Annotated in this window: 47 protein-coding genes and 1 tRNA gene (2 of these 48 only partly in view); 12 read left to right on the top strand and 36 right to left on the bottom strand. The window is 61.5% G+C overall.

What is annotated here, in order from left to right:
• On the top strand, window positions 1-447 hold the end of the coding sequence (gene ggpS, locus ISX84_RS05090) for a glucosylglycerol-phosphate synthase (protein WP_195819217.1). 1053 nt of this gene lie to the left of the window's left edge; only the last 447 of its 1500 coding nucleotides appear in the window; the start codon falls outside the window, past its left edge; it ends in the stop codon at window positions 445-447.
• Between the two features lie 31 nt (window positions 448-478).
• On the opposite strand, the gene ISX84_RS05085 is transcribed toward ggpS, so the two are convergent.
• The gene (locus ISX84_RS05085; RefSeq protein ID WP_195819216.1) at window positions 479-4282 is read right to left on the bottom strand and encodes an Ig-like domain-containing protein; all 3804 of its coding nucleotides are present in this window, start codon (window positions 4280-4282) and stop codon (window positions 479-481) included.
• 280 nt (window positions 4283-4562) lie between these two features.
• Here ISX84_RS05085 and ISX84_RS05080 point away from each other — a divergent pair, with 280 nt between their 5' ends.
• Window positions 4563-6827: a CHASE2 domain-containing protein gene (locus ISX84_RS05080; RefSeq protein ID WP_195819215.1), complete on the top strand. Its 2265-nt coding sequence runs from the start codon at window positions 4563-4565 to the stop codon at window positions 6825-6827.
• Here the strand turns inward: ISX84_RS05080 and ISX84_RS05075 are convergent, their stop codons facing one another.
• From ISX84_RS05075 to ISX84_RS05035, 9 genes are all read right to left on the bottom strand, one after another.
• Window positions 6828-8150, bottom strand: a complete 1323-nt coding sequence (locus ISX84_RS05075; RefSeq protein ID WP_195819214.1) for an HlyD family type I secretion periplasmic adaptor subunit — start codon at window positions 8148-8150, stop codon at window positions 6828-6830.
• A gap of 3 nt (window positions 8151-8153) precedes the next feature.
• Window positions 8154-10268 (bottom strand): type I secretion system permease/ATPase, encoded by a 2115-nt coding sequence (locus ISX84_RS05070; protein WP_195819213.1) that lies wholly within the window; start codon window positions 10266-10268, stop codon window positions 8154-8156.
• A gap of 86 nt (window positions 10269-10354) precedes the next feature.
• Entirely contained in the window at window positions 10355-11719 is a 1365-nt protein-coding gene (locus ISX84_RS05065) for a TolC family protein (RefSeq protein WP_229884147.1), read from the bottom strand.
• 191 nt (window positions 11720-11910) lie between these two features.
• The gene (locus tag ISX84_RS05060; protein WP_318166993.1) at window positions 11911-12297 is read right to left on the bottom strand and encodes a DUF3307 domain-containing protein; all 387 of its coding nucleotides are present in this window, start codon (window positions 12295-12297) and stop codon (window positions 11911-11913) included.
• A gap of 181 nt (window positions 12298-12478) precedes the next feature.
• The gene (locus ISX84_RS05055; RefSeq protein ID WP_195819210.1) at window positions 12479-13585 is read right to left on the bottom strand and encodes an ABC transporter ATP-binding protein; all 1107 of its coding nucleotides are present in this window, start codon (window positions 13583-13585) and stop codon (window positions 12479-12481) included.
• A 27-nt stretch (window positions 13586-13612) separates the two neighbouring features.
• On the bottom strand, window positions 13613-15265 hold the full coding sequence (locus ISX84_RS05050) for an alpha-glucosidase (protein WP_195819209.1): 1653 nt from the start codon (window positions 15263-15265) through the stop codon (window positions 13613-13615).
• A 15-nt stretch (window positions 15266-15280) separates the two neighbouring features.
• The gene (locus tag ISX84_RS05045; RefSeq protein WP_195819208.1) at window positions 15281-16405 is read right to left on the bottom strand and encodes a carbohydrate ABC transporter permease; all 1125 of its coding nucleotides are present in this window, start codon (window positions 16403-16405) and stop codon (window positions 15281-15283) included.
• Window positions 16405-17385, bottom strand: coding sequence for a carbohydrate ABC transporter permease (locus tag ISX84_RS05040; protein WP_195819207.1), 981 nt, complete (start codon window positions 17383-17385; stop codon window positions 16405-16407). Before ISX84_RS05040 ends, ISX84_RS05045 begins: the two co-directional genes overlap by 1 nt.
• A gap of 72 nt (window positions 17386-17457) precedes the next feature.
• Entirely contained in the window at window positions 17458-18813 is a 1356-nt protein-coding gene (locus ISX84_RS05035) for an ABC transporter substrate-binding protein (protein ID WP_195819206.1), read from the bottom strand.
• Between the two features lie 256 nt (window positions 18814-19069).
• Here ISX84_RS05035 and ISX84_RS05030 point away from each other — a divergent pair, with 256 nt between their 5' ends.
• Both ISX84_RS05030 and ISX84_RS05025 read left to right on the top strand, forming a co-directional pair.
• Window positions 19070-20092 carry a LacI family DNA-binding transcriptional regulator gene (locus ISX84_RS05030; RefSeq protein ID WP_195819205.1) on the top strand — a complete coding sequence of 341 codons (1023 nt, stop codon included), beginning with the start codon at window positions 19070-19072 and terminating at the stop codon, window positions 20090-20092.
• A gap of 10 nt (window positions 20093-20102) precedes the next feature.
• Complete coding sequence (locus ISX84_RS05025) at window positions 20103-21416, top strand: GH1 family beta-glucosidase (protein ID WP_195819204.1); 1314 nt, start codon at window positions 20103-20105, stop codon at window positions 21414-21416.
• On the opposite strand, the gene ISX84_RS05020 is transcribed toward ISX84_RS05025, so the two are convergent.
• Window positions 21406-22659 carry a cytochrome c peroxidase gene (locus ISX84_RS05020; RefSeq protein ID WP_195819373.1) on the bottom strand — a complete coding sequence of 418 codons (1254 nt, stop codon included), beginning with the start codon at window positions 22657-22659 and terminating at the stop codon, window positions 21406-21408. The two genes, ISX84_RS05025 and ISX84_RS05020, sit on opposite strands and share 11 nt — an antisense overlap.
• 33 nt (window positions 22660-22692) lie before the next feature.
• On the opposite strand from ISX84_RS05020, the gene ISX84_RS05015 reads away from it, so the two are divergent.
• A complete protein-coding gene (locus ISX84_RS05015; RefSeq protein WP_195819203.1) occupies window positions 22693-23163 on the top strand; it encodes a tetratricopeptide repeat protein in 471 nt (156 codons plus the stop codon).
• A gap of 120 nt (window positions 23164-23283) precedes the next feature.
• Here ISX84_RS05015 and ISX84_RS05010 read toward each other — a convergent pair whose 3' ends face one another.
• The 6 genes from ISX84_RS05010 to ISX84_RS04985 form a co-directional block, all read right to left on the bottom strand.
• Window positions 23284-24342 (bottom strand): TRAP transporter substrate-binding protein, encoded by a 1059-nt coding sequence (locus tag ISX84_RS05010; RefSeq protein ID WP_195819202.1) that lies wholly within the window; start codon window positions 24340-24342, stop codon window positions 23284-23286.
• Between the two features lie 26 nt (window positions 24343-24368).
• Entirely contained in the window at window positions 24369-25658 is a 1290-nt protein-coding gene (locus ISX84_RS05005; RefSeq protein WP_195819201.1) for a TRAP transporter large permease, read from the bottom strand.
• The gene (locus ISX84_RS05000) at window positions 25658-26248 is read right to left on the bottom strand and encodes a TRAP transporter small permease (protein ID WP_195819200.1); all 591 of its coding nucleotides are present in this window, start codon (window positions 26246-26248) and stop codon (window positions 25658-25660) included. The genes ISX84_RS05005 and ISX84_RS05000 overlap by 1 nt, the downstream gene beginning before the upstream one ends.
• Before the next feature lie 80 nt (window positions 26249-26328).
• Window positions 26329-26853, bottom strand: a complete 525-nt coding sequence (locus tag ISX84_RS04995) for a flavin reductase family protein (RefSeq protein WP_195819199.1) — start codon at window positions 26851-26853, stop codon at window positions 26329-26331.
• On the bottom strand, window positions 26853-27743 hold the full coding sequence (locus tag ISX84_RS04990) for an aldo/keto reductase (RefSeq protein WP_195819198.1): 891 nt from the start codon (window positions 27741-27743) through the stop codon (window positions 26853-26855). The genes ISX84_RS04995 and ISX84_RS04990 overlap by 1 nt, the downstream gene beginning before the upstream one ends.
• A complete protein-coding gene (locus tag ISX84_RS04985) occupies window positions 27743-28897 on the bottom strand; it encodes an LLM class flavin-dependent oxidoreductase (RefSeq protein WP_195819197.1) in 1155 nt (384 codons plus the stop codon). Before ISX84_RS04985 ends, ISX84_RS04990 begins: the two co-directional genes overlap by 1 nt.
• Window positions 28898-29000: 103 nt before the next feature.
• On the opposite strand from ISX84_RS04985, the gene ISX84_RS04980 reads away from it, so the two are divergent.
• Window positions 29001-29708, top strand: coding sequence for a GntR family transcriptional regulator (locus ISX84_RS04980; RefSeq protein WP_229884071.1), 708 nt, complete (start codon window positions 29001-29003; stop codon window positions 29706-29708).
• A 9-nt stretch (window positions 29709-29717) separates the two neighbouring features.
• Window positions 29718-30827 (top strand): Gfo/Idh/MocA family protein, encoded by a 1110-nt coding sequence (locus ISX84_RS04975; protein WP_195819195.1) that lies wholly within the window; start codon window positions 29718-29720, stop codon window positions 30825-30827.
• Here ISX84_RS04975 and ISX84_RS04970 read toward each other — a convergent pair.
• Window positions 30824-31699 carry a hypothetical protein gene (locus ISX84_RS04970; RefSeq protein ID WP_195819194.1) on the bottom strand — a complete coding sequence of 292 codons (876 nt, stop codon included), beginning with the start codon at window positions 31697-31699 and terminating at the stop codon, window positions 30824-30826. The two genes, ISX84_RS04975 and ISX84_RS04970, sit on opposite strands and share 4 nt — an antisense overlap.
• 126 nt (window positions 31700-31825) lie before the next feature.
• Between ISX84_RS04970 and ISX84_RS04965 the strand changes: the two genes are divergently transcribed.
• A tRNA-Thr gene (locus tag ISX84_RS04965) sits at window positions 31826-31901 on the top strand.
• Window positions 31902-32328: 427 nt separating this feature from the next.
• Here the strand turns inward: ISX84_RS04965 and ISX84_RS04960 are convergent.
• The gene (locus ISX84_RS04960) at window positions 32329-33510 is read right to left on the bottom strand and encodes an MFS transporter (protein ID WP_229884070.1); all 1182 of its coding nucleotides are present in this window, start codon (window positions 33508-33510) and stop codon (window positions 32329-32331) included.
• A 45-nt stretch (window positions 33511-33555) separates the two neighbouring features.
• On the opposite strand from ISX84_RS04960, the gene ISX84_RS04955 reads away from it, so the two are divergent.
• The gene (locus ISX84_RS04955; RefSeq protein ID WP_229884069.1) at window positions 33556-34614 is read left to right on the top strand and encodes a GlxA family transcriptional regulator; all 1059 of its coding nucleotides are present in this window, start codon (window positions 33556-33558) and stop codon (window positions 34612-34614) included.
• A 561-nt stretch (window positions 34615-35175) separates the two neighbouring features.
• On the opposite strand, the gene ISX84_RS04950 is transcribed toward ISX84_RS04955, so the two are convergent.
• The 13 genes from ISX84_RS04950 to ISX84_RS04890 form a co-directional block, all read right to left on the bottom strand.
• On the bottom strand, window positions 35176-36180 hold the full coding sequence (locus ISX84_RS04950; protein WP_195819192.1) for a hypothetical protein: 1005 nt from the start codon (window positions 36178-36180) through the stop codon (window positions 35176-35178).
• 36 nt (window positions 36181-36216) lie between these two features.
• Window positions 36217-37377, bottom strand: coding sequence for an FkbM family methyltransferase (locus ISX84_RS04945; protein ID WP_195819191.1), 1161 nt, complete (start codon window positions 37375-37377; stop codon window positions 36217-36219).
• 81 nt (window positions 37378-37458) lie between these two features.
• The gene (locus tag ISX84_RS04940; RefSeq protein ID WP_195819190.1) at window positions 37459-38295 is read right to left on the bottom strand and encodes a hypothetical protein; all 837 of its coding nucleotides are present in this window, start codon (window positions 38293-38295) and stop codon (window positions 37459-37461) included.
• Window positions 38295-39149, bottom strand: coding sequence for a capsular polysaccharide synthesis protein (locus tag ISX84_RS04935; protein WP_195819189.1), 855 nt, complete (start codon window positions 39147-39149; stop codon window positions 38295-38297). The genes ISX84_RS04940 and ISX84_RS04935 overlap by 1 nt, the downstream gene beginning before the upstream one ends.
• Window positions 39150-40042: 893 nt before the next feature.
• Window positions 40043-40561 carry a chemotaxis protein CheD gene (locus ISX84_RS04930; protein WP_195819188.1) on the bottom strand — a complete coding sequence of 173 codons (519 nt, stop codon included), beginning with the start codon at window positions 40559-40561 and terminating at the stop codon, window positions 40043-40045.
• On the bottom strand, window positions 40558-41706 hold the full coding sequence (gene cheB, locus ISX84_RS04925) for a chemotaxis-specific protein-glutamate methyltransferase CheB (protein WP_326838700.1): 1149 nt from the start codon (window positions 41704-41706) through the stop codon (window positions 40558-40560). Before cheB ends, ISX84_RS04930 begins: the two co-directional genes overlap by 4 nt.
• 119 nt (window positions 41707-41825) lie before the next feature.
• Window positions 41826-42974 (bottom strand): acyl-CoA dehydrogenase family protein, encoded by a 1149-nt coding sequence (locus ISX84_RS04920; RefSeq protein WP_195819186.1) that lies wholly within the window; start codon window positions 42972-42974, stop codon window positions 41826-41828.
• Between the two features lie 105 nt (window positions 42975-43079).
• The gene (locus tag ISX84_RS04915) at window positions 43080-45320 is read right to left on the bottom strand and encodes a xanthine dehydrogenase family protein molybdopterin-binding subunit (protein WP_195819185.1); all 2241 of its coding nucleotides are present in this window, start codon (window positions 45318-45320) and stop codon (window positions 43080-43082) included.
• A 202-nt stretch (window positions 45321-45522) separates the two neighbouring features.
• The gene (locus tag ISX84_RS04910) at window positions 45523-46572 is read right to left on the bottom strand and encodes a lipocalin-like domain-containing protein (RefSeq protein ID WP_195819184.1); all 1050 of its coding nucleotides are present in this window, start codon (window positions 46570-46572) and stop codon (window positions 45523-45525) included.
• Window positions 46562-48943: an FtsX-like permease family protein gene (locus ISX84_RS04905; RefSeq protein WP_195819183.1), complete on the bottom strand. Its 2382-nt coding sequence runs from the start codon at window positions 48941-48943 to the stop codon at window positions 46562-46564. Before ISX84_RS04905 ends, ISX84_RS04910 begins: the two co-directional genes overlap by 11 nt.
• A complete protein-coding gene (locus ISX84_RS04900) occupies window positions 48940-49617 on the bottom strand; it encodes an ABC transporter ATP-binding protein (RefSeq protein WP_195819182.1) in 678 nt (225 codons plus the stop codon). Before ISX84_RS04900 ends, ISX84_RS04905 begins: the two co-directional genes overlap by 4 nt.
• 119 nt (window positions 49618-49736) lie before the next feature.
• A complete protein-coding gene (locus ISX84_RS04895) occupies window positions 49737-50711 on the bottom strand; it encodes a 2-dehydropantoate 2-reductase (protein WP_195819181.1) in 975 nt (324 codons plus the stop codon).
• Window positions 50712-50780: 69 nt separating this feature from the next.
• Window positions 50781-52310: an acyl--CoA ligase gene (locus tag ISX84_RS04890; protein WP_195819180.1), complete on the bottom strand. Its 1530-nt coding sequence runs from the start codon at window positions 52308-52310 to the stop codon at window positions 50781-50783.
• A 223-nt stretch (window positions 52311-52533) separates the two neighbouring features.
• Between ISX84_RS04890 and ISX84_RS04885 the strand changes: the two genes are divergently transcribed.
• Window positions 52534-52977: a fumarylacetoacetate hydrolase family protein gene (locus tag ISX84_RS04885; protein ID WP_229884068.1), complete on the top strand. Its 444-nt coding sequence runs from the start codon at window positions 52534-52536 to the stop codon at window positions 52975-52977.
• Between the two features lie 69 nt (window positions 52978-53046).
• Window positions 53047-53808, top strand: coding sequence for a sulfite exporter TauE/SafE family protein (locus ISX84_RS04880; protein ID WP_195819178.1), 762 nt, complete (start codon window positions 53047-53049; stop codon window positions 53806-53808).
• On the opposite strand, the gene ISX84_RS04875 is transcribed toward ISX84_RS04880, so the two are convergent.
• From ISX84_RS04875 to ISX84_RS04860, 4 genes are all read right to left on the bottom strand, one after another.
• A complete protein-coding gene (locus ISX84_RS04875) occupies window positions 53792-54778 on the bottom strand; it encodes an NAD(P)/FAD-dependent oxidoreductase (RefSeq protein ID WP_195819177.1) in 987 nt (328 codons plus the stop codon). The genes ISX84_RS04880 and ISX84_RS04875 overlap by 17 nt on opposite strands.
• 189 nt (window positions 54779-54967) lie before the next feature.
• On the bottom strand, window positions 54968-55564 hold the full coding sequence (locus ISX84_RS04870) for a GNAT family N-acetyltransferase (RefSeq protein ID WP_195819176.1): 597 nt from the start codon (window positions 55562-55564) through the stop codon (window positions 54968-54970).
• 80 nt (window positions 55565-55644) lie between these two features.
• Entirely contained in the window at window positions 55645-56211 is a 567-nt protein-coding gene (locus ISX84_RS04865) for a hypothetical protein (RefSeq protein ID WP_195819175.1), read from the bottom strand.
• 128 nt (window positions 56212-56339) lie between these two features.
• Entirely contained in the window at window positions 56340-57278 is a 939-nt protein-coding gene (locus tag ISX84_RS04860) for a homocysteine S-methyltransferase family protein (RefSeq protein ID WP_195819174.1), read from the bottom strand.
• Window positions 57279-57399: 121 nt separating this feature from the next.
• Between ISX84_RS04860 and ISX84_RS04855 the strand changes: the two genes are divergently transcribed.
• Window positions 57400-57671 carry the start of an alpha/beta fold hydrolase gene (locus tag ISX84_RS04855; RefSeq protein ID WP_195819173.1) on the top strand. 1348 nt of this gene lie beyond the right edge of the window, so the window shows 272 of its 1620 coding nt (coding positions 1-272); the start codon lies at window positions 57400-57402; the stop codon falls past the right edge of the window.

The raw sequence follows: 57671 nt of genomic DNA, 5'->3' as shown, positions 1-57671 counted from the left end.
GAGGAGACCGCCGGGCGCATCAACGGACGCTTTGGCACGCTCGACTGGCAGCCGATTGCCCTGATCTCGCGGGCGATCCCCTTTGACGATCTGATCAAATATTATCTGGCGGCGGATGTGGCTTGGATCACCCCGCTGGTCGATGGCATGAACCTCGTCTGCAAGGAATTCGTGGCCGCGCGCACGGATGGTGACGGGGTGCTTGTGCTGTCGGAATTCGCCGGGGCAGCGGTGGAATTGAACTCCGCCGTGATCACCAATCCGTTTTCCCACCGCTCCATGGATCAGGCGATCCTGCAGGCGCTGGAGATGCCGGAAAAGGAACGGCGCGACCGGATGAAGGAACTGCGCCGCGTGGTCGGCAAATACTCCGTTGCGGCCTGGGGGGCCGAGCAGGAACGGCAGTTCAGCGCCGCCATCGCCCGCAAGGAACTGGCTGACGCCTGAGCCACATTTGCCAAAAAGCGATCACGCCGCGTCAGCCCACCGGCACCGCGCCTGAGACGTCGATATCGCTGTCCACGCCCAGCGTGGCGAGTACATTGCCGCCCTCCACATAGGCGTAGATGTCCAGCGTGTTGCCGTTGCCATCCGCCACCGGCGTATCGGATACCTTCTGGAACCCGCCTTCCGGGCCAGAAACAAGGGTCAGACTGTCCGTCGCATCGCCGTAGATCACCGCACTTTCCGGCAGGGCCGCGTCCAGCAAGGCTTCCAACTGGCTGTCGCTGGTGGAGGACATATCGATCACATCTTCCAATATGAGTGCCAGACTGTTGGCCTGGCCGTTCTCCATGTCGATGGCTTCGATGTCCCTGATGTCCAGCGACGGGATCAGATCGTCGGTCAGATTGCCGCCAACACCGATCTCAAGCACGTCGCGTCCGGCACCGCCGTCCAGCAGCTCAACCCCGGCACCCGGCGCTTCGGAGACACGCAAAACGTCATCGCCGCCCCCTGCCAGAACGATGTCCGCGTCCGCGCCCCCGTCTAATGTGTCCGCACCGTCAAATCCCAGGATCAGGTCACTGCCGCCCCCGCCTGCAATGTCGTCCGCCAGATCGCTGCCAAAGAGCAGGTCAGTCGCGTCCAGACCGGCGATGCTCTGCGCCGTATCTGCCTTGCCGATCACATCGCTGGAAAAGAGCTCGATCTCGGCGGTGCTGTCGTCCCCATCCAGATCAAAGCGCGTGGCCACGCTGATCCGGTTGCTTTCGCCCAGCAGCAGTTCGATGTTTTCGATGCTCGCCAGCGGCAGTTCGTAGTCGATGCCTTCCACGATCAACGCATCGCTGTCCTGGGTGGCGATGATGCCATGATCTTCGCCATCGGCCTCAAGCGAGACATCCAGAGAAATCAGCTTGGGCGAGAAGACAGGCGTTTGCGTCAGCGCGGCCGCAAGGTCGTCGGCGGTCAAGAGCAGGGTCGGATCGGGGTCAATCTCCTGCAGCAAGGTGGGATCATACTCCTCCCCGATGCCAAAGGCCTTGATGTCCACGGTGAAGGCGCCCCCCGGCGGGTTGGTCAGCGCCTCCAGCGACTGGCGCCACGCGCCGTTGGACGGGACACCATCGGTGATGAAGAGCAGAAAGTTTGCCTCACCTGCAGGCTCTCCCGTCAGGAAGTCATTGGCCTCATCCAGCGCCAGATCCCAGCCCGTGGAGCCGCGCTGGAACCGCAGTGACAGAATATCCCCCGGCAGATCCGGATCGTGCAGATCGGTGGGCCCGACGGCAACAACCCTGTTCGAGTAGGCGATGACCTGCACATCCACTGAGGTTGTCGAGCCCTCGAACTGGTCGCTCAGCTGCTCGATCGCGTCTCGGACGGCTTCGCGCTGCGCGATCCAGTTGCCGCCTTCGATACTGGCCGAGCTGTCCATGGCAATGATCAGATTGACCGATTGCGCCTCCACGGTCTGCGCGTCGATGGCCACCGCACCGGCAGCTGCTTCAGCGGTGGCATCAACAGTGATCGCAACACTCACCGATTGCTCTCCGACAGCGCCCGATGTGCTTTCCACCGCCGCTGTGACCCGCCCTGTGGACACGCCGCCCTGCGCATCCGTGACCGTGTAGCTGAAACGGTCGATGCCCGCGAAATCGGCATTCGGCGTATAGGTGAAACTGCCATCCTCATTGATCGTGGCGATACCGTTTTCGGGACCGTCATCGCCCAGGGCAAAACTCAGCGGACCGCTGCTGTCTACATCCGTCGCCGTCAGCTGATTGGTCAGCACACCGTTCTGATCAGTCTCGAAGACGCTGTTTTGGGTGACGGTCGGCGCATCATTTGTGCCGGTCAGGGTCACCTCGATGATCTGTGTGACCGTTGCGCCGAACTCGTCCGAGGCGGTGGCCGTGAACGTCTCCGTGACGGTTTCACCTTCGGCGATGCTGTCGGCGACGTCATTGTCGAGCACATAGGTCCAGGCGCCGGTACTGGTGATCGCAAAGGCGCCAAAAAGCGCCGTGGACGTCCCTGTCCAGGTAACGGCGTTGTCTTCGGGATCATCCGCGCTGAGCTGGCCACTGGCATCCGCCTGTTCGTCGCCTTCCACCACCGTGCCGAGGTTCGCACCCACGGCTGTCGTGACGATCGGCGCATCGTTTTCGCCGGTTATGCTGATGCTGACTGTCGCCTCGGCGGTCTCGCCTGACGGATCAGAAACGATCACGCTAAAGCTGTCAGTGCCCGCAAAGTTCACATCGGGCCGGTAGGAATATGTGCCATCGGGGAAGAGCGCGACTTCACCGTTGCCGGGCGTTGTGCCGATGGCATAGCTCAACACGTCGCCGTCAATGTCGCTGGCGACAATGGTGCCGGTCAGAATGCTGTCCTCGACACCGGTTGCCTCTGTATCCTGCGCGTCGGGGATATCGTTCACCGGCAGAACCTGCACGATCACGGAGCCTTCGACCGTGTCGCCGTTGGGGTCGGTCGCCGCAAAGGTGAAACTGTCGATGCCGTTGAAGTTCGGATTGGGCACATAGTCGAACTGGCCGTCGGCCGTGACAACCACAGTGCCGTTCGACGGCCCCCCTGCGAGGGCAAAGACCGTGCCCGCGACGCTGCCAGGCACGGCGATGTCACCGCTGATTGCCTCTTCTCCGCCCGCGTCTTCGGGGCCGCTGACCACCACAACGGGTCCAGCCTCTTCCGGCGCAAGCAGCCCTTCGTCAAAGGGTTCGCTCTCCGGGGCCTCCTGATCGTCCACTTCCGCGGGGGCCTCGACCGCGCCGGGTTCGTCGAGGGAATCCACTTCCAGATCGGCGGGGGATTGCGATTGGTTCTGCGGGTCGATGCTGATCCCACTGCCCGGATCGGAGAGCGACACGAAAGTGTCGCCCGCATCGACACGCGCCACCGCAGAGCGGAAAGCGGCAAAGGCTTCGGCGATCAGCAGATTATCCTCGGCGTCGTCCTGCAGCGTCCGGTCCACCTCGCGGGTCTCGCCGGTGGCGGCAGAGACGATCCACTTGGTATTGGTCTGATCGATGAAGGCGACGAGGTTGCCATCGATGTCGCGCAGCTCGACGCGACCGGTGTCGCCGTCGGGGTCCGTGGTCAGCGTCACCTCGGTGGTGTCGACGCCATTGACCGTGCCTACCTCGACCACCACGGTCGTGCCGCGAATGCCCATGGTCGAGGACGGCGTGTTCACATCCATGCCGCCGGTCTTGGCCACCTGCCCCGCGATGAAAACAAAGCTGCCCTGGATCAGACTGAAGCTGCCCGAGTTATCTGTGGCATCGGGATCATAGATCAGCTCGTCAATCACCATGCGCGACGAGGCGGACAGCGTGAAGATGGTGCCATCCACGAAGGTGACGGAAACCGAAGCGTCCTTGGAGGTGGTGATCACGTCGTTCTGATAGATCTTTGAGCCGACCTGCAGGGTCTCGACCGACCCATCGACCCGCTGGACGGAGGTGGCCCCCTCGACCGTTTCAACCTGCCCGATCGGGCTGGACGCCGTGGCGTCGCCTGCCTGCGCATATTGGCCGGGGGCGATCGGACCGGCGAGCAACTCAACCAGATCGCCGCGCAGCACTGCCCCGTTGGGATCGTGCAGATCAGCCGGTTTGGACTGCGCAAAATAGTCCGGTACGCGGAAATTCGCCGCCCCGTCGTTCACGATATAGAGGTCAGGGCCCAGCCGGAAGAATTCACCGTTGAAGAGCAACGCGCTGTCCGGCACGACAACCGCGTCAGAAGCGTTGCCCCACAGGGTAACTACCTCATCCGGGTCTTCATTTTGTGCCTCATGAAACAGGGACACCGCGCCATCCTCAGAAATTCAAATTAAGCGATGATTAACTTAAAAATGCGCGGACGTATGTGATCCACACCACATTTTGCCCAATTAAGGCTCTAAAAACAGCATATTTTCACCGACACCCAATAAAACCCTTGATTATTTCCATAGTGGGAACAATCGCTGGTTGTCCACTGACTTGATCCGTTCGCCGATTCGGTCAGTATGAGCACAGCAACCGGGAGAGCCGGTCTGTTCTGCACGGGTTGTGTAGTTTTTTGGCACCGGGCAGGCGGTCCCCGCGATGAAACAGTGGTTTTCGAAATGGGTTGGATGGGTTCGCGTGATCGCCCTGATGGGATTGCTCTTTGGGCTCGTCATTCGCATCGGTGACCCGCAAGCGGTGGCCATGCTGCGCAATGCCTCCTTCGATTTCTATCACCAGTCCAAACCGCGCGATCTGACCCCGATGCCTGTGGCCATCGTGGATGTGGATGACCGCAGCATCGAGGAGATCGGTCAATGGCCCTGGCCGCGCAGCTACATCGCCGAACTGGTCACCCGCGCCACGGCGCAGGGGGCTGTCGCCATCGGTTTCGACATCATCTTTTCCGAACCGGATCGGCTCTCGCCTGCCCAAATCGCCGAAGACAATCCGGACATGCCAGGCGATCTCGCAACCCGCCTGGCGCAACTACCGGACAATGACACCAAGCTGGCGCAGGCCTTTGCGGAGGCCCGCGTGATTGTCGGGCAGACCAGCGTGCGCAATGTGGCGGGCAACCGGGCGGAAAAACGTGACATGGCGGACGCGGCGCATGCGCTCATCGGGCCGGACCCGATGCCCTACCTGATGAAATTTCCCGACATCGTGCAAAACCTGCCTGCGCTTGAGGCCAATGCCGCCGGGCGCGGCATGTTCGCAACCCGGCCCGATGCTGACGGCGTTTACCGCCGCGTGCCGCTGGTGATGAGCGTGCAGGGCCAGATCCGGCTGGGCCTGACGCCGGAACTGTTGCGCGTGGCGACGGGCGGTGGCCCTTTTGCCGTGCGCACGAATGATGCCGGGGTCGAGGGGGTTGTCCTGGCCCGCCAGTTGATCCCGACGGCGCGGGACGGCACGGTCTGGCCCTACCTGACCCCCTCCGCACAAAGCCGATATGTCTCTGCCGCCGATCTGCTGCGGGACCGGGTGCCCGACGGGCGGCTTGCGGGGCATCTCGTGCTGGTCGGCACCTCCGCCATCGGGCTGGAGGACTTCCGCGCCACCCCACTGGGCGTGGCCATGGCCGGGGTGGAGATACATGCGCAGGTGCTCGAAAACATCATGGCCAAGACCCTGCTGATCCGACCGAATTACACCATCGCCATCGAACTGGTGACAACGCTGGTCCTCTGCTTTTTGGTCATCATCTTCGCGCCCGCCCTCTCCGCACGGCTGCTCATTTCCTCGTCCGTGCTGCTGCTGGGCGGCTATGTGGCGGTGTCTTACTACCTTTTTTACGACAAGCGCATCCTGCTCGACCCGTCCTTCCCGGTGGTCGCCGTGACAACGGCGGTCATGCTGATCTCCACCGTAAATTACCTGCGCGAAGAGCGAAAGCGGCGCGAAATCCGCAGCGCCTTCGGCCAATATGTCTCGCCCGATCTGGTGGATCAGCTCAGCCGCAACCAGGGCAGCCTGACCCTAGGCGGTGAATCGCGACAGCTGACCCTTCTTTTCAGCGATGTGCGTGGCTTCACGGCGATTGCCGAGGAATTCCGCGACGACCCCGAGGCCCTGACCGGCCTGATGAACCGCTTCCTGACCATCCTGTCCAATGCGATCATGGAGCAGAAAGGCACCATCGACAAATTCATGGGCGACGCGGTGATGGCCTTCTGGAACGCGCCGCTGGACAATCACGACCACCCGCGCGCCGCCTGCCGCGCCGCCCTGAAGATGATCGCCGATGTGCAGAGCTTCAACAAAGAGCGGCTCAGAGCACAGAAACGCAAGCGGGTTGGCCAAAAGCGTCAGCGCACCGAAAAACGGCAGCCCTGGGTCTCCGTGCATAAGATCAACGTCGGCATTGGCATAAATACCGGTCAATGCGTGGTCGGCAACATGGGCAGCGATACACGGTTCGACTACACCGCCCTGGGGGATCCGGTGAATGTGGCCTCGCGGCTCGAGGGGCAATCGCGCTACTATGGGGCGGCGATCATCCTGGGCCAGGCCACGGCGCGCGAGGTAATGAACGATTTCGCCGTGATGGAGCTGGATGTGATCCGCGTCGTGGGCAAGGAAGTGCCAGAGACGATCTATGCCCTGCTGGGCGATGAAACCCTGCGGCAAGACCCGCGGTTCCAGACCCTCTGGGCCGTGAACAACGATATGCTGGCGGCCTACCGGTCCCGCAGCTGGGACAAGGCCGAAGCCCTCCTTGCCGAGGTCCGCACATCCCTTGGCGCGTTGGACATCTCCTTGCAGGAATACTTGGACATGTATGCGACCCGCATTACCGATCTGCGCGCCACGCCGCCCGATGCCGGTTGGGACGGTGTGTTTTCCTCGACCCGCAAGTGATCAGCGTTCGCGCAGCGCCTCCGCCTGTGCGCGCAGGAGCGGCTTGGCCAGATAGGACAGCACGGTCTTTTCCCCGGTCTGGATGTCGACCGAGGCGATCATCCCCGGCGTGATCGGCAGCGGTTTTTTCTCCGTGCCAAGATAGGATTTGTTTGTCCGCACGATCACCCGGAAAAACTCCCCGCCCTCCTCCGTGGCAATCGTATCGGCGCCGATCCGGACAACCTCGCCCTCCAGCGCGCCGTAGATCACGTAGTCATAGGCGGAAATTTTCACCGACGCGGGCTCGCCCGGGCTGACAAAGGCGATGTCGCGCGGGCCCAGATCCGCCTCGATCAGCAGGCTGTCGTCAATCGGCACGATCTCCACAAGGGCCGCCCCGGGCTGCACAACTGCGCCAATTGTCGTGGCGTTCACCCGGTTGATCGTGCCGCGCACCGGTGCGCGTAGCTGCGCGCGGGTAACGCGGTCATTGGCGCTGCGCAGGGTTTCCTGCACCACCGCCAGTTCCAACTGCAGGGTCGCCAGCCGCTGACGCGCCGAGAGCACATAGGCCGAGCGCGCCGCGTCGATTTGGTTTTCCGCCTCGGCAATTGCTGCCTGCAGCCGCGGTTCCGAGGCGCGGCTCACGCCCAGATCGCCGTTGAGTTCAGCCAGTCGCGACTGCAACCGCAGCAGTTCAATCTGCGGCACCAACCCCCGGTCGAACATGTCCTGCGTCAGGGCAATCTCCGCGCTCAACGGCGCAATGATACCTTCCGTTCTGTAGCGCAACGCCCTGATTTCGCTCAACTCTCCCCGGCGCTGCAGCAGTTGCGCCTCCAGCACCCGCAGTTCGCGTTTGAGTTGCTCGCGGCGCGAGAGGAACACTTCCTGTTCTGCCGCGACGGCCAAGGGCGCGCGGGCTTGCAGCAACACGGGAAAGTCCAATTCCGTCGCAAATCGCGCCTCTGCCGTCAGCCGTGCGGATTCGGCCAGTATCGCCGCCTCCCGCTCCAGCAGCTCCCCGCGTTCGGCATCGAACCGCGTGTCGTCTATCCGCATCAGCACGTCGCCGGGCGCTACAATATCGCCTTCGCGCACCGTGATATCGCGCACGATACCGCCCTCAAGGCTCTGCACCACCTGCACCTGTTGCGACGGGATCACGCGCCCGGTGGCGCGCGCTGTTTCCTCGATCTTGTAGGTGGCCGCCCAGGCCAGAAAAGCCCCGACCCCCAGCGCCACAGCCACCAGCAGACGCCAAGGCCCTCCATCATGCACGGCCGCGCGTGCGCCGGAGATGTTATTGGCAAAACCATCCTCGATGCGGTTGCCGAACATACCCTACCCCTTTGCCCGCGCGGCACCCATGGCGCGCAGTTTGTCCAGCACATCCGCGCGTGGCCCATCCAGCACCGCGCGTCCCTGGTCCATGACGATCAACCGCTCCGCCATCGCCGCCAGCGACTGGCGATGTGTACAGATGACCATGCCGACGCCGGTCTTGTTCAGCTCTGCCAGCCGGTCGATGATCAGCGTCTGCATCCGCTGGTCCATTGCGTTGGTCGGCTCGTCCAGGAAAAGCGTTTTCGGGCGGCGCAGCAGCAGACGGGCCAGGGCCACGCCCTGCTTTTGTCCGCCAGACAGGTGTTTGCCCTGTTCTCCTATGAACATATCGAGACCTTCCGGAGCCTCGGCAAGGAACTCATCCATCGCCGCGAAATAGAGCGCCCGCGCGATCTCTTCATCACTGGCATTCTGCTGACCGATCACAAGGTTCTCGCGCAGGGTGCCCGTGAAAAGTTCCGGCGTTTGCGGCAGATAACCGATGCCGCGCCGCAGCTCCGCAGGCTCGTATTGCGGCAGGGCGATCCCGTCGATCAGCACCGTGCCGCTGTCAAGCTGGATCAACCCTGCCAACACTTTGCCCGCCGTGGTTTTGCCGGACCCGACACGGCCCAGCAAAGCGACACATTCCCCCGGTGCCACGGTAAAGCTGAGGTCCTTCAGCGCCGGACGCGCCGCCCCCGGATAGGTGAGCGACACGGCGTCCAGCGCCAGCGCGCCCTCCTTGATATGTGCATCGCTTTTCACTGCCGGACCCTGCTCCACCGGCAGGGCCATGAACCGGTTCAGCGCGGCCAGCGATTTGAACGCATATTGCGCGCGGAAAATCGTCTGTGCGATGGTCCCCAGCGGTGCCAGCACCCGACCGGCAAGGATGTTTGCCGCGATCAGACCGCCCACGGTGATCACCCCGTCGGAGACGAGAAAAACGCCCCAGACAATGATCAGGACCGATACCAGCTGCTGCACCAGCATGGTGCCGTTGGTGGCGACATTGGACCAGAATTTGGTGCGCCCGTTGATCTGGGACGAGGCCGCCACCGCCGCCTCCCACTCGCGCTGCATCAGGGGTTCGGCGTTCAGGCTCTTGATGGTTTCGATGCCCGCCAGCGATTCCACCAGCACCACATGGCGCTTGGTGGCCATCTGCTGCGCGCGTCCGGCACTGCGCCCCAACGGCAATTGCGCGGCAATGGCGATCAGCAGGACCACGGGAACGGCGAGCAGCGGCACCAGCGCAATCGGCCCGACAATGAGATAGAGCGCCGCGACAAAGATCCCGATGAACAGCAGATCGATGAGCGCAACAAAGGTAGCCGAGGCGAAGAATTCGCGCACCACCTCAAAATCTCGGATCGTGCTGGCAATGCCCGCAGCCCCGCCGGGGCGGTCCAGCAGCCGGGTATTCATCGCCTGCTGAAACAGGGTGGCAGCGACTTTCAGATCCACGCGCCGGCCGATGTTTTCCAGGATATTCGCGCGGATCGTGCGCATCACCAGATCCAGCAACAGCGCGATCCCCACCCCGATGGCCAGTGTCCAGAGGGTCACATAGGCCAGATTGGGGATCACCTTGTCATAGACGTTCATGACAAAGAGCGGCAGCGCCAGCGTCATCAGGTTGAGCAGCAAGGCGGCGACAAGGATCTGTGCCCAGTTGCCCCAGTTGGCGCGCACCGGTGCCCAAAACCAATGCCCGCGTTGCCGACCCGCCTGCGCGGCGTCAGGTGAGAGCATCGCGCCCGCGCGATCGGCGCTGCGGGTCACCAGCATCAATTCGGGGCGGATCTCCTTGCGCAGCTTGCGCAAAGGGATCTCCTGCTCCAACGGGCCCTGCGCGGGGTCGACCACCTGTGCCGTTTTCCCATTCTTGCCCAGGCCCTGAACGATCAGCACCTGCCCGGACGTCCGCCAGACCAGAAACGGGAGCGCAATCGCGTCGACAGCCGACGGGTCACGCAGCACCAGCCGGGATGTCAGCCCGATGGCCTCCAGCGCCCGCGCAAGATCCTGCGGGTCGGAGAGCGCGGCCCCCTGTGACAGGCGCGCACGCACCGCATCCGCCGAAAACGGCTGGTCAAAGGCCTGCGCCAGCCATGCGATCACAGCCATATCCGGCCCGTCCGCTGCGGTGGGCGCTCTGTCGGTGCCTGCACGGCGCAGAGGGACAGCGCCAGCCTCTGTGCCGCCCTGCAGTCTCATTCGAGCGGCTCGATTGCGACGTTGAAGACGGCGGTCGGGTTACCCTTCACACGATCCTGAAACCTGGGCTCCAGCGCGATATCGGCCTTGGCCAATCCGAAGTGTTCCGCCAGAAGGCTTTGCGCTGCCAGTGCGCGGTAGGTGCTGAAGGCAAGCCCTGCCCGCGCCCCAACCGCTTCAAACTCCACGTTGAACCGGGCCCGTTCGACCTCCAGCAAATCCAGCAAGGTGCGCTTGGCCGCCAGAAACTCGTCGCCGTAGACCTCAACGATCAGCCGATTGATGCGCAGCTGATCATTCAGCTGTGCCACCCGGTCCGCGTTCGTCCGATATGTGTTCCACGTCCGGGCGGCCAGTTCACGCACATCGCGCACGGCCACGGCCTGTAACGCCAGCGCGCGGCTGTTGCGTTCGGCCAGCGCGCGCCGTTCCGCCTGCCGCCCCCCCTGGTAGATCGTCCACCGCAGGCCGATCCCTACCGTCTCGTCCGTGCGCGTGCCGGAGACGCCATTGCGGTTTATGTCGCGCACCACGCCCGCATTCAGCGACAGTTCCGGGTAGCGATCAGACAAGGTCACCTCGGACTGAAACCGGGTCTGGTCAATCTGCGTGCGGGCAAACTGCACGCGGTAGCTGTTGCGTTCGGCGATGCTGGACAGCTGCGCCAGCGACGGGGGTGCCTTGGCCAATGGAACACTCATGGCACCTGTGGGCGGGCGACCAATTACTCTTTCATACCGGGCATTTGCATCCCGCAATGCACGTTCCACATCAAGCTGAGCAAGCCGCGCCGATCGGACCCGGTCATCGATTGTCAACTCGTCGCTGAACGGCAGGCGCCCGCCCTGCACTAGATCGCGCACCCGCGCGCCGATCTCTTCGTGCTTGGCCACATTGCGTTTGGCAACGGTCAGCAACTGCCGGTGCCGGTGGACGTCGATATAGGCCTCGGTGGCATTCAGTGCCATGGTCTCGGAGGCGTCAAGCAGGCGAAAGATGCTGCCATCCACGCGCGCCGCATTTGCATAGACGAGATTGGCCCGCCGAAACCCGTCAAAGAGCACCAGTTCCGCCCGGACGCCCAGCTGATTGCGCGCCTTGGTGTTTTCATTATCGGCAGCAGAGAGGGAATTGCCGTCGCTGACCCGCTGCCAGCCGGTTTCTCCCGACAGGGTCACCCGCGGTTCGTATTCCCCGCGCAGCTGGATCAAGTCATAGGCTGTGGCGCGCATTTCGGCCTGTGACGCCTTGATCGCCGGATTGGTGGTGACGGCAAAGCGCACAGCGTCAGGCAACGTTTCGGCATAGACCATGCCAGCGAGCACCGAGACAGCCAGACCTGCACAGAGCGATTTGCGCATTCGTTTCAAGATCAAGCCCCCAGCACCCCCGCACAAAATACCATAAACCAATGACCTTACGTTAACCAACTCAGTCAAAAAAGCAATCTGTCAGGCGTTTCGGTATGTGCGTGCGGCCCAAAGGGCGCTGTGCCCGATCTCTCGGAGCAGTCTGTTTTAACTCGTGCGAATGATCCGCGCGGAGGCGATCACTAGGCCGCTGCCGCCATCAGCCAGAGCCAGATCATACCGACATAGGTGAACTGATGCAGCGCCTGATCCACGCCCGAGGCGCGCCAATAGCCCGCATCGGCGGGTGTCAGTTTCAGATCTGCGGTATGGCGCCCCTTCCACCAGTCGATGTGGAAATGCACGGCCCATTCCAGCAGAATGACCGGAAGAATAAAGGCGAAGGCCGCACCAACAAGGACAAAGGCGAGCAACGATCCGACGGCATGGATGCCTGCGTGCAGGAAGCGACCAAGGTGCAGGTATTGCCCGCGTCCATCGAGCATCATCCGCGTCTGAAGGAAGTAGTCCGCCAGCATGTGTTTAATTTGTAAAAGGCACAACAGGATCAACAGTGTGCTGTAACTCACTACCAAGACATCTTCCTTTCACCGCCCTCCCGGCACATTGAAGACTAATGCCAGCGGGGATCACCTGTAAATCCGGCAATCTACCAAAAACCCCTGCAGTTTTGCATTTCTCGGCGCAGGAGGGAATATCTTCCTGTCAGGAAAACGCCGATTGCAGGGGCATGCGCGCCAAATCGGCGCGTCACGTCCGGTAGAGCAGTGACTTTCCATTCGCAAAAAGATGTACTTTGGACGGGTCTGCGGTCAATTTCAGGGTCTGGCCGCGCATATTGGTATGAATCCCGGCCAGTTTGGCGATCACCGTGTCGGTGTCGTGATCGGAACTGGGGGCCTCGAAGTAAAGCTGCGTGACCTCGCCCAAGGCCTCGACGATGGTGACCTTGTCGGCGAAAGCATAGTTCTCGCCGTCGGTGGCAATCATGTCTTCGGGGCGGATGCCAACGTTAATCTTCATACCCTTTTCCGAGTCCCGTGTCGGCACATTTGACTGGAAGGTGCCGCCCCCTTCCGGGCAGGAAACGGTCGTCACCTCTCCCGTCTCCACGATCTCGCCCGCCAGCAGGTTCATCGCCGGTGAGCCAATGAACTGCGCCACGAATTCATTCTCGGGCTTCTCGTAGAGCTCCAGCGGGCTGCCCACCTGCGCGATGCCCTTGTTGGCCAGCACGACGATGCGGCTGGCCAGCGTCATCGCCTCTACCTGGTCGTGGGTCACGTAGATCATCGTCGAATTCGGCATGCTCTCTTTCAGCTGCGCAATCTCGATCCGCGTGGCCACCCGCAGGGAGGCATCGAGGTTCGACAGCGGTTCGTCAAAGAGATAGACCTTGGGGTCACGCACGATGGAACGTCCAATCGCCACCCGCTGCCGCTGGCCGCCCGAAAGCGCCTTGGGCAGCCTGTCGAGGTATTCATCGAGTTGCAGCACCTTGGCCGCCCGGCCCACCGCCTCGTCAATCTCCTGTGGCGATTTTTTGGCCAGCTTCAACGCAAAGGCCATGTTGTCGCGCACAGTCATATGCGGGTAAAGCGCGTAGGACTGGAAGACCATCGCGATACCGCGCTGTGCAGGGGGCACGTCGTTCATGCGGTCGCCGTCGATGGTCAGCTCACCCGCGGTGATCTTCTCCAGCCCGGCGATCATCCGCAGCAGGGTCGACTTCCCGCAGCCCGAAGGCCCGACAAAGACGATCAGCTCGCCCGTGGTGATATCCAGATCGATGTGCTTGAGCACCTCGACGTTGCCGCCATAGGCCTTGCCCACATCCGTCAGCTTCAGATTTGCCATATCCTTGTCCCTCCCAAGACGTTGGGCTTAACCCTGTTTGATGGCGAGGCAGACTTGCCACGGCCCCAGGTGTAGTTTGAAATCCGGGGACGGGGTGGCCCCGCCCAGCTCATGCCCGATGGTCACCCAATCACCCGGCGGCATCCCGTGCAGCGACGGTGTGTCCGACAGGTTGAAGGCGCAAAAGAGCGTCTCGTCCCCATGGGTGCGGGTGAACTGCAAGACGTCGCAGTAGGCGAAGACGCCCCCGTGGTCCCCCTTGATCAGCGAGGGGTGCTCCTTGCGGAAGGCGATCGCGCGGCGATAGTGGTGCAGGATGGCACTCGGGTCCTCTTCCTGCACGCCGACGGAGCGGTTCAGATGATCGTGGCTGACCGGCAGCCAGGGGAACCCTTCGGAAAACCCGCCGTTCTGGTTCGACGCCTCCCAGACCATTGGCGTGCGGCACCCATCGCGGCCTTTGAATTCGGGCCAGAACTGCTTGCCGTAGGGGTCTTGCAGATCCTCGAAGGCCACGTCCGCTTCTGGCAATCCCAGTTCCTCGCCCTGATAGAGGCAGACCGATCCGCGCAGACACATGATCAGCGTCGCGAACATGCGCTGCGCTGCCGGCGGCAGGTCCCAACGGGTCGCATGGCGCATCACGTCGTGATTGGAAAACGCCCAGCAGGGCCAGCCATGCTTGGCCACCCGTCCCAGTTCATCGAAAACCTGGGCCACCCGTGTCGCATCGAGCGGCGTCTTGGCGAGGAATTCGAAAGCATAACACATGTGCACCCGGTCGGTGCCCTTGGTGTATTCTCCCAGAAGCTCAAGGCCACGCTGTGCATCGCCAACCTCACCTACGCAGGCGGCCGCCGGGTATTCATCCAGCAGTGCCCGGAACCGTTTCAGGAACTCGATGTTCTCCGGCTGGTTCTTGGAATGGATGTGCTCCTGATGGTTATAGGGGTTCACCGAGGGCGCGATATTGGCATTGCGGCGTTCGGGTGGCAGCGCCGGGTTGTCGCGCAGCTCCTTGTCCGCGTAGTAGAAGTTGATCGTGTCGAGGCGAAACCCATCCACACCGCGGTCCAGCCAGAACCGCGTGGTCGCGAGAATGGCATTCTGCACGTCCTCATTGTGAAAGTTCAGATCCGGCTGTTCCACCAGGAAGTTGTGCAGATAGTATTGCTCGCGCCCCGGGTCCCATTGCCACGCAGGGCCACCAAAAATCGAAAGCCAGTTGTTGGGCGGTGTCCCATCGGGTTTAGGGTCGGACCAGACATACCAATCAGCTTTGGAGTTGGTGCGGTTCGACTGGCTTTCGACAAACCACGGGTGCTGGTCCGAGGTGTGGCTCAGCACCAGGTCGATCATCACCTTGAGCCCGTGTTGATGCGCCGCTTCGACCACCACGTCGAAATCAGCCAGCGAGCCGAACATCGGATCGACGTCGCAATAATCGCTCACATCATAGCCGAAGTCTTTCATCGGCGACGTAAAGAACGGCGAGATCCAAATCGCATCGACGCCCAGCGAGGCAATATAGCTCATGCGCTGCGAGATGCCGATCAGATCGCCGATGCCGTCGCCATTGCTGTCCTGAAAGCTGCGCGGATAGATCTGGTAGATCACCGCGCCGCGCCACCAGTCCTTGTCGATCACGGGCAGGTGCAGATGGTGTTCCATCTTTGTCATTCGTATTTGGCTTTCTTATTTTACGGAGCCGGCCAAGAGACCGCGCACCAGATAGCGTTGCATTGTAAAGAAGACGATCAGCGGCACGGCAATCGAGATGAAGGCCGCCGAGGCCAGAATACCCCAGTCGCCCCCGCGTGAGCCTAAAAGATCATCGGCGATTTTCACCGTCATGACCCAGGACTCGGAGTTCGACGGCAGGAAGACCTTCGCCACCAGCAGATCATTCCAGGTCCAGAGGAACTGGAAGATCGCGAAAGAGGCCAGCGCCGGGAAGCTCAGCGGCAGCACGATCTTGGTGAAGACCTGAAAATCCGTCGCCCCGTCGACCTTGGCGCTTTCGATGATGTCGCGCGGTAGGCCGACCATGTAGTTGCGCAAGAGGTAGATCGCGAGCGGCAGCCCGAACCCAGTATGCGCCATCCAGATGCCAAGGAAGCTCTGCCCGATGCCGATCTTGTTGTGGAACTGCAAAAGCGGCACAAGCGCCAGTTGCAGGGGCACCACGAGCAAGCCGACCACCATGGCGATCAGCAGCCCCCTGCCCGCAAAATCCATCCACGCGAGCGCATAGGCCGCGAAGGCCGCGATCAGGATCGGGATGATCGTCGCCGGAATCGTCACCGTCAGCGTGTTGATGAAGGCGATGTCCATATTGTTGGAGAAGAGGATGGTCTGGTAGTTGTCGAGCGAAAAATCAGGCGGCGTCGCGGTCGAGTAATAGACGCTCGGGTCGCGTTTTATCTCCGCAGGCGAGCGGTAGACGAAATCACCGTTTTCCTGCACCGTCAGGCTGCGGTCGCGGGTTAGTTCGGCGGTCTCGCCCGCAGCGGCAATGGTCGGGTTGGAGCGCGCACCGCCAAAGCGGATCACCTCGCCCTCACCGCCCGAGAAGATGTTGCCCTCGATCACGAAGAAGTCGCCATCCTGCCGGACTTCACCGGCGGGGATCTTGGCCTGGAAATTCTGCTCAACCGCGAAGGGTGACAGCCACCAGCCCGAGGCCGAAATCTGGTCCCGGTCCCGGAAGGACGACACCAGCAACCCCACGGTAGGAATGAGCCAGAGCACCACCAGGAAGATCACCGACAGATTGACGGCCCAGGTGAGCGAAGATTTTGTGCCTGCAATATTGTCCATTATCTCATCTCCGCCCGGGCTTGCCGAATGTTCCAGATCATCACCGGCAAGACGACGATCATGATCACAAAGGCCACCGCTGTTGCACGCCCGTCATCGCGGAACATGTAGGACATCATGTAACTGGGCAGGATGTCGGTGCCGAAATTGCCGCCCGTCATGGTGTAGACGATGTCAAAGACCTTGAGCACGAGGATCGTGATGGTCGTCCAGACCACCACGATGGTGCCCATGATCTGCGGCACCTTGATCTTGAAGAACACCTGAAACGGGTTCGCGCCGTCGATGATCGCGGCCTCAATGGTCTCTTCGGGGATGCCGCGCAGGGCCGCAGAGAGGATCACCATGGCAAAGCCGGTCTGAATCCAGACCAGAATGAACATCAGGAAGAAGTTGTTCCAGAAGCGCACCTGCAGCACGTCCAGCGGCTCCGAGGCGCCGAAGAAGTCGCGGATCGCGTTGATCAGCCCGATGTCGGCGTTGTTGGCGTAGACGAATTTCCAGATCAGCGAGGCCCCCACGAAGGAGATCGCCATCGGCATGAAAATCAGCGATTTCGCGATATTACCCCATTTCAGCCGGTCGGTGAGCTGCGCCACCAGCAGCCCAAGAAAGGTCGCCGCTGCGGGCACGACGAGCACCCAGAGCATGTTGTTGAAGAAGGCAATCTGGAAGCCATCATCGGCAAACATGGTGGTGTAGTTGCCAAAGCCGATGAATTCATCACCCGAGCGATTGTAGAGCGAGCGGTAGAACGAGCCCACCACCGGGTAGACCAGATAGAGCCCCAGTGCCGCCATGGCCGGGAAGAGGAACAGCCAGGGGCGCACCAGATTGGCGCGGTTGATGTTCTGGCCCGGGTTGTCCGCGCGCGGCGGAAAGATGACCTTGTCAAGGATCAGGTTGGACAGGAAGAAATAGCCGACGCAGCCGCCGACCCCGACAATAACGGTGATAATTCCCTGGAGCAGCGGTGACATGGCGATCCCTCCCAAGACGCATGTGCGGGTTTGGTCCGGCGGCGCACACCGCCGGACCCATGTGCAAAAACCTTACTGGATGGTGTCCCAGCGGTCCTGAATGCCTTTGGCAACCTCTTCAGCGCTGGCCCCGGTGGTGTAATCCACCATGCCGGTCCAGAAGGCGCCGGCACCAATTTCACCCGGCATCAGGTCGGAGGCGTCAAAGCGGAAGGTGGTCGCATTCAGCAGAATGTCGCCCTGCGCCTTGAGGCTGTCTTCGAGGTAGGTCTCGGTGTTCACACCCGCATGCGCGGTCAGGAAACCGCCCTGCGCCATCCAAAGCTCGTGCGCGATGGGGGTCTTCAGGAACTCGACAAAGGCGGAGGCCGCCTCTGACGGGTTGGTGATGGCGAAAAGCGTGCCCGCGCCCAGCACCGGCTTGCCCAGGTCTTTCTCCGCATAGGCCGGGAAGTAGAAGAAATCCACATCGTCGCCCACGGTTGTCCCTTCCGGGAAGAAGGCCGGAATGAAGGAGGCCTGACGGTGCATGTAGCATTTCGGTGGGATCGAGAAGAGACCTGCCGGGCTGTCGCGGAAGTCGGTATTGGCCACCGCAGAGGCCCCGCCATCGACGTAATCATCATTCCGCGCAAAGGCGCCGAATTCCTCGATGGCCGCGATGACCTTGGGGTCGTCGAACTTCATCTCATTGGCCACCCAGGCGTCGTAGTCCTCCGGCGCCTGGGTGCGCAACATCATCTCCTCGACCCAGTCGGTCGCCGGCCAGCCGGTCGCCGCCCCGGATCCCAGACCGATGCACCAGGGTGTGCCGCCCTCTTCCACGATCAGATCGGTGAGCTCTTTCAGCTCTTCCATGGTTTCGGGGATGTCATAGCCCGCCTCGTCAAAGGCTTCGGGCGAATACCAGACCAGAGATTTCACATCGACCCGGTAGAAGATGCCGTACATCTGGTCGTCGCCATTCTGGTCCGCATAGGTGCCCAGATCGACCCAGGACTGACCGGCCGCATAATTGTCACGCACCCAGTCGGACATGCCATCGGGCAGCGGCGTCAGCAGCCCCTGGCTCGCCATATCAGCCGCCAGACCGGGCTGCGGGAAGACCGCGAGGTTCGGCGCGGAACCCGACCGCGCAGAGATCACGATATCCTGTTCGAAACTGTCGGATCCGGAATAGTTGACCGTCGCGCCGGTGGCGCTGGTGAAATAGGCAAACGCCTTGTCGACCTTCGCTTTTTCATCCCCTGTCCAGGGGCCGGTGATCTCGACCGTCTGACCGCTCAGGTCATACTTGTCAGCGAATTCAGTATAGCTGTCCCAGCTGAAATCGCCCTCGCCCACGGCAAAGGGCTGGTGCCCATCCGCATGGGCCGTCCCAGCGAACAGAGCCAGTGCCGCAGCACCCGCGTAAAAACGTGCCTTCATGAGTTCCTCCCGTTGCAATGCCTGTTTCGACATCGTCTTGACCATTTTTTGGGCGCAAAGAATCACTTCAAAGCGCTTTGGATGCCTGAAAACTGGAGGAAGGTGCCAAATGTGTCAACTCGCGGTTGGGTTTCTGGACAAGTTTTCAATGCTCTGCGCCTCTGAGAAACCGTCCTGCCGTTTCCGCTTTGACCTGCGCCAGCGGGCTGCCTAGGCTGTGGCCTGTTTGAGGGCAAAAAATGAAACTGCAGGTCTTATGAATCTACGCGAGCTTTCCAAACGGCTGAACCTGTCCCAGACCACCGTCAGCCGCGCGCTGAACGGGTACCCGGAAGTCAACGAGGAAACCCGCAAGCGGGTCACGGCGGCGGCGGCGGAATTCAACTACCGCCCCAACATCCGGGCCCGTACGCTGGCGACGGGGCGGTCGATGTCCATCGGGCACATCATCCCCTTCTCCAAACAGAACGAGATGGTGAACATCGTCTTTGCCGATTTCATCGCCGGGGCCGGTGAAATCTATGCCCAGCATGGCTATAGCATGAGCCTTTCTCTGGTGCGCGATGAAGACGAGTTGAGCGCCTACCGGGGTGTTGCGGACAAGGGGGCGGTCGATGGCATTATCGTACATTCCCCGGCGCGGGACGATCCGCGGATCGCCTTTCTCGCAGACCTCGACATCCCGTTTCTGGTGCACGGGCGCGCATCGGAAGTCACCACGCCCTATTCCTGGCTGGACGTGAACAACAAGCGCGCGATCGAAACCGGCACGCGGCACTTGCTGGATCTGGGGCATCGGCGGATCGGGTTGATCAATGGCGAGGAGCGGATGGATTTTGCGCAGCGTCGGCGCGATGGCTACCTGGCAGCGCTCAGCGCTGCCGGGATCGCCCCGGATTCCGCGCTCATGCGCTCTGGCGAGATGAGTGAGCCCTACGGCCATTTGGCCACCCAGGAAATGCTGGACAGCGCCACGCCACCGACCGCTTTCGTTGCCTCCTCCATCGTCTCTGCGCTTGGCATCCGCAGGGCGCTGCACGAGCGCGGGCTGGTCATGGGCCGAGACATTTCGGTCCTCTGTTTTGACGATGAAATCTCCTACCTGCCCAATGGCAAGACCCGGCCCGTCTTCACCGCCGTGCACTCTTCGGTACGCGCAGCGGGCCGCCGATGCGCGGAATTGCTTATTGACCAGATTGCGCACCCCGATCACAAGATACGCACCGAGCTCTGGGATGCAGAGCTTGCCATCGGCGCATCGACCGGCCCCTGCCCCTAAAGGACATCTGATGGACTTCAAGCGATCCGACTTCCCGGCAGATTTTCAATTTGCCGCAGCCACCTCCAGCTATCAGATCGAGGGGCACAGCTTTGGTGGCGCTGGCAAGACGCATTGGGATACTTTCGCCGCCACGCCGGGCAATGTGGTGCGGGCGGAGAATGGTGACATCGCCTGCGACCACTATCACCGCTGGGAGGAAGACCTTGACCTGATGCAGGCGCTGGGGCTCGATGCCTACCGGTTTTCGACCAGCTGGGCGCGGGTGCTGCCGGAGGGGCGCGGCACGCCAAACGAGGAAGGTCTCGACTTCTACGACCGGCTGGTCGACGGGCTGCTGGCGCGGGGACTGAACCCGATGGTGACGCTCTATCACTGGGAGTTGCCGGTGGCGCTGGCCGATCTGGGCGGCTGGCGCAATCCGGATATCTCGCATTGGCTGGCCGACTACACCACCGTGATCATGAAACGCATCGGGGACCGGGTGTTCAGCGCAGCCCCCATCAACGAGCCCTGGTGTGTGGGCTGGCTGTCGCATTTCATGGGCCATCATGCGCCCGGCCTGCGCGATATCCGGGCGACAGCCCATGCGATGCACCACGTGCTGACCGGGCATGGCCGGGCAATCCAGGCGATGCGCGCCCTTGGAGTGAAAAACCTGGGCGCCGTGTGCAACTTCGAATATGCACACCCGGTGGACGACACGCCCGAAGCGGCTGCGGCCGCACAGCTCTACGATGGCTACTATAACCGGTTTTTCCTCGCCGGGCTCTTCAAGGGCGCCTACCCCGACGACGTGATGGAGGGCCTCGCCCCGCATATGCCCAAGGGCTGGGAAGAGGATTTCGATCTGATCGGCCAGCCGTTGGATTGGTGCGGGCTGAATTATTACACCTGCAAGCGGATCGCCCCGGTTGACGGCCCTTGGCCCGCGCATGAAGAGGTCGAGGGCCCGCTGCCCAAGACACAGATGGGCTGGGAGATCTTCCCCAAGGGCCTGCATCACTTCCTGACATGGGTGCATGAGACCTACACCAAGGGCCTGCCGCTCTATGTGACCGAGAACGGCATGGCGAATCCGGACGAAGTCGGCGTGCCAGATCAGGCGCGGATCAACTATCTGAACGCCCATATCGCTGCGGCCCGCGAGGCCATGAGTGAGGGCGTGCCGCTGGCCGGCTATACCTTCTGGTCGCTCATGGACAACTATGAATGGGCGCTGGGATACGAGAAGCGCTTTGGTCTGATCCATGTGGATTTTGACACGCTGGAGCGGACACCGAAGGCGTCTTATCGCGCGCTGGCCGAGGCGCTTAGGGCTTGAACCACGCTGGCACGCCGAAGGGCGGTGTGTCGACCGTGGTGCCGGTGAGGCTGTTCAGAAATGCCACGATCTGAGCGATTTCCGCCTCAGTCAGGTCTGGCCCCCGTTCGGGCACAGACCGCGCCTGACGGGCCATTTCACGCCTGTCCGATTGGATGATGAAGTCCGTCGCGGCCAACCATGGCACCTCTGGCAGATTTGCGTCCTGCTTTTGCCAGATATAGCGCATGGCACCGGGGTCGAGATGATGTCGTACCATGGCGTCGAGTGTTGCATAGGCGCCGTTGTGCCCATAGGGCGCGGTCAACGCCACGTTGCGCAGCATCGGCGTGCGGAAAGCGTAGGCGTCGTCGAGCCGGTTGCTCTCGCCCATGCGCCCCACGTCGCGGGCATAGGGATCAAACACTCGGGTGCGCCCCGGGCCGAACGCGGGCAGCCCCAGGGCGTGGAACTTCTGATCGCTCATTAGCGGCCCCGCATGGCAGGTGCTGCACGCTGCCTTGCCATAAAACAGATCCATGCCTGCTTTCTGCTCCGCCGACAGCGCGGCGCTGTCGCCAGCAAGATACTGGTCAAAGGGGCTGTCGATGCTGGTCCATTCGATGGCCATGAAGGCAGCGAGTGCATTGGCAATCTCGACGATGGTCACCTCTTCCGGCGTCTCGATGTGATCGAAAGCCGCCACAAAGCGCCGACCGTAGTCGCTCTCCGTACGCACCCGTTTGGCGAGGATCGGCCAGGCGTTGTCGATGCGGTCATGAACCGCGCCGATGACCTCGTTCTCTCCGGGGTTCCCCGCCATCTCGAACTGCGCCACCAGTGGAAACAGGGCTTGGGCCGCCAGCAGCGAGTTCAGCCCTTGCGGCAGCCATTCCTCCGCCGGGGAATTGAAGCCGTTGCCGAAGAGATCGGAGGTGCTCAGCCGCCCGTCGTGAAACATCACCGTCAGATCGCGTGCGCCGAGGTTCCAGAGCCCCGGTGCGTTGCGCGGGATCCGTTTGGCGATACGCGATAGGTCCGTACCGGGCGTGCGGTCAGGCCCAAGCCCCTGCCCCCCCTCGCCGATACCAAGGCTCAGACCGTCGCCAGTGCCAAAATCCGGGTGGTGACAATGAGCGCAAGAGATATTCCGGTTGCCCGACAGGATGGTATCGTAGAACAAGGACTGGCCCAGTGCGGCCTGATCGCGGTCGAAGTCAAGAAAGTCGGCGGAGGTCAAGGCGGCCGGCAGATCGCCCGCCATGGCAGCGGAGGTTAAACAGGAGATCACGATCCCATGCGCACCATATGTCTTTTGCTTGCGCTGCTTGCGGCCCCGGCCTTTGCAGAGATCGAAGAGGCGCGCGACATGATGGAAGAAGGCCGCTTTGAGGAGGCCTATGACGCGCTCTGGCCCGCGGCGCGGTCGGGCAATGCGGATGCTGAAGAGTTGATCGGTGTGATGTACGCCATGGGGCTGGGGCTGCCGCGCGACGACATCCGGGCCTTCGAGTGGTATCTGCGCTCGGCGATGAAGGGGCATCCCGGCGCGCAGTCCGGCGTCGGCTGGTACTATGAGGTCGGGCGCGGGATGCCGGCGCCTGATCTGGTCCGCGCCTACATGTGGTACACGCTGTCGGCGATTGGTGGCGACCCGGACGCGGCGATCAGCCTGGAAGAGGTTGTGAAGAAGATGACGCAGGAAGAGATCGAAAAAGCGCATGTTCTGGTGGCCGACTACAAGGTCTGGATGTATCCGTTCCGCTAGGCCGCCGAGGCTTTCAAACCTCTGGTGTTGCGCCTGTGTCAGATCGCGCCGCCGGGCATATTTTTGGAACAATGATGGAGAGGGCCCGCATGGACAGGCCCTCTCGGAGCTACGCTGGTGTCAGTTCAGGTCGGCTGCGCGAGCGGCGCCGATCTCTTCTTCCGCTTCGGCAACCGCAGCGGTCAGCGCGTCGAAGATTTCCTCACCGCGACCAACGTTGCCCTTGAACCAGTCGAACACCGGGGCGGCCCCTTCCTTGAAGGCGGCTTTCTGTTCCGGTGTCGGCACGTAGAGGTCACCGCCTTCGGCCACAAACTGTTCATAGGCCGCGATGGATTTGCGCTTGGGTGAGGCGAAGGTTGCCTGTTGCAGCGCGTAGAAGCCATCGACCACGACGCGGCGCATATCTTCCGGCATCTCCTGGAAGCGCGCATTGCTCATCCACCACAGCGCACCCATATAGGCGTGGCCGTCCAGGGTGACATATTTCAGGCCCGCGTCGGGGAATTTCATGCCCATGATGTCGGTGATGCCGTTCTTGGAGCCTTCGACCACGCCGGTCTGGAACGACGTGAAGAGTTCAGGCCATGGGATCGGCGTGGGGGCAGCGCCGAGGGCTTTCACAAGCTCCTGCGGCAGGTCGGCGACCACGGTGCGGATCTTCAGACCTTCCATGTCCGACGGCTCTGCTATCCGGCGCTTGGTGTTGGCAAAGTTGCGCCAGCCGCCTGTATTGCCGATGGTCATCAGGCGGATCGAGTCACCGGAGTCTTCCAGCGCCATCTCGCGCATCTTGCGGGTGAAATCGCCCGAGAGCACGTGTTCGGCAATCCGGTCATCGGCCATCAGATACGGCAGGTCGAGCACTTGGACGTATGGGAAGATGCCCGAGGCCCCGCCCGAGGTGGAGACAAAGATGTCGATGGTGCCGTCGGCCACGCCTTGCAGACACTCTGCGCCGTTACCGCAAAGCTGTGTACCGATGAAGAGCTCCACCGCAATGGCGCCGTTGGAAGCCGCTTCCACGTAGTTCTTGAAGACCACAAGGCCGTCATAGTCTTCGTCATTCTCATTGGAATTGGCCGTGGCACGCAGCGTGTAGTCCTGCGCCGCTGCCGCCATCGCGGACCCGGCCAGCATGGCCGCGACAGTCAACGATTTGAGGGTGTTTTTGATCATTTTAGTCCTCCCATTGGATATCGGTTTTAGTTTGCGAAGCCCGTCAGACGCGGGACCGTCATGGAGATTGCCGGTATGTAGGTAATCAGGAATATCACCAGTATTTCAACGGCCAGAAACGGCAGGATCGCCTTGGAGATGGTCTCGACCCGTTCACCTGACACCGACGAGGCGACGAACAGCACCAGCCCCATGGGCGGCGTGGCCAGCCCCACGGTCAGGTTCACGCTCATGATGATCGCAAAGTGGATCGGATCGACCCCAAGGCTCACGAAGATCGGGCCGAGGATCGGGCCAAGGATGATGATCGCAGGGCCCGCATCGAGGAACATGCCCACGATGAACAGCAGCAGGTTGATCAGGAACAGCAGGATCAGCGGGTTGCTCGTGAGGCTGAGCACGAACTCCGCCATGGTCTCAGGCGCGTGGCTGAGGCTCACGACCGTCTTGAAGGCCATTGCGGCCCCCACAAGCAGCAGCACCACGGCAGAGGTGATCCCCGCGCGGTTCAGCACATCCGGCAGGTCGCTGAATTTCAGCGTGCGCATCACGAAAAGCCCAATGATCAGCGCATAAGCCACGGCGACAGCAGCCGCTTCGGTCGGTGTAAAGACACCCGCAAGGATACCGCCCAGGATGATCACTGGCGTCAGCAGCGGGAAAAACGCCTTGAGGCTCGCCTGCCCGCGTTCCCCCCAGGAATGCTTTTTCGTGGCGACCGGGAAGTCATATTTGTCGGCCTGGAACTTCACCATCAACATCAGGCCAAGGCCCACCATCACCCCCGGCACGATGCCTGCAAGGAACAGCGCCGCGACGCTCTCGCCCATCACATAGGCGTAGATAATCATAATGCCCGACGGCGGAATGATCGGCCCGATCACGGAGCTGGCGGCAGTGATGGCTGCGGCGAAGCGGCGAGTGTAGCCTTGTTTTTCCATCGCGGGGATCAACATCGACCCCAACGCAGACGTGTCGGCCACAGCGGAGCCCGACAGGCCCGCAAAGAGCATGGAACTGAGAATGTTCACATGGGCCAGCCCTCCCCGGAAATGACCCATCATGGCTTGGGAAAACTCCACCAGCCGCATGGTGATACCGCCCCGGTTCATCAGCTCGCCCGCAAGCATAAAGAAGGGGATCGCCATCAGCGGGAAACTGTCCATTCCGTTGTAGAGGTTGCGGTAGAGCAGCGTGATGTCCCGCTCCTGCCCGTTCAGCCACAGCAAGATGCCCGGAGCGGCCAGCAGGCCAAAGAACACCGGCAGGCCGATCATCAGGAACAGCAGGAAGAGCGGGAGGAACCAGACCAGCATTATTCAGCTCCTACCTGCTCTTCGAGCGCAATCGGCGGCAAGGCCTCTGCCCCGCCCATCATCTTGACGAGCGCGCGCAGGATCAGCTCGATGTTCACCGAAATCAGCGCGGTCACCCCAAAGAGCAGCGACGCCATCATCCAGCTGCGCGGCACGCGGAACCAGCTCTCAAAGCTCAGGTCTGTGGGCAAGTACAGGGCGGCGGTTGCGAATTTTCCAGCAAATCCGGTGACTTCCGACCAGCCAATCTGCACCGCGACGATCAAGACACCAAGGCTGAGGAACAGCAAGATCAGCGAAATCAGGGCGCCCAAACGCTCTGGTAGCAACCGCACGACCGTGTCGATGGCCACGAATCCGCCGCGCCGGAAGGCGGTGGGCGCCATCAGTCCGGTCATCCACAGCATGCAAAACCGCGCCGCCTCATCGGGCCAAGGCAGCGCATTGTTCAGCACATAGCGGTAGAACACCTGAATGAGGATCGCCGTGACCATAAGCGCCACAGCCACCACGCCGAGGCCCCTGCCCAGTTTGAGCACGGCCTCATTGACCAGCCTGAGCGGTGTCATCACCGCCAGCAATGCTCCCATTCCGGAGCCTCCTCCCTTGTGCCCGGGTATTCCGGGTCACGACGTGCGGGTTTTCCCCGCACGCTCCATTGGTTGGCCTTTTAGGCCTGATTGTCAAACCGTCTGAAGCGGCCTTGGCAAAAAATCAGCGCGTCCCCCTCCCGGAACGCAGCTGAGCGCACGCGGCCCAGAACGATCGAATGGTCGCCTGCGTCGTGGATCTGGTGAGTGGTGCATTCGAAGCGGGCGAGACAATCGCCCAGCAGCGGCACACCCTCGGCATTGAGTGTCACATCGAGCCCGTCAAAGGCCTGTCCGGATTTGGCAAAGCCCATGGTGATCTCTTCGTGCTCGATCCCCATGACGTGGATCGCAAAGTGCTTGGCGGCGATGAAATGCGGATAGCGGCTGGAGGATTTCGCCGGGCACCACAACACCAGGGGCGGCTCCATCGAGACGCTGGAGAATGAATTCGCAGTCATCCCGATGGGACCGGTCGGCGTCTGCGCCGTCACCACTGTGACTCCGGTGCCGAACTGGCCGAGCGCTGTGCGAAACTGTCTCTGCGTATCCGGGCCCGGCATGAAGCTGTTCAACCGGGCCAGTGTCCGTGTTCCATCCGCCATCATGGCACCTCCTGACCGTTTGCGGCCTCGTAAAGTTCGAACCACGTCTGGCGGTCCATCTCGACGTTGAGCGCATCGCTGAATGTGGCGATGCGCGACAGGGTGTTGGTGCCCATGACCGGCAGGATGCCCGCCGGATGGGCCAGCAACCAGGCCACGGCGACAGCGGCACGGTCCAAGCCCTGCGCCTGCGCGAGGGCATCCATCTGTTGCGCGACGGCACTGTCGTCGGTCATCAGGCTGCCGCCGCCCAGCGGCGACCAGGCCATCGGGCTGATGTGATGCTGCTGCAGGTGCGCCAGATCGCCGTTGGTAAAGCAATCGCGAGCGGCGAGGCTGATCTCGATCTGATTGGTGACCAGCGGGTTGGTCATCGCCGATTGCAACAAGTCCCAATCCCACGGGCGGAAATTCGACACCCCCGCTGCTTTGATCTTGCCGCTCTGGATCAGCGCATCCAGCGCGCCGCCGGTTTCAGCGGCATCCATCATTGGGTCAGGGCGGTGGATCAGCAGCAGGTCGATCTGCTCGATCCCCATGTAGGTCAGCGAGGCCTCGACACTCGCTTGAATATGGGCCACCGATGTATCGTAGTACTTGACCCGGCGGTCCGCATACTTGCCGATAGGCGCGACAATGTCGCATTTCGTCACGATCTCCAGCTCATCGCGCAGACCGGGGCTTTCCTTGAGGGCCGCGCCCAGTACCTCTTCGGCCGCGTAGCCGCCGTAGATATCGGCCTGATCCATCGTGGTGATCCCCTGCGCAAGGCAGGCGTCGATCTTGGCCCGCACATGCGCAGGCGAGGTGTCGTCATCATCGGCAAGCCGCCACATGCCATAGACAATGCGGCTGAAGTCGAGCGTTTCTGAAAGGGCAACGCGATCCATCAGCGACGCTCCCCCGCAGCAAGGGGCGTGGCTGGAGCGGCCTGCGGCACACGGCCATAGGCCTCTGGAAGCGAACAGGTTTTGAGATGCGGCATCACAAGGCGACCGAAGTGTTCAGCCTCGTCGATGTGGGGATAGCCCGAGAAGATAAACGCGCGGATACCCATCCTTTGATAGGCTTCGATCTCGGACAGCACCTGATCGGCAGAGCCCACCAGCGCCGCGCCACAACCCGAGCGCGCCCGGCCCACACCGGTCCAAAGATGCGGCTCCACATAGCCGAATTCATCGGCGATATCGCGGTTCTTCGACTGATGAGACACGCCAAGCGACGTGGCATCGAGCGCCCGTTCGCGGATCTTGCGGCCATATTCATCGTCGAGCTTCGAGACGATGTAATCGGCGTATTCCTTGGCCTCGGCTTCGGTGTCGCGCACGATCATGTGCACCCGTAGCCCGTAATCCAATGTTCGGCCTTTCTCGGCTGCGCGCGCGTGCACGGCCTGCATCCGCCCGGCAATAGCGTCCTTGGGCTCAGGCCACATCAGGTAAACATCGCAATGCTCGGCACAAAGGTCGAGCGCTGCGGGAGAGTAACCCCCGAAGTAGAGCAACGGCCCGCCGGTCTGAAAGGGCTTCGCCGGGTCCGTGGTCAGGCCCTTAAACGAGTAGACCTCGCCTTCGTGGTTGATTTCATCGCGGGTCCAGGCCTGTTTCAGGATTTCCACCACCTCGCGCGAGCGCTGGTAGCGATACTCGCTATCGGCCTTCTCGCCCGGGAAGTCGGAGCTGATGATGTTGACCGTCAGCCGCCCTTCCAGCATGTGATCAAGCGTTGCGATGGTGCGTGCCAGCATGATGGGCTGCATCTCGCCGCAGCGCACGGCGGCCAGCAGGTTGATCTTGTCGGTGATCGGCGCGCAGCCGGCCACGAAACTCAGCGTGTCCTGCCCCACCTGATAAGACGACGGGCAGAGGATGTTGCGGAACCCCTGTGCCTCCGCCGTCTTCACGATGTCCGAACAATGCGCCCAGCTTGAGCGCAGATCACCCTCCGGCACCCCCAGAAACTGGTAGTCATCCGAGCACAGCGCGGAAAACCACGAGACTTCTGCCGCATCCAGATCGGCGGAGGTGACGGGCACAACGGTCATAAATTTCCCTTTGTCAGGTAGCGGTGATTTCTGTCTTGAATAGCACTCTCAATATAGTAGATCAATGGTGTATCAATTTTTGATATCGATACTGCCCGAGAAAATGACGCACCCACCCTCCCGCAGCACCGCGCTGCCGAAATACATCCAACTGACCGAATTGCTGATCCGCGACATCGACGCGGGCCGGTTGCTTGATGGCGAAAGGCTGCCGCCGGAGCGCGAGATGGCCGTGGCGCTGGGTGCCTCCATCGGCACCTTGCGCAAAGCACTGGCGGAGCTGGACAGAAAGGGGCTGCTGGACCGTGTGCAAGGGTCCGGCAACTACGTGCGCAAACCGCGCAAACCCATGGGCGTCTACGCCATGTTCCGGCTGGAACTGCTGTCAGGGGGTGGGCTGCCCACGGCGGACGTGCTGCAGGTCGACGCCATGCACAAGCCGCAGGATTTGCCTGTGTTTGGCGATAGCCCTCGGGCCACGCGCATCCGTCGCAGGCGATACCTCAATGATGTAGCAATCGCCGTGGAGGAAATCTGGCTCGACGCCAGCGCAGGCGTGCTGACCCCTCAGATGCTGGGTGATTCCCTCTATCAGACCTACCTCACAGAGCTGAATTTCTGGATCACCCGCGCCGAAGACCGGGTGAGCATCAGCGCCCTGCCCGCCTGGACACCGGACGGGTTTGGTCCCGCAGGCACGCCCTGTGGCTACATCGAACGCTTTAGTTGGGCTGCGGGCCCAAACCCTATTGAGTTTTCCCGCACATGGTTCGATACGGACAAATCCGTCTACGTACAGCGGTTGAAGTAAGGAAGAAGAATGGGACAGACCACGCGCTATGGCATGATCGGGTGCGGCATGATGGGCCAGGAGCATCTGAAAAACATAGCCCTGCTGCCGGACACGGCAGTCACGGTGATCTATGAACCGGACGCAGCCATGCGCGCCATCGCCGCCGACCTCGCGCCGCACGCGCGTTTCGTCGATACGTTGGACGATCTGCTGGCCGACAGCGCGCTCGACTGTCTGGTCATCACCAGCCCGAACCACTGCCACGCCGATCAGATGGCAGAGATCGCGGCGCGCAACCCGCTGCCGCTGCTGGTCGAAAAGCCTCTGCTGACCGATCCTGCCGACATCCCGCGCCTCAAGGAGATCGCGGCGGCCTACCCCGCACCGATCTGGGTCGCCATGGAATACCGGTATATGCCGCCTATTGCCGCCCTGCTTGACGATGTCGAAACCGTCACCGGCGGCATCAGGATGCTGAGCATCCGCGAACATCGCTTCCCCTTCCTGCAGAAAGTCGGCAACTGGAACCGGTTCAACCATCAGACCGGCGGTACTTTTGTCGAGAAGTGCTGCCATTTCTTCGACCTGATGCACCTGATGATCGGCAGTGACCCGATCAGGGTCATGGCCAGCGCCAGCCAATCCGTGAACCACCTTGAAGAAACCTATGACGGGGCCACGCCGGACATCCTCGACAATGGGTTTGTGATCGTCGATTTCGCCTGCGGCGCCCGTGCGATGCTGGAGCTGTGCATGTTCGCGGAAGGCGCACGGTATCAGGAAACGATTGCGGCGCTTGGCCCGGCAGGCAAGATCGAAGCCTTTGTGCCCGGCCCCACCCGGTTCTGGCCGGATGACCTCGGCCCCGCCCCGACGCCGATCCTGGAGGTCAGCCCCCGCGCGCCGAAACGGCCAGAAACACGGGCCATTCCGGTCGATCCGCTGCTCCTGGCCGCTGGCGACCACAACGGATCCACCTTTTATCAGCATCAGCGGTTTCTGGACGTGGTTCGGGGCGTGTCGAACACACCAGAGGTGACGTTTGAAGATGGTCTGCGTGCGGTCGAGATGGGCATGGCGGCACAACGGTCCGCACTGACCGGTCAAGCCATCGATTTGCAGGCAGAGACGCGTTAAGCAGACAGCACCCGCACGTCCGGAATGCGCGCGATGTCAAAGACATCCTCATCATACCCTTGGGTCATTTCGGCGACCAGATCATCGGTCCAGCCCGGCATGTCCAGTTCTTCCTCAATCGCCTCGTCGATTGCGAACTTGTCAAGAAACGCCATCATGACGCGCCGCATGTGAATGTCCGTCATGGTCGGCTGCTTTTCAAGATATGCCAGAAAACGGGCCATGCCGTCTTCGGCCATGATCTCGCCCAGCAGATCAAACGCCCCTTCGACGGGGTCACCGTGGTCTATGCCGCCCATTTCACGGAGAATTTCCGGCCAGATCAGAGGGGCATCCTCATTGCACCACACCGTGATTGAAACCCGTGGCACCGCATCCCGGATGCGATGTAAGGTGTCCGACCAACGCAACTGCCTCGGATCTATGCCGCCCATGAAATCGGCCAGACCGTCCTTGGGCGAGCGACGAAAGACTTCCGGCAGAAAAGTCGCGGGGTTGCGCAGCCCCAGGAAGAGCTCTAGCTGATCCTCTTGAAAAATTTCCGCCATCTGAGCCATACGCGTCGGCGCCTTGGGGTAGATCAAACCGTCCTGCACCGCCATGCGGACCGGGCTAAAAAAATGCCCGTTCGACAGGATGACCCGATCAGCCTTCTCGTCGTCCAAAATGGCCTCCAAGAGGATTTCGCGCGCGTTTTCAGAAGGTTTGCTGACTTCCATCGCTTCCATGCTATCGCGCAGCAGTTTGCGATACTTCCCAGGACCCGGTACAGCCACGCCCTGTGCTCCGAAAGCTTCCTTGTTCTTCACAAGACATTTCATGAGGCGCTCTTCTTCGGTAAAGTGTGCGCCCGCGTGAAAAACCAGTTGCATATCGTTCCGTGCGATTGGATGTGCGTCCCTGCAAACTAGCCTGTGGGAGATTGAGGTTCAAACGCAAACAATGCCGCATTTCCCCTCTTGCGCGCTGCTTTCAAACTGAGTACATGACCGCGCAGTGCCCCTATAGCTCAGCTGGTAGAGCAACTGATTTGTAATCAGTAGGTCCGCGGTTCGAGTCCGTGTGGGGGCACCAGATCACAGGCCGCAGAGCCGTTGTTTTCAAGCATTTCAGGCTCTTACCCTCTTCCGCCGGATACGCTTCGGGATACAATGGGGATACATCTGCTATTGCGATGCTTATGAAGCTAGAACATGTCGTGATCAAGAACGGACGCAAAACCTTCCGCAGGAGAATTCCTCAGGACCTTCTCAAGGCGATCCAAAGGACCTTCTTTTCAGCAAACCGTGAGAGAACAGGAAGAAGGCGTAGCGCTTGTCCGGGAGCAAGCCGCTTTGATGGATGCCTTTCGCGGTCCTGCGTCAACCGCTTCACGCGATACCTGTCACTAGTGCTTGAGCAGTGCAATGACGCTTCGGGCGCACACGGGACCTTTCCGCCGTCTGAGCAAGTTTGTTGGATGTCTGCTCCAACGACCTCTTATGGAATTCGATGACGTGTCTCAGGCTGGCAAAGTAGACGGGACTTGCGGTTTATCGTTCATCAAGAACACCAGGATGCCAGCAAACACTGCTAGCCAGACAGATGACCACCAAACCCAGTCATATTGCGCGTAGAGATCATATAGGATTCCCCCAAAGTAGGCCCCGGCGGCAGCACCGATCTGGTGTCCTGCCGAAATCAATCCGAACGCCAATCCCATGACCCCCCTGCCGACATGAGATGCCACAAGGCTCGCGGTCACTGGCACGGTTGAATAGTCCACCAGTCCAAAGAGGATTGAGAAGAAGACCAGCGTCTCGAAACTTGCACCGACGTTGAGCAGGATGATGAAGGTCATGCCGCGTATCAAATAAATCAGTCCCAACAGCAGCGGTCTGTTCACGCGATCCGTCAACCACCCGGCCAGAATCATCCCGACAAGGTTGATCGCGGACAAGAGTCCGTAAGCGGTGGCGGAAGGCACCGGCCCAAACCCGCAAAACGCAGCATAAGGCAGGAAGTGGGTCTCGATCACACCCGAGGTCGTGTAGCCACAAATGAAATAGCTCCAGAACAGGATTTGAAACGCGGGTAGTCTCAGGATGCTCCGCAAATCCTGTAGCAGTGTGCTAGCTGAGCCTTTCTCTTTGATGGCGATGTCTGCGCTTCCCACGGTTTTGGGAAACCATCGCAAGACGCAACCCATGATGATGAGTGTCCCGATGCCAAGTGCTGCAAAGGCCATGCGCCAGTCATACGCGCTGATGAGCAATGCCAGCAGCGGGACAAAGACAAATTGACCACCCGTCGAACCTGATGTCGCAATACCCGTCGCCAGACCTCTGTTCGTCTCAACCTCTTGTTCGACGGCGGTTGAAACGACATGCGTGGCGACCAGGCCAAATCCGACAGCTGCGATGCCACTGAACGCCAGAAAAAAAGCAATCGGGTTGGCTGTGGCGGCAATCAGAAAACACCCTGTTGCCAAAGCCCCGAGCCCGATCAACAAGATCGCGCGCGCGCCCTGTTTGTCGACGAGGCGCCCCCCGAATGGGGCAATTGCGGCCATGACCAGAAGGGCAACAGCCGCAGCACCTGACGTAAAGCTCCTAGACCAGCCGAGTTCCTGTTCCAGAACAGGCATAACCAATCCAAGGGCCGCTCTTGCCGAAAATGTCAGGGCGAGGGCAACAAAGGACAATCCAATAATCAGTGTTGCTGTCTTGTTTTGAGATGCTAAGGGCAAATGACCGGCTCCGATGTGTTTGGCCAGATCGGTTTACATGTCACAAAGAATGGCATAAATGACAATATGCAGTCAAAAACAGCCAATCCCGTTCGCCGCATCGTTTTCGTCACTTATCCAGGCGTCACGCTTCTGGATGTCACGGGACCGCTTCAGGCGTTTTCAAGTGCGAACAACACCGAGGTTGCGAATGGCAAACAGCATTATCAGATTGAAGTCGCCTCTCCCGATGGCGGACCTGTTGGGACTGATTGTCAGGTGGAACTGAGCAGCATCCCTCTTGTAAAGGCGGCGCTTGATCCTATTGACACGTTGATTGTCGCAGGCGGCGAAGGTGTCTTCGATGCCGTAGAACAGCAAGACACTGTGGACTGGCTCGCCACGACCAGCAAAGGATGCAGGCGGGTTGCATCGACCTGCATGGGATCGTTTCTGACAGCTGCGGCCGGATTGATCAACGGACACAGCGTGACGACCCATTGGCGTCAGGTGGATGAGTTAAAAAGACGCTTCCCGGACATTGACGTGAAGCGCGATCCGCTTTTCGTTCGAAACGGGAATATGTGGTCGTCGGCCGGTGTTACGGCAGGCATCGACCTCGCCCTCGCCATGATCGAGGACGACATGGGCCATGAAGCTGCCATGCAGGTCGCGCAAGCCCTTGTGGTGTTTTTCAAACGACCGGGCGGACAAGCCCAGTTCAGCGATGTACTTAACATCCAGGCGTCGGAAACCGAAGGGCTGTTCGGCGATCTTCATGCGTGGATTGCAGGGCATCTGCAAAGTGACCTGAGCGTTCCGAAACTTGCAGCACGGATCGCCATGAGCCCTCGCAGCTTCTCTCGAAAGTACAAGGAGAAAACGGGGATGACGCCTGCAAAAGCCGTCGAGATCATGCGTGTGGATGCCGCCAAACGCGCCCTTGCCCGAAGCGATCTGCAGTTGGCGAAGATCGCTTTCAATGCAGGTTTTTCGGATGAACAACGGCTTCGGCGCGCCTTCCAACGCCACGTCGGCGTCTCTCCTTTGGCCTATCGAGACACGTTCGGCGAAAGCTAGTTCTCAACACCTAACGATTCCCGGAGCTGTCATTCGCCGCTCTGCAGAAACATGGCAATATCGGCTCGCAGCCGACATCTGACCGATTTGTTCAGATGACCGATGTGGGCCAAAGCATGGGTAACTGGACTGACCCTGAACTGAGGTCAAGCTCTCGATAGGATCACAGGATATCTCTGAACATGGGAGATTTCGAACGGAGTGATTTGCCCGCTTGGACGTATCACTGCAGTCTTGTGCGATCTCTATTGTCGATGGCAAGGGCACCGTCTTGCACAAACGAGAACTGCCCTGCGAGATTGGAGAAATCGCGGGGGTATCATGAGGGTCGGTAAAGTCGAAGTACGACCTGTAGTCGGCCAGCGGTTCTCAGTGCGCCTCCTGACGGAAACGTCTGTCCGACAACGGACTACACAGGCGTTCGACCTGCGCGTTTGCGCGCATAAGATCGTCGCGGAACTTTATAGCAGTCGCTTTCTTCGCCGCACTCATTTCTTTGTATTCCTCGACCCGTGCGCCTGTACGGTCCAACATCCCATTATTGACGATCGACACACTCACTTATCTATTTGGTGGTAGTTCAAGGTCAATTCTAGCTGCACCAAGACCCGCCTCACCCCGGAGTGCGTAAAGAAGCACAAAACGCTCGCCATCGCGAAGTAAAAACGGGTCACGTAACTGCTGGACATCGGTTGCGGCGCCGTATCTGGAGATCGCGCTTGGCAGGTCGGCCCCTTCGACCGATGTCTCTGGCCGGAGAACCTCAATTGAACGGGACGGTGTCCATTTCTCGAAAGGATCACGCATGTCAATTGTTGACAACAGGATCCGCTCCGGTCGGTCTCCTACCCTGCTGTAGAAGATCAAAAGCGTCGAGCCCTCTACGAATACAGCCGTATGGCGTGCGCGCCGGAGTATGTTCCTGCTGCGCTGAAAGGGGCCAAGTGCGCTCGCGCTCACGTAGATTTCGTTCCAGCCTGAGTTGAAGTTCTTGGCCAACGCATAAAACTGGCCCTCAAAAGACCAGACGCGGAAATAAAACTTGCCAAGGCGGTCGGGGATGACGTCGAAGCGAATCCCATCCATCGATTGAGCGACCGCCGTAAGCTGTGCCTCTTCTTCTATGCTCGGACCATGAAAATACATCAGGAACCGGTTCTCGGCAGGGTCGAAATGCACGTCCGGGGACGCGATGTGGTCGGTAAAGCCAGGGGCTGCCTCCAGCGTCAGGACCCCGGGTTCGTGGATCGTCCAGGGCCCCTCGATCTGATCGGCATATGCCATGCGAATGAACCGCCCGCGATGATGGGCAAAGTAGAGGTAGTAGGCGCCCAGCCGGTTCGGAACAGATTTGGGCACGGCCACCAGAGAAGGGCCACAGATGTTATCGCCAATCGACGGGCTGAGATCAGAGTGGATGATCGGGTTCTGCGAAAACCGCTGGACCCCAAGGAGGCGGGCGCGCGGCGCGGGCAGCGTGAGCCGCTCCCAGAGGCGCAGCCCAAGAGCGTCAAACGCTGTCTTTTCAGTCCTGAAGCGGTTGCGGAAAATGCGCCTGAGCCTCATGTACCGGCCCGCCGCCAGAAGTGCACTGCCACGGCGTCAGCGCGCATCGGCAAAGAGAACGGTTTCGGTTCCGTAGACTGTGAAATGGCGGATGTGCAAGCGATAGCCAAGGCCCATCTGATCAATCAACCATGGGATTTCGTGAATATCCGAGAGCCGGTGATAGAGGCAAATTGCAAGCCGCGGCTTGAACCGGCGCAGGGTCTCGGCCGCACCTCTCAGGGCATCCAGTTCGGCGCCTTCGATGTCCATCTTGATGAAGTCGACACGGTCAAGGTCGCGGTCGGCGACGAATTGGTCGATGGAGACAGTCGTGGCTTTGCCATCGGCCCCTGCTTCCTGATCGTTCACCAGCGCCCTTGGGCCATCGCCGTGGATCCAAAGCGGCGTGCCATGTTCGGACCAGACCGGGCTCTCCACAATGGATATCCGGTCTGCAAGCTCCGAGTTCAATTCCAGATTGCGCGCCAGGATCTCAAGATTGACCGGCAGGAATTCGAAGGTGAAAACCCGACCCTGAGGCCCCACCTTGCTGGCGAAGTTGAGCGCGGTGTCGCCGAAACACGCGCCACAATCGAGGGCCACCTCTCCGGCTGACGGCGAGATGTCGGCGGCTGCAGTTTCGCATCGATACTGCTGGCAGACAAACTGCGCCAGAACGTCCACCGTTCGGCTGTAGAGGTCGATATCGAAACCCCACTCCGCCAGCGAGATCCGGGCCAGGTCCTGATCGAGAACGTTAGGCGCGGGGATACGATCATCTGACGACAGGGCTTTTTCGACCAGCGCCGCCTGCCGCCAGTACTCCTCTGTGTTCAGTGGCATGCGGACACGCGGCCAACCAAGCGCACGGTAGGCCAGAACAAAGATGAGGATGTCGCGGGAAGTGTCGTCCGAAACGGCGTCATAAAGCCAGCGCCAGCGACCCATCGCAGACGAAACGAGATCGAAACCGCGCGCTTGTGCGTCGGCCTCCTTCGAAATGAGCCGGGAAAGAGCGTTGAGATCACCTCGGCGGAGCGCCCCGGCAACCTTCCTGATCGAAGACTTCCTGTTCGCACGCTCGGGTGCCAAACCAAGTTGTTCGCGATGCGGGAGCGAGGAATGGTCCGCTGTCGCCGCCGCTCGGAGGACCGCCTTGTAGGCACTGTCGAAATGCAATGCGTTGACCGCGGCCTTGGCAGAGACGGAGCTCACTTTAGAACGCCTTGCCGCGCATGAGCGCCATGATCTCTCGACGAGTGCATCCTGCAACGATAATCCACGACATTTTCCCTTTCAAGGTTTCGCGCGCAGCTGACGATGCGGATCGGCGGTCTCGACCCGATCCGCCAAGGCACGCAATTCAGTGTCGGCCATCACTTGATCCAGCAGCGCCCGCTCCCGCTCCGTCAAGGCGTCCCGCCGCTTGTCGACTGCCATGCTGTTGGCATCTCCATCATACTTCGTGCCATCAAAAGAGCTGCCGCCGCCGGTGTCGCTGACCCGTGAAAGGACCTCGTCGCCCGGCGCGACGGATAGCGCGCGACAAATCTCGTCACGGTAGCTGCGGTCGACGCACCAGCTGTCAAAATGGATCGCGACCCGCTCCGCCCCGGACGCCTCTTCCGCCAGATACCATGCCGCGTGGGTCTTCCAGGTTTCAATGACGCGCGACATGACTGTTCCCACGGTTTGCGGATAGGCGGCCATGTCGACGTTGAAACTCTTTCTGATGCGGCTGCTCATCATGTTCTCGAAGGACCGAATGACGAGGATCCGGGTTGGGGCGTTCTCGCGAAAGAAATCGTTGTGTCCGCTGATGTCTTCGAAAGTGGCGTAGACCGGATGTCGAATAGCGCCAAACCCCGATGCCGGACCGCGCCCCGCCTTCTCCCGAGTCGGGGGCTTGGAGAAATACCACGAAAGGAACTCCGGATAATCGGGCACGTCGCAATTGCCGGCGTAGACCTCGCCCATCGGCACGACATTGTTGAATTCGGTGGCTTCGAGCTTTGTCAGCAACCAGTTGATGATGGCATGATTACCGCTGCGCTTCATCCCGTACTGTACGAAAACCTTGCCCGACCAAGCGTACTTCGCCACCGCAGCCTTCATCATCGCGCCGCGGGGCATCAGACGTGCTCCTTGTTGCTATCGACCGCCGTCTCCTGCTGATCCCCGGGACCGACGGTCAAGACGCCGAGGGCCGGGTCTAGCCTCGCAGCAATCTGGCGTAATTCATTGCAGTCGATGTGATGCTTCCAGGTCAATTTGTGGACTGGCGCCGTGGCAATATGGTCGAGATGGTCCCAAATACTGGCGTCCTTGGCCACCAAACGCTCCTGAAGCTCGTGCAATGTGAGCGCCGAAATCTTCGGAATGGTCTCAAATTGCCGTCGGAATCGAGGTTTTGTCCGCACCATGTACTCTATCGAGTAGTGGTAATTGAAGTACGGAGGCGATCGGTGACCGGTCCGCTTGCTCGGCGCGGGGTTCGTCAAATAGTCGGTGTAGAAATCATCGATCTGAGAGATAATTCCGCCCTTCGGCATCGACGCAATGAACCAGTTCGAAAGAATCCGGTTCCGGCCGGGCGCACTGAAAAAGAAGCAATCGGTTTGCATCAGCAAGGGCAACCAGTGGTCGAGCGGTTTGGTGCAGAGCAGGGTTGCATCACACCACACGCCGCCATGGGATTTCAAGAGCCGTGTCCGCAGCAGGTTCGCGTATTTCTGAATGGGTACATCGCAGCCATCCAGATCACTCATGTCGACGAAGTCGGCAACATTGCGGTTATCCAGAAGACGGATCGTCCACCCTTGGTTCAGAATGCGCCAGGATTGCACGCAAATCTGTACCACCGGGGGGGCGGCACCGACCCCTTCATCCCAGTAGATCCAGATCGTTTTCGGAAGACCATCGAACTGCGCCGGGTGGTTGGGATGTTTATTCAGGAGCCACGCCAGGCGCGAATGCTTCAGCCGCATGTAGTAATCTACGAAACGCAAAACGACCTCTGATAAAAATAACTAGAGAGAAGGAAAGCATGCTCTGTATCTGTTTGTCTAGACCCCTGATTCCGGGTCGCAGATGGGGAAATTCTTCTGGTGTTGGTGGAGGCGTCTTGCGGGTCTTATACGGCCGGTTGTAGTGGTCTCGCTTGAGCCAACCTTTGATTGTGCCTTGGGTCTGCTCTGTTGTGATAAACTATTCGGTGTTGCGGATTTCATGGCGAAGAGTTCCCATGAGACATTCGTTGTATCCGTTCTATGCCCGCCAATGTGACTAACAAGGTTATCATCCATAAGTCGGGCGAAAGTGGACTGGATGTCGGCTTGGAGGCGATCGTAACACTTGGATCGGCTGCTGCTGCTTGCCGAAACCTTGCGGAAAACCACAACTGGGCTGTCCTTGAGGGCGCCTTTGACGACACTCTCTGAAAAGATCGCAAATGCGGCCTAAAAATATGAGGCGATATCCCAATTGGCAGAACTCTCCGCCTTTCGTTTTTAAAGCCCGGCCATTGGCACAGCGATGACCCGAAGCAATTGGTGATCCTCACGCGGATACCTGGGACGCCTACAAGCCCAAGTCCTGTGCGGCACGCAATCCAATGGCTTCTCTCTCGAAAACGTTCCGGGCTTTTCGCACAATGGCAAACCCGAGGGCTTGGGTGAGTGTCTTGGAAAGTATCACACCGATCAACAACGACACCGGCTATGATCCAAGGTAAGTAGTATTCGGCGCCTCAGAGTTCGGCGTCCCGGAAATGCGGGAACGCTTTATCACTGTTGCTGAACGCGGCGGTCCCTTTTGCGACATCGCGTATCAGAGAGGTATGCCGACTTGAAGGCCCAGAACCAATCCCAGCGGGAAATGCTCAGAATAGCTCAAGTTCATTTCCGGAGTCAGCGGGCGCTTGAACTTCAGACACTGACTCCTGCAGGCCATCGCTTCGGATTTTCTGCATGACGCGGCCTGTCGCTGGCCAGAACTTGAGGTGCCTGGCAGCTTCGCCCCCAAGCGAGTGACCCTCGCAAACGATCCCCTCCTGTTCGAGAAACATGAGGATGAAATCGCTGTTTTGCTTCCCGATCTCACTCAGCCCGGACACCATGCGGGCGCCACCAAACGCCTTGGCACGCAGCCGGTCGCGGTGACCGCCCTCCTTGAGGATGTCGTTGATCAGGAGTTCCATCGCGTTGATCCCGACAAGATTGCAGACACCGGACTCCGCCGCACTGGTGGTCAAGAGCATATGGTTCATGCCACCAACACCGGCGACCGGGTCCCACAGGCAGCAGGACACACAGGACCCCAGCAGCGTGGTAATCACCAGATCAGGATCAGACCCGATTGCCTGTTCACCCTGGGTGATGTGGATGTGGGACGCGGTCATCTCATGGATACCGTGTCCGACGGATTATGCGGGCGCCGTTTTACGATCCGACTGTCACGCAAAGCAGGACCGATGCGCTCCAAGGCGACTTCTTCCTGCACGGCACCCAGCGCCTTGGCCGCACGGGGCATACCGTAGACGACACAGGTTTCTTCGTCCTGACCAAAGGTTTTTGCGCCGGCCTTTGACAGCTTCAGCAGGCCTTCCGCCCCGTCGCGGCCCAACCCGGTCAACAGGGCAGCCGAAACATTCTTGGCCTCGGCAACAGCAGAAGAAAAAAGCACGTCAACCGACGGGCAATGCAATGCCGGAGGATCGTTTGGCACAAACTGAAAATACCAGCGCCCGCCCTTGCGTCGCAATTCCGTGTGCGTGCCATTCCCGGGGGCGAGTACGATGTCCCCTCTGTCCAGAACGCGATTTTCCTGCGCGAGATACACGTTCTGCCGTAATTGACGGTTCAGGCGTTCAGAAAAACTACACAGGAAATTGCCCGGCATGTGCTGGACGACCACCACCGGTGGTCCATCGGGATGCAGCATGGGCAGCACGGTCTCCAACGCGGCAACACCACCGGTGGACGCCCCGATAAGGATGATTGCGCCGCGCCGACAGGGCTCCCCCACGCCGTATGCGGGAGGTGCCGCAGCCTCTGCCTGCTGTGGCGCAGCACTGCCAGCATTTGACTTCAGGCGCATCTGCAGCTGCGAGGGTCGGGTGCAGGCCGCGTGGTATACACGTTCGCAGATATCCTGGGTGAGTTCGTCACCATAGGCCGAGGAGGGTTTGACCATGCAATCAATGGCGCCGCGTGACAGGGCCTGAATGGCCGCATCGCTGCCGGCCGCAGTCAGGCTCGACATCATCACGACAGGCATGGGCCGCGCCCGCATCAGGCGGGTCAGAAAATCAAGCCCGCTCATCCCCGGCATTTCGATGTCCAGCGTGAGCACATCAGCGGTATGTGCCTTGAGATAGTCCCGGGCTTCGACCGCATCACAGGCTTCACCGACGACGTTCAATCGCTGATCCGCCGACAACACGGCCCTCAGCCAGGATCGCATGACCCGGGAATCATCCACAATCAGCACTTTTTTCGGCGCGTCGCGGCCAGTTGCCGCATCAGTCGTATAGGTCGCTGTCACATCACTTTCCTGTGCCATCCACGCAGAGGCCGGCCGCGCCGGTCACGCGCCAAGATATGGCAAAGAGTTATGAAGCGAGACTTAATGCCCGACGAATTTGGCCTCGGACGGGCGCGCCATCAAGCGGCGTTTTCGGCGATCATCTGGCGCGACACGATCAGCCGCATGATTTCATTGGTGCCTTCCAAAATCTGATGCACCCGCAGATCGCGCACGATTTTCTCGACACCATAGTCGGCCAAATATCCATAGCCGCCATGGATTTGCAGCGCATCATTGGCCACGTCAAAGGACACATCCGTCACAAAAACCTTCGCCATGGCGCAGAATTTCGTGGCATCCGGCGCCTTGTTGTCCAGCTTCCACGCGGCCTGACGCAGGAACACACGGGCGGCCTGCAGCTTCACTTCCATATCGGCCAGCTTGAACTGCAGCGACTGAAACTGATCAATGGATTTACCAAAGGCCTTGCGCTCGCCCGCGTAGGTCAGGGCGGCATTCAGCGCCGCCTGCGCGCCGCCCAAGGCAGAGGCCGCGATGTTGAGACGTCCACCGTCCAATCCGGCCATGGCATAGGAAAACCCGCGCCCCTCCTCGCCAATAAGGTTCTCGGCGGGCACCGCGCAATCATCAAACTGAACCTGCGCTGTCGGCTGGGCGCGCCATCCCATCTTGCTTTCCAGCCCGCCGAACGAGAGCCCCGCACTGCCGGTCTCAACCACCATGGCGGAAATCCCCTTGGGGCCGTCTTCGCCAGTGCGCACCATGGTCAGATAGGCATCGGAATAACCACCCCCCGAAATGAAGGCCTTGGTACCGCTCAACACATAGCCTTCATTGCTGCGGGCTGCGCGTGTCCGCAAGGCGGCGGCGTCCGATCCGGACCCGGGCTCCGTCAGGCAGTAGGAAAAGATCGTCTCCATTCGGCACAGCTTTGGCAGCCACTTGGCTTTGCTCTCGGCGGAGCCGAACTTGTCAATCATGCCGCCACACATATTGTGGATCGACAGGAACGAGGCGACCGCCGGGCAGGCCATCGACAGCGCCTCAAAGACCAGCGTGGCGTCAAGCCGGCTGAGGCCGGAGCCGCCGAACTCTTCGGACACATAGATGCCCGCCAACCCCAGTTCCGCCACCTTGGGCCAGAGCTCCTTGGGAATGGTGCCTTGCGCCTCCCACGCCTGCGCATGGGGCGCGATATGCTCTTGCCCGAAGGCATATGCCATGTCGAAAATTGCGGATTGTTCTTCCGAGGCTGCAAAATCCAAGAGCTGACCCTTTCCCATTGCCATCAGGCCGCGCGGTGCATTTGCGACGGCTTGCCCGCGTGAGATACCATGTATCAGCGATGCTGCAACAGCGGGCGTGTTGTCTCAGATAAAGTCGATATGCCGGTTGAAGGGCATTTCCCGCAGCCGCTGACCGGTGGCAGCAAAGATCGCGTTGGCCAGGGCGGGTGCGGCGGGCGGCACTGGCGGCTCTCCGATACCGCGGATTTTATCAGCGGTCTCGAGCCCGCGCACCCGGATTTCCGGGGTCTGGTAGAGCCGCATGCCTTCGGCGGCGTGGTAGTTTGACTGCTCTGCCTGACCGTCTGCATAGGTGATCTCGGAGTTGATGGCATGGCCAAGCGCCCAGATCACCCCGCCCTGAACGAGGTTTTCGAAATTCACAGGATCGATCACGCGGCCCACATCGGCGGCGACATAAACACGGTCAATGCGGATACCCTCCGGGGTTTGGGAGACCTCTATCACTTCGGCCACCGGCACGCCGAAGGAATTGACCAGCGCAACACCCCTGCCCCGACCTTCGTCAAGAGGGCTGCCCCAGCCGGACATTTCCGCAACTGCTTCGAGCACACCGCGCGCCACCGGGTCATTGATCAGCCGCAATCGCTCCTCCATCGGATCGACACCGGCGGCGTGGATGAGTTCGTCCAGCGCACTCTCGGCAAAGAAGCCTGCCGTTGAGGCGCCGACAGAACGCCATGAGCTTGTGGGCGCGAGTTCGCGCACCGCATAGGCGGCCACGCGGAAATCCGTGATCGCATAGGGCAGGTTCCACGCCCCCGCGGCGATCTGCGTATCCGGGCCCGGCACCGGCATCCCCACACGTCCCATCTGGCTGCGCACGGCAGAGGGTGTGGCTATCTCCAGATCCAGCGCTGTCACCTGCCCGCCACCAACCCGCCCACGCACCCGCGCCATGCCGATCTGACGCGGATAGTCCTGCGCGAAGTCCTCTTCCCGGCTGAACATCAGCTTGACGGGCGTGCCCTTGAGTTGCATCGCCACTTCGGTCGCGCGGTCGATGTTGTCAAACTCCAGCCTGTGGCCGAAACTGCCCCCGGCAAACTGGTTGTGAAACACGACCTGATCGGGGTCCAGCCCGGTCTTCTCCGCCACCCGTTTCTGCACAAAACGCGGCATTTGATGTGCGGCCCAGACCTCGGCCCGGGCATCGGTGACCCGCACAACGGCACTGAGCGGCTCCAGCGGCTGATGCGCCACATAGGGCGCACGGTATTCCACCTCGATATCAGCATGTTCCGCTGTCATTGCGCCGGCATTTCCATCGTCGCGCCAAACCCAATCCAGCGTATCCGGCGAGAAGGCCGCAGCAACCGCTGCCCAGTGATCCGCCTGCTCGGCCGGATAGGGGGCTGGCCCCCAGTCGTAGTCAATCGCCTCCAGCGCCTGCAGCGCATACCATGTGTTTTCCGCAATCACGGCAACGCCGCCGGTCACCGGCACCACCTGCTGCACACCGCGCAGGGTCAAGGCATCCGACGCGTCAAAACCATTGAGCGCGCCGCCCTTGCGGGGATTGCAGCGCACGGCGGCAAACACCATGCCCTCCATCTGCAGATCTATCCCATAGCGCTGCTGCCCCGTGGATTTCGCCACGATATCAAGACGCTGCATCGGCTTTCCCAGCATCCGCCAGGCCTCTGGCGGGCGTAAGATCACCTCCGAGGCAGGCTCCAACGTGGCGGCTGTGGCGGCCAGGGCGGTGTAGGGAATTTCCTGCCCTTCCGGCAGGATCACATGGGCGTCTTTGGTCGTCAGCAGGGCCACGTCATGGCCGGTTTCCAGCGCGGCGGCGGCCTTCAGGGTCTCGCGCGCAACGGCACCAGCGACACGCAGTTTTTCGTAGCTGTCGGGCACCGATGTCGAGCCACCGGTGACCTGCACGCCCGCCAGTTTGATCACCGCCCCCATAGCGCCACGCATGGTTTCGGCGGCAAACCCGGTATCGGTGGACATGAAGGGCACAGCCTCATCCGCCATGGCGGTGTTGTAATAGGCGGGATCCGGGCGCGCATGCTCAACGGCGAACTGCCCGAACGCGATGTCCATCTCCTCAGCGATCAGAGCCGCCTGCAGGGAGGCGGCCCCCTGCCCCAGATCCACATGCTGCAGGATCAGCGTGATGCCATCGGGCGTGATGCGGATGAAGGGGTTGAAGCTTGCTTCGTCCGGGCCCAACCCCTCGGCCAGCGGGTTGGCATGCGGCGTCAGCACCTTGTAGCTGCCAAAGGCCACGCCGCCCGCAACTGCAGAGGCACCGATCATCAACCCGCGGCGCGTCACTTTTCCCAACCGGCTCATCTGCACCCTTTCCGTGAATGAATGAGTGTATCTTAAGGCCTGCGCGGCGCCTGGCAAAGTGCTCAAGCCTTGGGCCAGGTCCTGACCGAACGTCAGATGGGCGCCTATAGCGTTTCGATTTAACATTGGAGCACTTGTGCGCGGCCTCTCGCTCCGGTCGAACGCGAAAGGCGAAGATCAATCACTATACAGTCGAAACGCTCTAGTAGCCCGTCATCTCCAGATAGCCGCGCCCGGTGTGGCTGCCGGAGAGGGTTACCGGCCCCTCCCAATAGGGTATCGAGGTCGCCATCCAGGCCTGCGGATTGATCGCCTGCACCGTCACATCCACCCCTTTCTCCGGCAGCACGGCGCGCCAGCGCGTGGGAATGCGGCGCCCGGCGACATCGCTCTGCGCTAGTGGTTCGGCGAAAAAAGCACCATCGGGGAAGGCGGTGGTGCGCCCGTCCGGCTCGATCCAGGTGGCGGCGGTGTAATCCGGCCCCGCACTGTCGCGCAGGGTGAAGCCCATCAAGCGCGTGCCGCCTTCGAAGGCCATGGAAAACCAGTCCCAACTGACCTGCGACGCGCCCAGAGGCTGCGATGCCCATTCCCGGTCCAGCCACGCCTGCCCGGTGACCTCAACCGGCCCCTCCGGCAGGGTCAGGGTGCCCGTGATCTCAAAGAAGGGCTGCGAGTAATAGTAACTCGCCCGCCCCGAGGCGGATTTCTGTGAATAGCCGTCTTCGCCATGAAAGATAAGCGGGCCTTTGGCGCTCAACTGCATGTCATAGGCGAAATCATCCCCCGCCGCAGTAAGACGCATCTGCTGCATATCGGCCCCGGTCATGTGCCATTCGTCGATCCAGGCCTTGAAAGGGTCGGCCATCACGCCAGCCTGCCCGATGCCACCACGCGCGCGGCGTTCGGCTACAAAATGCGCGCTGGGTGTTGTCACCGCCGCGTGACCCAGCCAGAGCTGCGGGCTGTCCCATCCTGCGCGCTCTTCAGGTGCCATCGCACTGCGGAACAGCGTCCACTGCAGCCCGTAGGCCGTACCCCCGGCGTCTTGCAGATTAGCGGTCAGATACCACCATTCGATCCGGTAAGCGGGATGCGCGCCGTGGTCTTTGGGAAATTGAAATACGTATCCGCGTTCAGGCGTGGCAAAACCTTCGGCGTCACTGCCAAGACCTGCAAAGCTTTGCGCGGCCGCCACTTTGGGCAAGGCCAGCGCCATGAAAGCGCATAGGAGGAAAGACCTAACGTTCATTGCTGAACACCCTGAGCAGTTGGTCGGGTGGCGTCCGCGCAAGACGAACAGCGGGCCAGAGCGCGGCCAGAAAGGCGGCCAGCAGCGTCAGCGCCCCCAGTTTGAGATAGTCCAGCGGGAAGAGGAACATGGGCAGACGCCAGCCAAAGGCCTCGACATTGACCACGGCGAGCAGCACCCAGGCGAGCGCCAGCCCCAGCGGCACCGCCAGCACGCCGGTCACAACCGCCAGACAGAGTGCCCGCGCCAGTTCAAGCGTGGCGAGGTGGCGGCGGGTCAGCCCCAGCGCCCAGACCGGCGCCAGTTGCGGCAATCGCAGGCTCGCCAGGGTCAGCAACCCGATGAGCAGCGCCAGCCCGGCCACCGAGAGCGTCAGCACGTTCAGCGCCGCCGTGACGGAGAAGGTGCGTTCAAAGACCGCCAGCGAGAAGGCCTTGAGCTCCGATTGGTTGATCAGCGCGTCTTCGGTAAGGTCGAACCGCGCCTCCAGCCGCTCCGACAGGTGGGCAGCATCCTCCGTGCGCAGGCCAAAGCGCAGCGCCTGAACCTCGGGATACCGCTGGGCAAAGAGCGCATCCGAGATCACCACCTGCCCGGCGGAATTGCCGTAGTCACCATAGACGCCCAGCACCCTGTCCCCCGTCTCTAGCATGTCCCCGGGTGCCAGATCATTGCGGCGCGCCAGTTGTTCGTTGATCAACGCGCCCTCGCCCCGCGCCACCCGGTCCCAGACATCCGGCACCGCCGCCAGCAAGGGCCAGTTTTCGCGATAGGTCACATGGTCGCGAATGCCGTAGATCTCTGCCGGCAAGCCGCCGATGCGCAGGTCCTGCCAGATGATCGGCAGCACGGTAGCACCTTCGGATTGCACAAAGGCGGTCAGTTGCTGCGCCTCCTCGAAGGTCTGCGCCGTCAGGTAGAGTTCCGAGGCCAGCCGTTGGTCGAGATAGCCGGTGAAGGTCAGCCGGAAGCTCGACACCATGGTCGACACACCGATGTTTGCGGCCATCGCGAGCAACAGCGCCATCAGCGCCATGGAGAGGCCAGGCAATTGCTGGCGGCTGTCGGCCCAGAACCATTCGGCCAGCACGGAGCGGTGCAGACGCCCCGCGAGCAGCAGCGCCGAAGACAGCAGCAATGGCAGGCAAAAGGCGGCCCCGATCAACAGACAGGCCAGCAATGCGAACCCGGCGAAAAGGCCCTGCCCGCCCCAGGCGATCGCAGCCCCCAGGGCAAAAAGCCCGAGGGCAACAGCCGCCATCCAGCGCGCCGCACCTGCGGCATGCATGCTCATCGCGCGCGGGTGGTTGAAGGACAAAAGCGGCAGCCGCGCCAGTTTGATCAGGGCGGCGGTGGCGGCAATGGCCGTGCCCGCCAGCGCCATGCCGAGACCGGACAGCCACCACGCCGGGCGCAGCTGCAGCTGGCCTGTGATGTCGGCCCCGTAAAGCCCGCGCAACGTGGCTGCCACATCCGGCAGCAGCGCCGCCGCGATCAGGTAGCCCAGGGTCACACCGACGCCCCCGGCAATCAGCGCAAAGACGCCCAGTTCAACCGCCAACAACCCCATCAGGGTCCGCAGCGGCAGGCCAAGCGCCCGCAGGGTCCGAAACACGCCACGCCGCTGCTCAAAGGCCAGCCCCACCGCGCCATAGACGATGAAAATCCCAACGGCAAAGGACAGCAGGCCAAAGGCCGTGAGATTGAGATGAAAGCTCTCGGTCAGGCGCGCCACATCGTTCCGGGTGCCCGGGGCCGTCATCACATAGCGCGGCGGTAAGGCAGGCACGCCCAAGGGCTGCGTGGGCGCGACAATCAACCGGGTGATCTCATCGCGGGTGTCCAACAGGCGTTCTGCCGTGGCGATGTCGGTCACGGCGATGCCGGGCGCGCGCGATGCGTCGGGCCGAACGGTGACCGCACGCCCGTCGAACAGCGCCGCATCATCGGGATGGACAAAGACCACATCACCCTCGGCAAAGAGCACGTTATCGGGATCAGCGGGTTGCGCAGGCGTGTCGCCGGTGGCGGCCTGCGGCAGGGTCAGCGGCTCGATCCCCGTAAGGCGGATCGTCCGACCATCGACATCCAGCGCCCCTTCCAGCACAGGGCTCACCTGCCAGCCCATGCGGCGCAGCCCGGCATACTCCGCCACCTGCAAGGGCGCACCATCCGCCCGGCGTATCTGCTGCAGGCCCCCGCCGGACAGCACATCCGCAGCATTATCATAGCTGGCGCGCGCCTCGGCGTTGATGGCCTGCACGCCGGACCACAGGGCCGTCGCCAGCGCCAGACCGGCGATCAGCGTGGCAAATTGCCAGGGGTTGCGCCGCCAGTGAGACAGCAGCGCCGAAAGACCCAGTCGGATCACGACACATGCCTTGCGGGCGACGCTGCATGCACCCTGCCGTGGGACAGGGTCAAGCGGCGCTGCATGCGGGCGGCCTGACGCGGGGAATGGGTGACCATCAACAGCGCCGTGCTCGCTTCGGCAGCAGTCTCCAGCATCAGTTTGAGCACCGCATCTGCCGTGGTTTCATCCAGATTTCCGGTGGGTTCATCGGCCAGCAGCAACCGGGGGCGCGCCGCCAGGGCGCGGGCAATCGCCACCCGTTGCTGTTGTCCACCCGACAAGGCCTCCGGATATTTCTGCAGATGCGCATCCAACCCGATGACCTGCGCCAGATGCGCCGCCCATGCCGCATCGTGCCGGTCGGCCAGACGTGCGTGAAAGGCGATGTTGCTCTCGACGGTCAGGCTGGGGATCAGGTTGAACTGCTGAAAGATCAGCCCTACGACCCGGCGGCGCATCTGGGCGGATTGGGCGTCGGAATAGCCGGTGATATCCGCGCCATCCACCTCGATCCGACCGCCGCTGACCCGGTCCAGCCCGGCCACAAGATGCAAGAGCGTGCTCTTGCCACTGCCCGATTCCCCTTCGAGGGCGAGGGTCTCTCCCGCGGCCATGTCGAAAGAGACATCTTTCAGGACGGCCTCGCCGCCCTCAGCGTATCGTTTTGCCAGATTGGCGATCTTCAATACCATGATGCGTCCCGCGAAACTCTCCCTCATCAGATGGCGCAAACGACGGGATGCGCAAGGCCAGAAGCCCGCTGCGGCGTTAGGGCGCAATCCGCGCCCGGTCTCAAAGCCGCCGGGCGCTGTCAGTAAAGGCCCGCCGTCCTGCCCCGCAATTGGATCAGCGCCAGCACCGTATCGATGGTGGGGGTCGGCGTCTGCGTGATCCGCCCCAGTTCCTGCACCGACCGGACCAGCGCGTCGATCTCCATCGGGCGACCCGCGTCCAGATCCTGCAGCATCGAGGTCCGGTGCGCGCCAACCGCCGCGCCGCCATCAATCCGACGCTCCACGTCGATGGGAAATTTCACGCCCAATGCTTCCCCGATCTGCTGCGCCTCGACCATCATGCCGCGCGTCACGGCCCGCGTGCCGGGATCGGTGCAGAGCACATCCAGCGTAGCATGGGTCAGCGCCGAGATCGGGTTAAACGACAGGTTGCCCCAGAGCTTGACCCAAATCTCGTCGCGCAACCGGGGCCGCACCGGCGCTTTCAACCCCGCCGCCATCAGCGCCTTGGAGAGCGCAAGCGCCCGGTCGGATTTCGACCCGTCCGGCTCTCCCAGTGAAAAGCGATTGCCCTCGATATGGCGGATCGTGCCCGGGGTGCTGACCTCCGCCGCCGGATAGACCACGCAGCCCAGCACCCTGTCCGGGCCAAAGCCGTTCCACTGCGCATCCCCGGGATCGACGCTCTGCACCCGTGTGCCTTCCAGCGGTCCGCCGATCTTGTGGAAATACCACCAGGGCACGCCATTCACGCCGCTGACAATTGCCGTGTGATCGGCGATCAGCGGCTGCATCATGGGCACCACGGCGGGCACCGAATGCGCCTTGAGCGTGACGATCACATAGTCCTGCGGCCCCAGCGCGCTTGCATCATCGCTAGCGGTGACCGGCACCGTGGTTTCCTGCCCATCCTCGATCAGCGTCAGACCGTTCTGCTGCATCGCGGCCAGATGCGGGCCGCGCGCCACCAGGCTGACATCCGCCCCGGCCTGGGCCAGCTTGACCCCCATGTAGCCGCCAATCGCCCCGGCCCCAAAGATGCATATCTTCATTGATGCATCTCTTTTTCTATTCTGTAGCAGTGCGTTGTGCAGCGAACTTCATGTCTGTCAAGAAACATCTCACGCTCCCTCCACCAGCCCGAGCTTCTCTGCAAGACCGATCCGCTGCATCTTGCCGGTGGCTCCTTTCGGGATCTCTTCCATCACGATCACGCGGCGCGGCACTTTGAAATCGGCCATACGGGTCGCGGCAAAATCGCGGATGTCTTGCGCGCTGGCCTCTTGCCCCTCGCGCAGCACCACGGCAGCGGCGACCTCCTCGCCCAACTTGGGATGTGGCAAGGCAAAGGTGACCACCTGCGCCACCGCCGGGTGATCCATCAGCACGCCATCCACTTCCAGCGGGCTGATCTTTTCACCACCCCGGTTGATGATCTCTTTCAACCGCCCCGTGAGGTGCAGATACCCCTCCGTGTCAAAGGCGCCCTGATCGCCGGTCCGGAACCAGCGATGGCCCTCCGCCTCGAAAAAGCTCTTGGCATTGGCCTCGGCGTTGCCCTCATAGCCGGGCGTGACATTGGGGCCGGAAATCACCACCTCGCCGGTCCCCTCCATGAGGTGATCTTCGGCCTCATGGGCAATCCGCACCATCGGACCTGCGGGCACGCCAACCGAGCCGGGTTTCTGCCGGCCCGCGCCCAGCGGGTTCGAGGCCATCTGGTGGGCCGCCTCTGTCATGCCGTAGCCTTCGATCACCGGCGCACCGAATGTCTCTTCCAGCGCGCGCATGACCTGCGCAGGCAGGGACGCGGAAGAGGAGCGCAGAAAACGCAACCGGCCTTGCGCAATAACCTCCGCATTGCGCCCGGCGCGGGTCAGGATCGCCTGATGCATGGTGGGCACCGCCGTGTACCATGTGGGTTGCGCATCCTTCATCCAACCGAAGAACCGCAGCGCGTCAAACCCCGGCGCACACCAGACCGACGCCCCGGCCGCCAGCGAGGCCGTCACCGCAGCAATCAGCCCGTGAATATGGAAAAGCGGCATCACGTTCAGGCAACGATCCGCAGGGGAAAGCGCCAGGGACGCCTGAACATGCTGCGCAGAGGCGGCGACATTCGCTTGGCTCAAGGGCACGATCTTGGGGCGTGAGGTGGTGCCGGAAGTGTGCAGGATCAGCGCCACATCCTCTGCCTCCGGCGCTTGCGTTTTTGCCCCCCCGGAAGCCTCCGACTGCAGGGTGAAATAACCTGCCGCAGCCCCCTCGGGGACAGAAAGCCGGATGAGGGACATCCCGGCCTTGGTCGCCGCCGCCACGGCGGGCCCGTCGTCATCTTCGGTGACCACAAGCGCCTTGGCGTTCAGGTCCGAGAGATAGAAATCATATTCCTCTTCGCGGTAGGCCGGATTGAGCGGCGCGGTGGTCGCAACCTGTGCGATCGTGACAAAGGCGGCGGCCATTTCCGGCCCATTCGGCAGCACAATCGCCACCCGGTCCCCGGCGCCGATGCCCATCGCGTGCAGGGCGTCCGCCACCTCTTCCGACAGCCTCCGCAACCCACCGTAATCCATCCACGGTCTGCCCGGCGCACCAAAGGCCAGAGCGTCCGCCGGATGATCGCGCAGCATTGATTTCATCGTTGAATGCATTGTGCCGTCCTTGTTGTCATGCCCCGACTGCGCGGGACCTATGCCGGGACCAACCGCTGGAAATCCCACATCGTTTCTATCCCGGTATCTGTCTTATAGGCCGCAGCGGGCGCGGGCAAAACCCTTCGTCTGGTTCTCCTTTGCGCGCGGTCAAGAGAGTGGTTTCGCCCGGCTTCAATTGCGGTATGGTCAGGCAGTCCGGATCAGAAGCGGTGGAGAACGAATGCCCGACTACCCCATAAATGCCCCAAAACCCATCGCCCTGCCCGTCGCTGGCAGCCGCGCGCAATACCCGGTGCGCCGGGACCGACGGGGCGAAATGAACAAGGCCGGGTGTTCATGGGAAATCGGCAAGGGGTTCGCGCGCACCGCGCTCGTTGGTCCGGTGCATCCCACTATGGATATCGGATACCCCGACCAAGGCACGATCAAACTCAAGCTGAATGGCGCGCTGCGGCAGGAGGGCGATTTGAACCCCCTGATCCGGAAGGGGCCGGAAATGATCTCTTATCTCTCCGACGACGTCGAACTCGCGGCGGGCGATGTCGTCCTGTTGGGCACCCATGCGGGCGTAGGAGCGGTTCATGAAGGCGATGACATGGAACGCGCGACTGAGGGTCTGGATCAGATGAGTTTGAAGTTCACTAAATACAAAATTTTTCAATAATTTACACGAATTTCCTCATGTTCCACCAACAACTTCCCAAAGCATATCGGTCACTGACCGCCCCGCAGAATGCTCGCTGATCTGCTGCATGCCGGTCTCGGCTGGCCCATTGCCACGGCGACCATCGCGGTCAGCTTCTTCAGCTCTCTGATCACGGCGGCCTTCGGGATCGGCGGTGGTGCTGTCATGCTGGCGGTTCTGGCCACATTGCTGCCCGTGCCCGCCATTATCCCTGTGCATGGGCTTGTCCAACTCGGGTCAAACGCGGGCCGCACGATCCTGTTCTTCAGACATGTTCACAGAGCCGCCCTGATCCCCTTTCTCACCGGCGCCGTGATCGGCATTGCGCTGGCCAGCAGCGTTGTCGTGCAACTCGATGCCGGTATCCTGCAGATCACGGTCGGGGCCTTCATCCTGTGGACCGTGTTCTTGCCGATACCGGCGCTGATGCAACGGTCGTCCGCAGTCACCGGCGCGTTTTCGAGCTTTCTGACCATGTTTGTCGGCGGCACGGGCCCGTTCGTGGCAGCCTTTGTCAAAACGCTGGAGCTCGACCGGATGGCCCATGTCGGCACCCATGCGGCGATGATGACCGCGCAGCATCTGCTGAAGACCATCGCGTTCGGCCTGCTGGGCTTTGCCTTCACGCAGTGGGCAGGGTTCATCGCCCTGCTGATCCTTGCCGGGTTCCTAGGCACGATTATCGGGCGCTCGGTCCTCATGCGCATCGACGAGGTCCGTTTCAAACGCATCCTGAACGTGATCCTGACCCTGCTAGCTTTGCGGCTGATCTACGCCGGGGGCGCGGCACTCCTCACCCCGTCAGGGTAATCTCCAGCGCCTCTGCGAGGGCGGAGGCGCTGTCAAACGCCGCCTCGACCTTGCCCGCGCCGCACCAGTCTCCCGCAGCGGCGAGCCGGTTGTCCGGGTCGATCAGGAAAGGCGTAGCCGACGGCGTGGCCACGCTGGCATAGCGCCAGCGGTGCAGGCCGATGTAAGCGGCGGTCGATGCCGCAACACCGGTAACAATCTCGACTGTGGCCATCAACTCGGTCCGTATGGCATCCTGATCCCGTTCCAGATTGGCTTGGGCCCAGCTGTTGCTGGTTTGCGCCACGATGCAGTAGTGGTCAGGCCGCCCGGGTTTCGACGTGTTCACGGCAATCCAGGCCAGCGGATCTTGCCCGACCCACGCAGCCTCCCAGTCCAGCACCTGCGGCGTGTCAAACCCCAGCATCAGGCTGTAACACCCCTGCATTACCGCGGTTTCAAGGGAGGGGTGACCGGCGAATTCTAGGGGCATCAGGCGGGTCGTCTGGGGGGATGGTGCCGTGCTGATCACCCAATCGAACCGGCCCAGATCGGTATCTTCCGCGTCCAGCACCTGCCATTGATCGCCGGACCGGACCAGCCGGTCCACCTGAACGGCGCGGCGCACAGTCAGCTCGGCCGCCATGGCTTTTGCCAGGCCTGTCATCCCGGGTGTCGCAACATAGCGCGGCGCGGTCCAGCGCGGCGGTGCCTGTGCACTGGACAGCTGTGCAAGGCGTGGTGCCCATGGCTGCACCGTGCCGTCTTCCAGATAAGGGCGCAGAAAGGCCTCGAAATCCGCACTGCGTGCGGTGAAATATTGCGCCCCGTGGTCGAATGCGAACCCATCTTTCCGACGTGTCGACATGCGCCCCCCCAGCCCGCGTGACTTCTCAAAGACGGTCACCTGCATGAAAGGTGTCAACCGCTGTGCAAGACGCAAGCCGCTGAGGCCCGCGCCGATGATCGCAACACTGGGTTTTCCGGTCATATCAATCCCTGGTATCCTTGGCTGCCCAGTCACTTAGCGCAGATATCCGCAGACGCCATCAGTTTTGCACCCGGCGGCGATTTTCCTGCCCCTGCAAAGGCGGAACGGGCCGTTTTCATCCTGACCCCAGCGGGGTGAACGGCAGGCCGGACTGTCTCGACCCGTCCTGCCGCCGCGTGCGTGGTGTGCCTAGTGAAGCTTCTTGATCATCAGCACCCAGAACCCTTCAGGATCATCCGGGCGGGGTCGGGCAAAGGCGGCACGGCTCACTTCTGCATAGCCCAGATGTTCATAGAGCTTCATGGCTGGATTTACCGCATCAACGATGATGCTCATCCGGGTGTGCCCCCGTTTCTTCGCGCGCGTCTCTACCCCCGCCATGAGCGCAGACGCCGCCCCCAGCCCGCGTGCGTCCGGATAGGTGGCGAGGATGTTCACGTACCAGCTTGGCGCCGCCTGCTCTTCCAGCTCGATCAGGGGGTGGAAGATCTCGGGCACGCCGGACGTATCCATGGGCCCGCTTTGTTCGATGGCGTAGGACACGATGGCAGAGATGACCGCGCCTGACCGCAGGGCCACATCCGCATTGCGGTAGGAAAATCCACCCGTGGTCTGTCGGGCGCGGCGGCGGCCAACATCCAACGCCGTCTCATCCCCCTCCCGCAGATCTTCCCAGGTGATTTCAGAGAGGCCCTTGCTGGCCAGAACGGCGAAATTGGCCAGATGATCCGCGTCGTCCGGCTGGGCGGCGCGAAAGGCCAGACCTTCAGTGTGATGCATTGTCATGAAGTGTTCCTTTTGAAAAAAGGCCGTGCCCTACCGCCCGCCCACAGGGACGCACAATAGGGACGGCAAGTGTTGAAAAATCAGTCTTCGAAAAACCGGTATTGGGCGGCGTAGTCATCCTCGGGAATGACAAGGCGCGTCTGCACCCCCATATGCGTGTTGAAGCCCAGAAGCGTTTGCTCCATCACCTCGCCCGCACCGTCAAAGGCGCCGGTGGCGGCGGTGATGGGACGGATATTTGCAACGCCAACATCTGCAAGTTCGGTGCCTTGGGTGATAATCACATCGCCGGAGGTGAACTGCAGGATCTGGCGGCTGACGAGCCAGACGCCCGTTGTGGCATCGCCCCCCTCGCCCACAAACCAGCCATCACAGGTCCAGGTGCCCAAGACAAGCTCGGGGAAGGCCGGGCTGCCGTCCGCGAGGACACCGTCCATGCCGTCTTTCAGCGTGCCTGCAGGATAGATGTAGCCCTGGGTCACAAAGGGATTGCCATGGGCGGGCATGCCGCTTGCGTGCACCGGTGCGGGGGCAAAGGCGAACCGGGTGTGATCCTCCGCCACGTCGAACCGGGTGATCGGCTCTGCCGCCATCGCAGCCCATGGCGTTGCCAGGGCAAACACCGCGCCGAGAAAAATAGATTTCATCATCGTCTTATCCAATCGTTAAACAAAAGTGAGAGGGTGCAGCGGGGGAAATGCACCCCGCTGCCCGATATCCCCGGCGCGGTTCTCTCAATCCCGCGCCGGTGTCCGTGCAGTATCAGCGATGTGGTTCAGGCGACCTGCGGCGCGTGCACCGCGTGGCAAATGCTGCTCACGTGGCGCAAGTCGGTCCCGCAGCAGCCGCCAAAGACGTTCAGCCGCGGCAGGTAGCGCCGCAGATCGGCATAGAGGCTGCCCAACTCCTGCGGATCGCCGTCGTCCAGCTCCTCGCAGGCGTCAAGCTCGGCGTGCGACATGCGCGACGCATTGGCCCGCAGCCCGCAAATCCGGTCGGTCCAACTCCCATCCCCCAGCACATCGCGGAAGTGATCCGGATGCGCACAGTTGATCATGTAGTAGGCCGGGCGCACCTCGCTCTGCGCGTCCGTCTCGGCAATGGCCTCGGACAGATGTTGCCCGGTGGGCAGCTTGCCATCCGTCTCAACGGTAAAGCTGACGACGCAGGGAACGCCCGCTTTGGCCGCTGCATTCGCCACGCCGATGGCCTCGGGCGTGTTTGTCATCGTGATGGCAGACACCAGATCGGCCCCACTGCGGCTCAGCGCATCCACCTGGAACTGATGGTAGGCACGCGCCTCCACGACCGACATCACGGTTGCCGGATCATAGCCGTCACCACGCGGCCCGACGACACCGTTGATCAGCACATCCGCGTTTTGCGCCCGCTGTGCGCGCAGCGCTGCCGCGAAGGACACCGCCTGCGCATTGATCTCTTCCAGCGCCACAAGATCGTGGCCCATGCGCGCCGCCCAATCCGGGTTGGCCCGCCAGGTGCAGGTGTCGAGCACGAAGCCGGTGCCCTGCTGGGCCGCCAGATCCAGAAAACCGGTGAAATACTCGGTCATCGCCGTGCTGCCCTTGACGTCGTTCAACAACGAAAAGGACGCAAAATACGGCAGATCGAACCCTTGCTGAAAGAGCAACCAGGTCTCAAGCCCGGCATCCGTCAAAAAAGGACGGGTGTTTTCATGGGGCAATTGCTTTGTCATCGTAATCTCCAAAAATCATAAACGAACGCACCCTTCTCCTGCCCCACCGTGTGAGTGAGCGTGGTAGTGAGCGTTTAATTTTTCTAGAAACCCCGTGTTAATTGAGGCACAAGCCGGATTTATGAACCCTTCGCTGCGCATTTCCCTGCTGGGCGAGCTGTCGGTCACCCGAAATGGCGCGCCCGTCCCGCTGCCTGCCTCGCGCAAGGCGCGGGCGGTCTTGGGCTATCTGGTCGCCACGGCGCGGCCTGTCCGGCGGGAACGGCTGTGTGAGCTCTTCTGGGATCTGCCCGACGACCCGCGCGGCTCGCTCCGCTGGGCGCTCAGCAGGTTGCGCGCCGTTGTGGATGATGCGGCAACCCCGCGCATCATTGCCGACCGCGAGCGCGTGGC

Source organism: Roseobacter sp. MH60115, from assembly GCF_015644665.1.
Lineage (GTDB): Bacteria > Pseudomonadota > Alphaproteobacteria > Rhodobacterales > Rhodobacteraceae > Roseobacter.
Note: the sequence above shows the minus strand (reverse complement) of the source record. Positions and strands in the feature narration are given on the sequence as shown.

Coding starts and splice junctions, on each gene's coding strand:
- ISX84_RS05080 (WP_195819215.1), top strand. CDS start 4,563: ATGAAACAGTGGTTTTCGAAATGGGTTGGATGGGTTCGCGTGATCGCC.
- ISX84_RS05035 (WP_195819206.1), bottom strand. CDS start 18,813: ATGAAGGCACGTTTTTACGCGGGTGCTGCGGCACTGGCTCTGTTCGCT.
- ISX84_RS04980 (WP_229884071.1), top strand. CDS start 29,001: ATGACGCACCCACCCTCCCGCAGCACCGCGCTGCCGAAATACATCCAA.
- ISX84_RS04970 (WP_195819194.1), bottom strand. CDS start 31,699: ATGCAACTGGTTTTTCACGCGGGCGCACACTTTACCGAAGAAGAGCGC.
- ISX84_RS05045 (WP_195819208.1), bottom strand. CDS start 16,405: ATGGACAATATTGCAGGCACAAAATCTTCGCTCACCTGGGCCGTCAAT.
- ISX84_RS04975 (WP_195819195.1), top strand. CDS start 29,718: ATGGGACAGACCACGCGCTATGGCATGATCGGGTGCGGCATGATGGGC.
- ISX84_RS05055 (WP_195819210.1), bottom strand. CDS start 13,585: ATGGCAAATCTGAAGCTGACGGATGTGGGCAAGGCCTATGGCGGCAAC.
- ISX84_RS04995 (WP_195819199.1), bottom strand. CDS start 26,853: ATGGCGGATGGAACACGGACACTGGCCCGGTTGAACAGCTTCATGCCG.
- ISX84_RS05050 (WP_195819209.1), bottom strand. CDS start 15,265: ATGACAAAGATGGAACACCATCTGCACCTGCCCGTGATCGACAAGGAC.
- ISX84_RS04870 (WP_195819176.1), bottom strand. CDS start 55,564: ATGACAATGCATCACACTGAAGGTCTGGCCTTTCGCGCCGCCCAGCCG.
- ISX84_RS04930 (WP_195819188.1), bottom strand. CDS start 40,561: ATGACCGCGTCCCACATCCACATCACCCAGGGTGAACAGGCAATCGGG.
- ISX84_RS04985 (WP_195819197.1), bottom strand. CDS start 28,897: ATGACCGTTGTGCCCGTCACCTCCGCCGATCTGGATGCGGCAGAAGTC.
- ISX84_RS05025 (WP_195819204.1), top strand. CDS start 20,103: ATGGACTTCAAGCGATCCGACTTCCCGGCAGATTTTCAATTTGCCGCA.
- ISX84_RS04935 (WP_195819189.1), bottom strand. CDS start 39,149: ATGCGGCTGAAGCATTCGCGCCTGGCGTGGCTCCTGAATAAACATCCC.
- ISX84_RS04860 (WP_195819174.1), bottom strand. CDS start 57,278: ATGACAAAGCAATTGCCCCATGAAAACACCCGTCCTTTTTTGACGGAT.
- ISX84_RS04865 (WP_195819175.1), bottom strand. CDS start 56,211: ATGAAATCTATTTTTCTCGGCGCGGTGTTTGCCCTGGCAACGCCATGG.
- ISX84_RS04940 (WP_195819190.1), bottom strand. CDS start 38,295: ATGCCCCGCGGCGCGATGATGAAGGCTGCGGTGGCGAAGTACGCTTGG.
- ISX84_RS04895 (WP_195819181.1), bottom strand. CDS start 50,711: ATGAAGATATGCATCTTTGGGGCCGGGGCGATTGGCGGCTACATGGGG.
- ISX84_RS05070 (WP_195819213.1), bottom strand. CDS start 10,268: ATGGCTGTGATCGCATGGCTGGCGCAGGCCTTTGACCAGCCGTTTTCG.
- ISX84_RS05040 (WP_195819207.1), bottom strand. CDS start 17,385: ATGTCACCGCTGCTCCAGGGAATTATCACCGTTATTGTCGGGGTCGGC.
- ISX84_RS04950 (WP_195819192.1), bottom strand. CDS start 36,180: ATGAGGCTCAGGCGCATTTTCCGCAACCGCTTCAGGACTGAAAAGACA.
- ISX84_RS04875 (WP_195819177.1), bottom strand. CDS start 54,778: ATGACCGGAAAACCCAGTGTTGCGATCATCGGCGCGGGCCTCAGCGGC.
- ISX84_RS05030 (WP_195819205.1), top strand. CDS start 19,070: ATGAATCTACGCGAGCTTTCCAAACGGCTGAACCTGTCCCAGACCACC.
- ISX84_RS04900 (WP_195819182.1), bottom strand. CDS start 49,617: ATGGTATTGAAGATCGCCAATCTGGCAAAACGATACGCTGAGGGCGGC.
- ISX84_RS04915 (WP_195819185.1), bottom strand. CDS start 45,320: ATGAGCCGGTTGGGAAAAGTGACGCGCCGCGGGTTGATGATCGGTGCC.
- ISX84_RS05010 (WP_195819202.1), bottom strand. CDS start 24,342: ATGATCAAAAACACCCTCAAATCGTTGACTGTCGCGGCCATGCTGGCC.
- ISX84_RS04885 (WP_229884068.1), top strand. CDS start 52,534: ATGCCCGACTACCCCATAAATGCCCCAAAACCCATCGCCCTGCCCGTC.
- ISX84_RS04890 (WP_195819180.1), bottom strand. CDS start 52,310: ATGCATTCAACGATGAAATCAATGCTGCGCGATCATCCGGCGGACGCT.
- ISX84_RS04990 (WP_195819198.1), bottom strand. CDS start 27,743: ATGGATCGCGTTGCCCTTTCAGAAACGCTCGACTTCAGCCGCATTGTC.
- ISX84_RS05015 (WP_195819203.1), top strand. CDS start 22,693: ATGCGCACCATATGTCTTTTGCTTGCGCTGCTTGCGGCCCCGGCCTTT.
- ISX84_RS04910 (WP_195819184.1), bottom strand. CDS start 46,572: ATGAACGTTAGGTCTTTCCTCCTATGCGCTTTCATGGCGCTGGCCTTG.
- ISX84_RS05005 (WP_195819201.1), bottom strand. CDS start 25,658: ATGCTGGTCTGGTTCCTCCCGCTCTTCCTGCTGTTCCTGATGATCGGC.
- ISX84_RS04880 (WP_195819178.1), top strand. CDS start 53,047: ATGCTCGCTGATCTGCTGCATGCCGGTCTCGGCTGGCCCATTGCCACG.
- ISX84_RS05000 (WP_195819200.1), bottom strand. CDS start 26,248: ATGGGAGCATTGCTGGCGGTGATGACACCGCTCAGGCTGGTCAATGAG.
- ISX84_RS05020 (WP_195819373.1), bottom strand. CDS start 22,659: ATGGCGGGCGATCTGCCGGCCGCCTTGACCTCCGCCGACTTTCTTGAC.
- ISX84_RS05065 (WP_229884147.1), bottom strand. CDS start 11,719: ATGCGCAAATCGCTCTGTGCAGGTCTGGCTGTCTCGGTGCTCGCTGGC.
- ISX84_RS04955 (WP_229884069.1), top strand. CDS start 33,556: ATGACCGGCTCCGATGTGTTTGGCCAGATCGGTTTACATGTCACAAAG.
- ISX84_RS05075 (WP_195819214.1), bottom strand. CDS start 8,150: ATGTTCGGCAACCGCATCGAGGATGGTTTTGCCAATAACATCTCCGGC.